The organism is Pseudomonas sp. MWU13-2517 (assembly GCF_023242545.1).
Lineage (GTDB): Bacteria > Pseudomonadota > Gammaproteobacteria > Pseudomonadales > Pseudomonadaceae > Aquipseudomonas.
Genome location: NZ_JALMFA010000003.1, coordinates 112,573 through 167,706, shown reverse-complemented (window position 1 = coordinate 167,706; position 55,134 = coordinate 112,573). Strand labels below are relative to the sequence as shown.

Sequence of the window (55,134 nt, the reverse complement as noted above, 5' to 3'; positions counted from 1 at the left end):
CCAAATCCTTCGACGGTGCGGCGGTGATTGCGCCGTTCGTGGTCGGCAGCACCTTCCCGGACATGACCGATATCGGCATACGCCTGACGATCAATGGCGAGGTGCGTCAGGACGGCAACAGCGCGCAGATGCTTAACCCGATCATCCCGATGATCCAGCACATGGCCGGCTGTTTCTCGCTGCAGGCCGGCGATGTGATCCTCACCGGCACGCCAGCCGGTGTGGGGCCGTTGAACGTGGGCGATGAGCTGGTGTTGGAGTTGTCGGGCGTGAGCCGCTTCGAAAGCAACGTTCGCTGATTGCCTGGCGAAACCCATCTCGAGTGTGGGAAGGGGCAAGCCCTCCAGTCAGTTAAGCGTAACTGCCGTCTGTAGGAGCGAGCTTGCTCGCGAAAAACGTCAACGATAACGCGTGTCGCCTGAATGAACGCGGCGTCTGTGGGTTTTTCGCGAGCAAGCTCGCTCCAACAAATAGTCTTGACTGGCTGGCATCCGGCCTCTGACTCGGCGCTGAAGTGAAGGTTTTGCATTTTTTTCACACGCCATCCGGATAATTCGCAGCCTCCTGCGCGCGGGTTTTCAGATCCTGTGCTATCCCCTATAGCTGTCTTTCCGGAAAGCGCTCAATGGCCGTGTCTCTTCCCTCTTCGAAACCTAAGCTCCGCTCGCGCTTCGTCCTACGCTGGTATTCCTGGTTATTTCTGGTTGGCGTGGTCATCTATGGCGTCTCCTGGGCGATGCATTGGGATGATCGAGGCCTGTTGTGGGTTGCCGAGGGCTTCGAAACGCCAGCCGAACGCCAGGCCAGCATTTGGCTGCCTGACTACCACGCGGTGATTGACGCCAAGTTGCTGCCCGGCATGGAAAAGGATGAGGCCTCGGATGTCTCCTACAACCCGCAGACCAAAACCCTGTTCTCGGTCATGGGCAAGAACGCGTTCCTCGTTGAGTTGAGCCTGCAAGGCGATGTGCTGCGCAAAATGCCGCTCAACGGCTGGAACAACCCGGAAGGCGTGACCGTGATGGAGAACGGCCTGATGGCCGTGGTGGACGAGCGTGACCACAGCCTGACCGTCGTCAAGGTCGATGCGGCCACCACCCAACTGAACAAAGCCGATTTCACAAGCTATGACCTGGGCCCGTCCAAGGATCAGAACAAAGCCTTTGAGGGCGTCACCTGGGACAAGCGCAACCAGCAAATCGTACTCGGAGAAGAGCGCCCACCGGCGCTGTTTACCTGGAAAAGCGATGGCGGCACGTTGACGGGCGACAAGCAAAAGCTCGCCAGCACCGAGTTGGACATGCGCAACCTCTCCGCCCTGGCCATCGACCCAAGTACCGGGCACATGCTGGTGCTGTCGGCAGACTCCCATATGCTCCTGGAGCTGGATGAGAAGGGCAAGCAAGTCAGCTTCATGACCTTGCTCGGTGGTTTCAACGGCCTCAAGCACACCATTCCCCGTGCAGAAGGCGTCACCATGGACGAGGACGGTACGTTGTATATAGTCAGCGAGCCGAACCTCTTCTATCGCTTCGAAAAGCAGAAATAGATTCCCTGATGCGTCGACTTGCCCGTCCCCTACCTGCGTTTTCCGTGTTCTTGCTGATCGGCCTGGTTGCTGCCGGGCTGGTCGCACAGCACTTTCGCTTGTTCGAGCGGGCCTGGTTCAACCTCCAGGCGTGGCGTCAGCCGGCTGACGAACGCTCGATTGGCCTGGCCGATTACCGCGTCACCCTCGAAGCCAAAGTCATCGAAGGGCTCGACGATGACGTCTCGGCGCTCACCTATGATCCGGTGCGCAAAAGCCTGTTCACGGTGACCAATAAAAACCCCGAGTTGATCGAGCTGTCCCTGGACGGCGTGATTGTGCGGCGTATCCCGCTGATCGGATTTGGCGATGCCGAGGCCGTGGAGTTCATCAGCGACAACATCTACGTGATCAGCGATGAGCGCCAACAGCGGCTGATCAAGGTGCATGTGGACGACGACACCCGGTTTCTCGACGCCGCCGATGCGGAGCAGATGACCTTGGGTGTGCATACCGGCAGTAATAAAGGGTTCGAGGGGCTGGCCTACGATTCGGTGGGCAAGCGCCTGTTCGTGGCCAAAGAGCGCGACCCTATGCTGATCTATGAGGTGCGCGGTTTTCCCCATTTCAAACCGGAAAAAACCTACTCGGTGCACGTGATCAACAACCCCAAGCGTGACGCAGGGTTGTTTGTGCGCGACCTCTCGAGCCTGCAATACGACGAGCGCAGCGGCCATCTGCTGGCGCTGTCGGATGAGTCGTTCCTGGTGTTGGAGCTGGATATCGACGGTCGCCCGCTGAGCAGTCTGTCACTGCTGAACGGGCGTCATGGCCTGACGAAGCGGGTGCCGCAGGCCGAAGGGATCGCCATGGATGACGCGGGTAGTTTGTACTTGGTCAGCGAACCCAACCTGTTCTACACCTTCAAGAAAACGCTCAAGCCTTAAGGGTTTTCACGCCTTCGGCGGTACCCAGCAGCAGTACATCGGCCGGGCGCGCGGCGAACAACCCATTAGTGACCACACCGACAATCGCATTGATCCGGGTTTCCAGCTCCACCGGGTTGGTGATCTGCATGTTGAACACATCGAGGATGATATTGCCGTTGTCGGTCAACACGCCTTCGCGGTACACCGGGTCGCCGCCCAGTTTCACCAGCTCGCGGGCCACGTGGCTGCGGGCCATCGGGATCACTTCCACCGGCAGCGGGAACGCGCCGAGTACCGGTACCAGTTTGCTGGCGTCGGCGATGCAGATAAAGGTCTTGGCCACGGCTGCGACGATCTTCTCGCGGGTCAGGGCTGCGCCGCCGCCTTTGATCAGGTTCAGGTGCGCGTCGCTTTCATCGGCGCCGTCGACGTAGAACTCCAGGTCGCTCACGGTGTTGAGCTCGTACACCGGAATGCCATGGCCCTTGAGGCGCGCGGCGGTGGCTTCGGAACTGGCTACGGCGCCGTCGAACGCGCCCTTGTGCTGGGCCAGTGCGTCGATGAAGCAGTTGGCGGTGGAGCCGGTGCCGACGCCGACGATGCTTTTGTCGTCGAGTTTAGGAAGGATTAAATCGACGGCGGCCTGGGCCACTGCCTGTTTGAGTTGATCCTGGGTCATGCGGGCTCCGGAGCGGGCGGGGAGTAAAGAGGGGCGCGAGTATAACCCAACAAAACCTCGGGATTCGTGTGGTCGTCCGGCCAAAAGCCGGGTTAGACTCCTCGGCCCTGCCCAACTCGCCCAGTGATTTCGCCGATGCTTGAACAGTACGTCAAAAAGATCCTCACCTCGCGCGTTTATGACGTTGCCGTAGAAACCCCGTTGCAGACCGCTCGCCAGCTCTCCGAGCGGCTGGGCAACAAGGTCTGGCTCAAGCGTGAAGACTTGCAGCCGGTGTTCTCGTTCAAGATTCGCGGCGCCTATAACAAGCTGACCCAACTGTCGGCCGAGGAACGTGCACGTGGCGTGGTCACCGCTTCTGCGGGTAACCATGCCCAGGGCCTGGCCCTGGCGGCCAAGGTGCTGGGGGTCAAGGCCACCATCGTGATGCCCAAGACCACCCCGGAGATCAAGGTCGAAGGTGTGCGCTCCCGTGGCGGTAAAGTAGTGCTGCACGGTGACTCATTCCCGGAAGCCCTGGCGTACTCGCTCAAACTGGTCGATGAAAAAGGCTACGTCTACATTCACCCCTACGACGATCCCCACACCATTGCCGGGCAGGGCACCGTGGCGATGGAGATCCTGCGCCAGCACCCAGGGCCGCTGGACGCGATTTTCGTACCGGTGGGCGGCGGCGGGCTGATCGCCGGTATTGCGGCGTACGTGAAATACCTGCGCCCCGAAATCAAGATCATCGGCGTCGAGCCGGACGACTCCAACTGCCTGCAGGCCGCCATGGCCGCAGGGGAGCGAGTGGTACTGCCAACTGTCGGCATCTTTGCCGATGGGGTGGCGGTGGCGCAGATCGGCCAGCACACCTTCGATATCTGCAAAGACTACGTGGATGAAGTGATCACCGTCAGCACCGATGAAATCTGCGCGGCGATCAAGGACATCTACGACGACACGCGCTCTATTACCGAGCCGGCGGGTGCATTGGGCGTGGCCGGCATCAAGAAGTATGTGGACACCCGAGGTGTCAGCGGGCAGACCCTGGTGGCCATCGACTCCGGTGCCAACGTCAATTTCGACCGTCTGCGCCATGTGGCCGAGCGCGCCGAACTGGGTGAAGGCCGCGAAGCCATCATCGCCGTGACCATTCCCGAGAAACCGGGCAGCTTCAAGGCGTTCTGCGAAGCCGTGGGCAAGCGCCAGATCACCGAGTTCAACTACCGCTACCATTCCGGCAGCGAGGCGCACATCTTCGTCGGTGTGCAGACCCACCCGGACAACGACCCGCGCAGCGCGTTGATCGCCAGTCTCACCAGCCAGGGTTTCCCGGTGCTGGACCTGACCGAAAACGAACTGGCCAAGTTACACATACGCCACATGGTCGGCGGGCACGCCGCCAAAGTCAGCGATGAGCTGGTGTTTCGCTTCGAGTTCCCGGAGCGCCCGGGAGCGTTGTTCAACTTCCTCAACAAGCTGGGCGGGCGCTGGAATATTTCGATGTTCCACTACCGCAACCACGGCGCGGCCGATGGGCGTGTGGTCGCCGGCCTGCAAGTGCCGGCGGACGAGCGCCACCTGGTGCCTGCTGCGTTGCTGGAAATCGGCTACCCGTACTGGGATGAAAGCGAAAACCCGGCCTACCAACTGTTCCTCGGTTGAGCGACTACGCTGACTGAGCGGCCTTTAAGGAAATCGAGACCATGGAAACGCTGACCACCCTCAAGGTTATCCACATCACCGCCACCGTGTTGTTGTTGCTCAGCGGCCTCGGGTTGGCGGTATTGGCCTGGCGCAAACGCAGCGCCGGCCCGGCGGTGACCGTGCAACGCCCGTGGGCGTTTGTCTGGCTGCTGATGGGGATTTGCCTGGTGAGCATGCCGTTTACCGGCTGGTGGCTGGTGCATCTGCTCGGCTGGCCATTGGGGCAGACCTGGATTCTGGGCTCCAGCCTCCTCTACACCGTGGCGGCGTTGGCCTGGTTCTGGCTGGTCGCGCGGCTTAACCGCCTGCGCAAGGGCGAGGGCGGCAGCCTGAATTTCACCTTGGTGCTGGCGGTAATCAGCCTGGTGGGGTTTGTGGCGATTGCCGGGTTGATGGGCGCCAAGCCCGTGTAGGAGCGAGCTTGCTCGCGAAAAACGTCAACGATGACGCGGTTGGCCTGGATGCACGCGGTGTTCTCAGGTTTTTCGCGAGCAAGCTCGCGCCTACAGAATTTGGTATCAGCTACGCAGCGTAATCACCGGCCACCCACGCTTCTCGGCTTCGGCGCGCAAGTTCGGGTCCGGGTCCACCGCCACCGGGTGGGTCACCTGCTCCAGCAACGGCAAGTCATTCATCGAGTCGCTGTAGAAGTAGCTGTCTTCCAGGCTATACCCGGTTTCTTCCAGCCAACGGTTCAAGCGCGTCACCTTGCCTTCACGGAAGCATGGCACGTCGGTGCTGCGCCCTGTGTAGCGGCCATTGTCCATCTCGCACTCGGTGGCGATCAGTGTTTCAACGCCCAGGCGTGCGGCAATCGGTGCGGTGACGAAGCGGTTGGTGGCGGTGATGATCACCAGTTTGTCGCCGGCGGCACGGTGTCTGGCCAGCAGCTCCACTGCCAGCGGCAGCATCAACGGGTCGATACAGTCGCGCATAAAGTCGTTGTGCCATTCTTCCAGCTGGGCCATTTCGGTACGGCCGAGGATTTCCAGGCTGAAGTTCAGGTAGGCGGCATTGTCCAGCTTGCCGGCCAGGTAGTCCTGGTAGAACGCGTCGTTGCGGGCCTTGTAGGCCACCGGGTCAAGAATCCCGCGGGCGCACAGGTAATCGCCCCAGGCGTGATCGCTGTCACCGCCGAGAAGGGTGTTGTCCAAGTCGAATAAAGCCAGGCGCATTGCAGTTACTCGCTGAAAAGTCTGTAAAAAGGCGTCCAGAATACGGTCTTTTCACAAGAGTGCACATAAGGTAAGAAGCCTCGTTGCCGCTTCAGCAAGCTTTGTGGAACAATGCGGCGACATGCGTTTGCGAGGTTGTTGCCGTGATCGACCCCGATGGTTTCCGTCCTAATGTCGGGATTATTCTTACGAATGATGCCGGACAGGTGCTATGGGCTCGCCGAATCAACCAAGATGCCTGGCAGTTTCCTCAAGGCGGGATCAACCCCGACGAAACCCCTGAAGACGCCTTGTACCGTGAGTTGAACGAAGAAGTCGGCCTTGAGCGCGAAGATGTGCAAATTCTGGCCTGCACCCGTGGCTGGTTGCGCTATCGTTTGCCGCAACGCCTGGTGCGTACTCACAGCCAACCGCTGTGCATCGGCCAGAAACAGAAATGGTTTCTCCTGCGCCTGATCTCCAATGAGCAGCGGGTGCGGATGGATTTGACCGGTAAACCGGAGTTCGATGGCTGGCGCTGGGTCAGCTATTGGTACCCGTTGGGCCAGGTGGTGACATTCAAGCGCGAGGTTTATCGTCGCGCTCTTAAAGAGCTTGCCCCGCGCCTTTTAACGCGCGACTGACGACGGAGTTCGACCCCGAGCCATGCTCAATACGCTGCGCAAGATCGTCCAGGAAGTTAACTCCGCCAAGGATCTCAAGGCGGCGTTGGGGATTATTGTGTTGCGCGTCAAGGAAGCCATGGGCAGCCAGGTCTGCTCGGTTTACCTGCTGGACCCCGAGACCAATCGTTTTGTGCTGATGGCCACCGAGGGCTTGAACAAGCGCTCCATCGGCAAGGTCAGCATGGCGCCAAATGAAGGTCTGGTGGGCCTGGTGGGGACGCGTGAAGAACCCCTCAATCTTGAAAATGCGGCCGATCACCCGCGTTATCGCTATTTTGCCGAAACCGGTGAAGAGCGTTATGCCTCGTTCCTCGGCGCACCGATCATTCACCACCGCCGCGTCGTCGGTGTATTGGTCATCCAGCAAAAAGAGCGCCGCCAGTTCGATGAGGGTGAAGAAGCCTTCCTCGTGACCATGAGCGCGCAGCTTGCCGGAGTTATCGCTCACGCCGAGGCGACGGGCTCGATTCGCGGCCTCGGGCGCCAGGGCAAGGGCATCCAGGAAGCCAAGTTCGTCGGTGTTCCGGGCTCGCCGGGCGCGGCGGTGGGTACGGCGGTGGTCATGCTGCCTCCAGCCGACCTCGATGTGGTGCCGGACAAGACCGTCAGTGACATTGACGCTGAAATCAAATTGTTCAAGACCGCACTGGAAGGCGTGCGCGCCGACATGCGCAACCTTTCGACCAAGCTGGCCACTCAGTTGCGCCCTGAAGAGCGGGCCTTGTTCGATGTGTACCAGATGATGCTTGACGATGCGTCCCTGGGCAGCGAAGTCAAGAACGTGATCAAGACCGGGCAGTGGGCCCAGGGCGCGTTGCGCCAAGTGGTCACCGATCACGTCAACCGTTTTGAAATGATGGATGACGACTACCTACGTGAGCGCGCCTCGGATGTGCGCGACCTGGGTCGTCGCCTGCTGGCCTACCTGCAGGAAGATCGCAGCACCAACCTGGTTTACCCCGACAACACCATTCTGATCAGTGAAGAACTGACCGCCACGATGCTCGGCGAAGTGCCGGAAGGCAAACTGGTGGGTCTGGTTTCGGTATTGGGTTCGGGTAACTCACACGTCGCGATCCTGGCCCGGGCCATGGGCATCCCGACGGTCATGGGCCTGGTGGACCTGCCGTATTCCAAGGTCGATGGTATCGACATGATCGTCGATGGCCATCGCGGCGAGGTCTACACCAACCCCGGCGACGTACTGCGCAAGCAATATGCCGAGGTTGTCGAAGAAGAGAAGCAGTTGGCGCTGGGGCTCGACTCACTGCGCGAACTGCCGTGTGTCACGCTCGATGGCCGCCGCATGCCATTGCTGGTCAACACTGGCCTGCTGGCTGATGTGGCCCGCGCGCAGCAGCGTGGCGCCGAAGGTGTAGGGCTGTACCGCACCGAAGTGCCGTTCATGATCAACCAACGCTTCCCGAGTGAGAAGGAGCAGCTGGCGATCTATCGCGAGCAACTGCAAGCCTTCCACCCGTTGCCGGTGACCATGCGCAGCCTGGACATCGGCGGCGACAAGTCACTGTCGTATTTCCCGATCAAGGAAGACAACCCTTTCCTCGGTTGGCGCGGCATTCGCGTTACCCTCGACCACCCTGAAATTTTCCTCGTGCAGACCCGCGCCATGCTCAAGGCCAGCGAGGGCCTGAACAACCTGCGTATCCTGCTGCCGATGATTTCCGGTACCCATGAGCTGGAAGAAGCGCTGCATCTGATCCACCGTGCCTGGGGCGAAGTGCGCGACGAAGGCGCCGACGTGCCGATGCCGCCGATTGGCGTGATGATCGAAATTCCGGCAGCGGTGTACCAGGCCAAGGAACTGGCGCGGCAGGTGGACTTCCTGTCGGTGGGCTCCAACGACCTTACCCAATACCTGCTGGCCGTGGACCGTAACAACCCACGGGTGGCCGACCTTTACGACTACCTGCACCCGGCGGTGCTGCAAGCCCTGCAGCACGTGGTGCGTGAAGCCCATGCCGAAGGCAAGCCGGTAAGCATCTGTGGCGAAATGGCCGGCGACCCGGCGGCGGCGGTGCTGTTGATGGCGATGGGCTTTGACAGCTTGTCGATGAACGCCACCAACCTGCCGAAGGTGAAGTGGATGCTGCGCCAGGTCGAACTGAGCATGGCCAAGGAGTTGCTGGCCGAGTTGATGACCATCGACAACCCGCAAGTTATCCACAGTTCGCTGCAATTAGCGCTGAAGAACCTGGGGCTGACGCGGATGATCAATCCGGCCTCCGCCAAAACTTTGTAGGGCCTGGCGCCGATCAAAACGTGGCAGCGAGCAAGCCCGCTGCCACATCAGGTTTGCGCTATGGCTGAATGTTGAGTTCGACCTCGCCCAGCTTGCCACCCAGCGGCCCAAAGCTGCGCTCCACCATTCGCCGCGTGCCATCGGCATTCACAATCAGCGCTGTACTCGCCCGCGTCCCATAACTGGGGCTGGCGATAAACACGCTCGACAGCAGACTTTCCGTCGCCAACCCCACGCCGGTATCCGGCAGGTCAGCGAACGGCGCTGTTTGCGGGTCACTCAAAATCCCCAGCAACGCCTCCGGCTGTGGATCATCCAGCACAGCCTTCAACGCCGCCTTGGCTTTGAGCAACTTCGGCCACGGCGTATCCAGGCCGGCATTGGACAGCCCGTAAACCCCGGCTTTCAAGCGTGTGGGCGCCGTTTCGTTGGCGTTGTAATGCCACAGTTCATCTCGCGTGCCCACCAGCAGGTTAAACCCGGCATATTCAATCGATCGTCCGTTAACGTCGGCCAAATAGTCCTCAATTGGCAGTGAACCGCTGAGAAACCGCGCCACCAGCTCGCCACGGGACTTGCGTGCCGGCGGCTGGTGCGGGTCGCGGATGTTGGTCAGCGCGGCAAAACGCCCATCGGCGTTCACTCCCAGCCAGGTACCGCCCGCCTCCTGATCGCGACCGGCGTAGACCTGGAGCGCATCTGGCCACTGGGCCAGCGGCAGGCTGGGGCGGGCGTAGAACTCATCACGGTTGGCCGCGACGATCAGCGGTTGGGCGTGGCCCGGCCGCCAGGCGAAAACTATCAGGCACATCAGGTGATCCCTTTTGTGTTTTTTGCCACTCTACTCACACAGCGGCGGGCGTTCCATCGCATCGAAGTTGGGTCGCACGCCTTCCATCCGTTAACATGCCAGCCGGTTCGGTGCGTGTGAACTTCTTAATTTGAAATAGCGGCTGTAACGCAGGCTTAATCGCACACCGGCAAGGTCCGGTGCGCCATGACTAATGATTTAACGAGGAGTCGCAATGCTGCCTTACCCGCAGATCAACCCGGTGGCCGTGGCCATCGGTCCGCTGCAAATCCATTGGTACGGGTTGATGTACCTGATCGGCATCGGCGGTGCCTGGCTGCTGGCTTCCCGGCGCCTGAACCGTTTCGATCCGACCTGGACCAAGGAGAAGCTCTCCGACATGGTGTTCTGGATGTCGATGGGGGTGATTGTCGGCGGGCGCCTCGGGTATGTGTTGTTCTACGATCTGCCGGCGTACATCGCCCACCCGACGTTGATCTTCGAAGTCTGGAAGGGCGGCATGGCGTTCCACGGCGGGTTTGTCGGCGTGATGATCGCCGCGTGGTGGTTCGGCCGCCGCAACGGCAAGTCGTTCTTCCAACTGATGGACTTCGTCGCACCGTTCGTGCCGATCGGCCTGGGTGCCGGGCGCATCGGTAACTTCATCAACGCCGAGCTATGGGGCAAGCCGAGCGACGTGCCGTGGGCCATGGTGTTCCCGCCGTTCAGCGACCCGGCGCAATTGCCGCGCCACCCGTCGCAGCTCTACCAGTTCGCCCTGGAAGGTGTGGCACTGTTCCTGATTCTGTACATTTTTTCGCGCAAGCCGCGTCCGACCATGGCGGTTTCCGGCATGTTCGCGCTGTTCTACGGGATCTTCCGTTTCATCGTCGAGTTCGTGCGCGTGCCGGATGCGCAACTGGGCTACCTGGCGTGGGGCTGGTTGACCATGGGGCAGATTCTCAGCCTGCCGATGATCATCGCCGGCCTGGGCCTGTTGTGGTGGGCGTACAACCGTCCGCAGCCGCTGAAGAGCACCGCGGTTTAACAATTCGAATGCCGGGCTGCTTGCAAGCCGAGCAGCCCGGCTTCAACGATACGGGTAATAACATGAAGCAATATCTCGAACTACTGAACGACGTCGTGACCAACGGATTGACCAAGGGCGACCGCACCGGCACCGGCACCAAGGCCGTGTTTGCCCGTCAGTATCGGCATAACTTGGCCGACGGCTTCCCGCTGCTGACCACCAAGAAGCTTCATTTCAAAAGTATCGCCAACGAATTGATCTGGATGTTGAGCGGCAACACCAACATCAAGTGGCTGAACGAAAACGGTGTGCGCATCTGGGATGAATGGGCCACCGAAGAGGGTGACCTGGGCCCGGTGTATGGCGAGCAATGGACCGCCTGGCCGACCAAGGATGGCGGCAAGATCAATCAGATCGACTACATGGTCCACACGCTCAAGACCAACCCGAACAGCCGCCGCATCCTGTTCCACGGCTGGAACGTCGAGTACCTGCCGGACGAAACCAAGAGCCCCCAGGAAAACGCGCGCAACGGCAAGCAAGCCCTGCCGCCGTGCCACCTGTTGTACCAGGCGTTCGTGCATGACGGCCACCTGTCGATGCAGTTGTATATTCGCAGCTCCGATGTATTCCTGGGCCTGCCCTACAACACCGCCGCGCTGGCGTTGCTCACCCATATACTGGCCCAGCAGTGCGACCTGATCCCCCACGAGATCATCGTCACTACCGGCGACACCCACGCCTACAGCAACCACATGGAGCAGATCCGCACCCAACTGGCGCGTACGCCGAAAAAGCTGCCGGAACTGGTGATCAAGCGCAAACCTGCTTCGATCTACGACTACAAGTTCGAAGACTTCGAAATTGTGGGCTACGACGCTGACCCGAGCATCAAGGCCGACGTCGCGATCTGAAGGCCGCTCAAGGAAGGTGCGGCTTGTGTGGGTGGGGCGGTTTCCAGGCTGAATCAATGGCCGTGGCTTCTGCCCACATGGGAAGGCTCAGCCTCGCTGGCCGCCACGCTCCCGCTGACTTCCAGTCGCTGCAGAATCCCACACTGATCCAGATCCGCCCCACCGCCACAGCGTTGGCGCAGGTCGAGCAATTGTTCCTGTAACACCAGCAGCCCATCGATCCGCGCTTTTACGTGGTGGATATGCTCGTCGATCAGCGCATTCACGCTTTCGCATTGGTCCTGAGGGCTGTCTCGCAGCCCGAGCAGGCTGCGGATTTCTTCCAGCGTCATATCCAGGCTGCGGCAATTGCGGATGAAGATCAGCCGTTCGGTGTGCGCCTGGGTATAGACGCGGTAGTTGGCGTCGGTGCGCGCCGGGGGCGGCAGCAGACCTTCTTTCTCGTAATACCGGATAGTTTCCACCTGACAGTCGGTCAGTTTGGCCAGTTCGCCGATCTTCATTGCAACAATCTCCAAATGGGTGCTTGACCCTATAGTGGCTACAGGGTCTTTACTTGGCAACAGGCACCTTTACGGACGCGACAGAATGAGCGATTCCATCCACACCCCGAATAAGCATGATCACAACCACGATCATGAACACAACCATGATCATGAACATAGCCACGACCACGGCGCCAAACTGACGCCGGTCAAGAAGCATGATCATGCCAGTCATGCGGGTTCTTGCTGTTCGAGCAAAGCCGCGCCTGCGGTGGTGACACTGAGCGAAGCACCGACTGCGGGCTCGCGCTTGAGCACTTTTCGCATCGAAGCCATGGACTGCCCCACCGAGCAGACACTGATCCAGAACAAACTGGGCAAGCTCGCCGGCGTGCAGCAACTGGAATTCAACCTGATCAACCGCATCCTCGGCGTCACCCATGACCTGCCGAGCACCGCGCCGATCATCGATGCCATCAAGTCCTTAGGCATGCAGGCCGACCCGATTGAAGAGGGCGCCACTGCCGCCGAACCTCCCGCCAGGAAACACTGGTGGCCGTTGGCGGTGTCCGGCGTGGGAGCATTGGCTGCCGAAGTGCTGCATTTCACCGGTGTCGCGCCCACTTGGGTGATTGCCGTGGTGGCATTGGTGTCGATCCTCAGCGGTGGGCTCACCACCTATAAGAAGGGCTGGATTGCGCTCAAGAACCTGAACCTGAACATCAACGCGCTGATGAGCATTGCCGTCACCGGTGCTGTGCTGATCGGCCAGTGGCCCGAAGCGGCCATGGTGATGTTCCTGTTCACCGTGGCCGAGTTGATTGAAGCCAAATCCCTGGACCGTGCCCGTAACGCCATCAGCGGCTTGATGCAGATGACGCCGGAGCAGGCCACGGTGAAGCAGGTCGACGGTTCATGGTTGGAACAGGAGGTCAAAAGCATTGATCTTGGCGCGATCGTCCGGGTAAAGCCCGGCGAGCGCATCGGCTTGGACGGTGAAGTCACCGCAGGCCAGTCCACCATCGACCAGGCGCCGATTACCGGTGAAAGCCTGCCGATTGAAAAGACCTTGGGCGATAAAGTCTTCGCCGGCACCATCAACCAGGCCGGTTCCCTGGAGTACAAGGTCACCGCCGCAGCCGGCAATTCCACGCTGGCGCGCATTATTCATGCGGTGGAACAGGCTCAAGGCGCACGGGCACCGACCCAGCGCTTTGTGGACAGTTTCTCGAAGGTCTACACCCCAGCCGTGTTCCTGTTCGCGCTGGGTGTGGCGATCATCCCGCCGCTGTTCATGGCGGGCGCCTGGTTTGACTGGATCTACCGCGCCCTGGTGTTGCTGGTGGTTGCCTGCCCTTGCGCATTGGTGATCTCCACCCCGGTGACCATCGTCAGCGGCCTGGCGGCGGCGGCGCGTAAAGGCATCCTGATCAAGGGCGGCGTGTACCTGGAGGGCGGTTACAGGCTCGACTACCTGGCGCTCGACAAGACCGGCACCATCACCCACGGCAAGCCGGTGCAGACCGACTACCTGGCACTGTTCCCCACCGTCGCGGACAGCACGCCGGCCCTGGCCGCCAGCCTGGCCGGACGTTCCGACCACCCTGTGTCCCTGGCGATTGCCAACGCTGCGGTGGAGAAAAAGCTGCCCGTGCACGCTGTGGATAACTTTGAAGCGCTGGCTGGTCGGGGCGTGCGCGGTGATATCAACGGCGAAACCTATCATCTGGGCAACCACCGGCTGGTGGAAGACCTTGGCTTGTGCTCGCCGGCGCTCGAGGAAAAACTGTTCGCCCTGGAAAAACAAGGCAAGTCTGTGGTGTTGTTGCTCGACAAGTCCGGCCCACTGGCGCTGTTCGCCGTGGCCGACACCGTAAAAGACAGCAGCCGCGAAGCCATCCAGCAACTGCACGAGCTGGGCATCAAGACCCTGATGCTCACGGGCGACAACACTCACACCGCCCAAGCGATTGGTGCTCAGGTCGGCATCGATCAAGCCCAAGGCGACCTGCTGCCCACCGACAAGCTGCAAGCCATCGAAACCCTTTATGCCCAAGGCCATCGTGTCGGCATGGTCGGCGACGGCATCAACGACGCGCCGGCCCTGGCTCGCGCCGAGATCGGTTTTGCCATGGCCGCTGCCGGCACCGACACGGCCATCGAGACCGCCGACGTGGCCTTGATGGACGATGATTTGCGCAAGATTCCGGCATTCATTCGGCTCTCCAGGCAAACGTCGAGTATCCTCAAGCAGAACATCATCCTTGCGCTGGTGATCAAGGCGATCTTCCTCGCGGTCACTTTCCTGGGCATGGCGACCATGTGGATGGCGGTGTTCGCCGATATGGGCGTCAGCCTGCTGGTGGTATTCAATGGCCTGCGCCTGTTGCGCAAATAGAGGTGAGAGGGTGGTGTGCTGAGTGCCGAGTTGAAGGCGTTTTTCATGGTCGCCCGCCTGGGCAGCATTACTCAGGCGGCGAAAAAGCTCGGCCTGAGCCAGCCCACCGTCACCACCCAGATTCGCAACCTGGAAAGCCAGTACGGTGTTGAACTGTTCTACCGTGGAGGGCGCCGCCTCACCGTCAGCGACGAAGGCGCGCGCCTGCTGCCGATGGTCAAGGCGCTCTTGCAGCAGGAAGCGGATATCGAGTTTTTCCTGCGTAACAACGGCCAGGTCCAGGGCGCTCTGCGGATTGCCGCGACAGCGCCGTATTACATCCTCGACCTGGTCAAAGCCTTTCGTGAACGCTTGCCCCAGGTAGAGGTGTCGGTGGAAATCGGCAACTCCCAACAGGTGCTTGAAGCACTGGACGATTACCGTGTCGACGTTGCTGCGTCCTCACAATTGCTGGAAGACCCGCGCTTGATCCGCCGCGTGCTCGGCACCGACCCGTTGGTGTTGGCGGTCCATCGCAATCATCCGCTGGCAGCGCTGGACCCTGTACCACTGACCGCGTTGGCCGGGCATACCTTGCTGATGCGCGAAGCGGGTTCGACTACGCGGCGCCTGACGGAAGACATGCTGCAAGGTGCGGGGGTGAGTTACGGCCCGTTGCTGGAAATCGGCAGCCGGGAATCGATCCGCGAGGCGGTGCTGCGCAACATCGGCATCAGCATCATTGCACGCCAGGAAGTGCCCCATGACCCACAATTGCGCGTGCTGACCATCGAAAATGCACCGCAGATTCCAGAGTATCTGTACTGCCTCAAGGAAAGAAAAGGCGCACGTCTTCCCGCTGCGTTTCTGGGGTTGGCACAGGAAATGTCGCCGCTCTGACTGTAGTTCTGTAATAAGCGGGTCAGCCCTGCTCACTACAAAATCTACCAATACGACTATCGCCGTGTTTTGCCTTCCTGCCATATGAGCGACGCATTGCCCGCCTAGCATGGCCTTCATCAGTTTGATGAGGTGCCTTGCATGAACACAGCCCTGACCAACCCCGGCGCGTCCATGACGGTGCGCGGTGTCCAGAAACGCTTCGGCGCGTTTACTGCGCTGGACAACGTGTCCCTGGACGTCGCCGCCGGCGAACTGGTGTGCCTGCTGGGCCCGTCCGGCTGCGGCAAGACCACCTTGTTGCGTTGCATCGCCGGCCTGGAGCGCCAGGACAGCGGTGAGCTGCGCCTGGGCAAGCGCGACGTTTCCCTACTCCCGCCTCAGGCGCGGGACTACGGAATTTTGTTCCAGTCCTACGCGCTGTTTCCCAATCTGACCGTCGAAGCAAATATCGGCTACGGCCTCACCGGCAGCGGCCGCGATGAAGTGCGCAAGCGCGTTGGCCAGATGCTGGAACTGGTGGGCCTGCTGGGCAGCGAAAAGAAGTACCCCGGCCAGCTGTCCGGCGGCCAACAGCAACGTGTCGCCCTGGCACGGGCGTTGGCGCCGGCGCCTTCGCTGCTGTTGCTGGATGAACCGATGTCGGCCCTCGACGCCCGTGTCCGCGAGCATCTGTGCACCGAGTTGCGCCAACTGCAACGGCGCCTGGGCATCACCACATTGATGGTCACCCACAACCAGGATGAGGCCATGTTGATGGCCGACCGCATTGCGGTGATGAACAACGGCAAGGTCGAGCAATACGCCACGCCCCAGGAAATCTATGACCGCCCGGCCACACCGTTTGTGGCGGAATTTTTCGGCCAGGGCAACTGGCTGCCGTTCAGCCGCAATAGTGTCAGCCACGCCCAGGTCGGCGGGATGAACCTGCGCCTGGCCGACGATGCCGGCGTGGCCAAGTCCGGGCGTTTGTTCTGCCGTCCGGAAGCCATCAGCGTCAACCCGCCGGTGCATGAAGAAAACCTGTTCCCGGCCAAAGTCCGCGAGATCACTTTTCTCGGCAACCGCTGCCGCATGAGCTTTGAGCTGGAGCAATTGCCCGGTCATCCATTGTTGGCCGAACTGGCGCCGGAAGCCATGCCACGCCTGGGCGCCCAGGATATCTGGGTGGCGCTGCCGCCACGCAGCCTGCAGGTGTTTGCCTGAGATGGCCGCGGTGATGACACTGCCGATAGCTCGTCAGGTGTCCCGTGCGCAAATGGGCGATCGTATTTTTGTGGTCGGCGGCAAACTGCTGTGGCTGTTTCTGCTGGGCGTCGCGGTGCTGCTGCCATTGCTGGCGATCTTCTGGCGTGGTTTCAGCAGCGAAGCCGGCCAGGGTGGCGGATGGATCGCCGCGCGAGAACTGGTGACCAGCGACAATTTCCACTGGCTGCTGGGCAATAGCCTGAAAGTGTCCCTCAGCGTGGCGGCCATCGTCGTACCGCTGGCTTACCTGTTTGCCTACGCTCTGCAACGCACATTGATTCCCGGCAAGACCGTTTGGCGTGGCCTGTCGTTGCTGCCATTGATGGCGCCGTCGATGTTGCCGGGGATTGCGCTGGTGTACCTGTTCGGTAACCAGGGCATGTTGCGCGGCTTGCTCTCGGACAATATTTACGGCTTCTGGGGCATCGTGCTGGGCGAAGTGATCTACACCTTCCCACACGCTTTGATGATTCTGCTGTCGGCGCTGTCCCTGGCGGATGCGCGTCTGTTCGACGCCGCCTCCAGCATGGGGGCGAGCCCGGCCCGGGCGTTTCGCAGCATTACTTGGCCGGCCACGCGTCAAGCCGTGTTTGCTGCGCTCTGTCTGGTGTTCACCCTGACCATCACTGACTTTGGTGTACCGGTGGTGGTGGGTGGGGATTATCAGGTGCTGGCGCTGGAAGCCTACAAGGCGGTGGTCGGCCAGCAGCAGTTCGGTCGCGGTGCATTGATCGGCATAGTGTTGCTGCTGCCGGCGCTGTTCAGTTTCGGGATGGATACCTGGTTGCGCCGTCGGCATGGCGACGCCATGAGCGGCCGTGCCCAAGTGTTCCAGCCTGCTCCATCACGGCTGCGCGACGGGTGTTACCTGGTCATCGTGATGCTGATCTGCGCAGCGTTGCTGCTGGTATTCGGCATGGCGGTGTACTCCTCACTGGTGAAATTCTGGCCGTACAACCTGGCGCTGTCACTCAACCACTACCAGTTCGAAGATACCGCGGGCGGCGGCTGGCTGGCCTATCGCAACAGCTTGACCATGGCCCTGTGCACGGCATTGGTCGGCAGCGTGCTGATCTTTACCGGTGCCTACCTGATGGAAAAAACCAAAAGCCAGAAAGGCCTGAACCTGGCGCTGCGCATGCTCAGTTTCGTGCCGATGGCTGTGCCGGGCTTGGTGTTGGGCCTGGGCTACGTGTTCTTTTTCAACCTCAACGGCAACCCACTGCATGTGTTCTACGGGAGCATGACGTTGCTGGTGGTGTGCACCATTGCCCACTACCTGACCACCGCACAAATGACCGCGACCACCGCCTTGCGCCAGTTGGATGCCGAGTTCGAAGCCGCCGCGCTGTCCCTCAAGGCGCCGCTGTACCGCCACTATCTTCGCGTCACCGTGCCGATCTGCCTACCGGCGCTGCTGGACATCGTGCGCTACCTGTTCGTGTCGGCGATGACCACCGTGTCCGCCGCGATCTTCCTCTACAGCCCCGACACCATTCTTGCCGCCGTCGCCGTATTGAACATGGACGACGCCGGCAACGTGGGCGGTGCGGCGGCCATGTCCACCTTGATCCTGTTCACCTCGGCCGGCGTTTCGCTGCTGCTGGCGTGGGCCTCACGCGGCCTGTTGCGGCGCTCCCAGGCCTGGCGCCAAACCGCGCCCGGCCAGTAATCCATCCCTGAAGGAGGTAGTCCATGTTCAAGTCCCTGGCGCTCGCCGCTGCCGTACTCAGCGCATTCAGCCTGAATGCCTTTGCCGCAAAAACCGAGCTGACCGTGTACACGGCCCTCGAAGCCGAGCAGTTGAAAACCTACAAGCAGGCTTTCGAAAAAGCCAACCCTGACGTCGAGATCAAGTGGGTACGCGACTCCACCGGCATCATCACTGCCAAGCTGCTGGCCGAGAAAGCTCGCCCGCAAGCCGACGTGGTGTGGGGCCTGGCGGCATCGAGCCTGGCGATCCTCGACCAGCAGGGCATGCTGGACAACTACGCGCCCAAGGACCTGGACAAGATAGGCAAGCACTACCGCGACGCCGCCAACCCACCGGCCTGGGTCGGCATGGACGTCTGGGCTGCGACCATCTGCTTCAACACCGTCGAGGCCGAGAAACAGGGCCTGACCAAGCCGGTGAGCTGGCAGGACCTGACCAAGCCTGAGTACAAGGGCAAGATCGTGATGCCTAACCCGGCATCGTCCGGCACCGGCTTTCTCGATGTGAGCGCCTGGTTGCAGACCTTCGGCGAGAAACAGGGCTGGCAGTACATGGACGACCTGCATCAGAACATCGGCCAGTACGTTCACTCCGGTTCCAAGCCGTGCAAGCTGGCGGCTTCGGGGGAGTTCCCGATCGGCATTTCGTTTGAATACCCAGCCGTGCAGCTGAAGCGCCAGGGCGCACCGTTGGATATCATCCTGCCGAAAGAAGGCTTGGGCTGGGACATTGAGGCCACCGCTGTGCTCAAGGGCACTGCTCACGCAGACGCCGCGAAGAAACTCGCCGACTTCTCCGCAAGCCCCGCTGCGATGGACCTGTACAAGGACAACTTCGCCGTCCTCGCCCAACCAGGCATCGCCAAGCCGCAGACCGAACTGCCGGCCGACTACGAGCAGCGCCTGATCAAGAACGACTTTGCCTGGGCCTCGAAGAACCGCGACAGCATCCTGACCGAATGGCGCAAGCGCTATGACGGTAAGTCGGAAAAAGTCGCCGGCCAGTAAGATTTTCGTCAGGGCAGATGGCCTCTTCGCAGGCAACCCCGCTCCCACCTTTGAAGGTTTGCAGCTCTTGTAGGTGGGAGCGGTTTTGCCCGCGATGGCGGCCTCGAATTCAGGACTTCACTTCATGACACACCACAGCGACCTGCTGATCATCGGCGCCGGCATCCTCGGCTTGTCCCACGCCTATGCTGCGGCCAAACGCGGCCTGAAGGTCACAGTCTTCGAACGCAGCGCTACACCACTGGGCGCCTCGGTGCGCAACTTCGGCCAGGCGCTGGTCACCGGCCAGCCGCCGGGACCGATGTTGGGCCTGGCGCGGGAAAGCCGTGACATCTGGGGGCATTGGGCGCAGGTAGCCGGGCTGCAACTCAAGCGCAGCGGCGCCTATCTGTTTGCCCGTACCGAAGCGGAAGAACACCTGCTGGAAGCCTTCTGCACCGGCCGCGCCGTCGAGCACGGCTACAACGTCGAACTGCTGCAAGGCGCAGCGATGACGGATCTATACGGCGGACAGTTCCGCCATCATCGCGCTGCATTGCATGGCAAGGACGATCAACAACTGTATTCGCGGGAAGCGATTCCGGCGTTGATCAACTACCTTCGCAGTGAACTCAAGGTGGAATTTCATTTCTCCACCCTCGTGCGCGACGTAGAGCCGGGCCAGTTGCACAGTACGGCGGGCAGTTTTCGCGGCGAGCAGATCATCGTGTGTTCCGGCCACGACTACCAGACCCTGCTGGCCGAATCGATCGCTGAACTCAAACCGAGCATCTGCCGCCTGCAAATGCTCCGCGCGCGACCGGCGGTGAACCTGAACCTGCAGCACGCTTTACTCACCGGCCTGAGCTGTGTGCATTACGGCGCCTTTGCCGATTTGCCGGAAGCTGCGCCGGTGCAGGCGCAGATTCTGCGTGAAGCGCCACACCTGAACGAACACGGCATCCATCTGCTGATCAGCCCGACGCCCCATGGCGAACTGATCATTGGCGACTCCCATGACTACGGCAGCGATGCATCGCCGTTCAATGCCGAGCAGATCGACGACTGGATGATCGAACTGGCCGAGCAGACCCTGGGCTGCCGGATCCAGGTGGTGGAGCGCTGGCAGGGCGTGTACGGCTCGCGCGGGCCGGGGCCGTTTTCGTTCCTGCGTGCGGCACCGGGGGTAAGCGCAGCCTTGATGCACACGGGTGTCGGCATGAGCGTGGGGCCGGCAATGGCCGAGCGAAATATCGGCACATTGTGGGGAGAGGCGTGATGAACCCGGAACAGGCAATTGCCGATGTCTTCGGCCTGTACGAGCAGTACGGCACCGCGGACTATATCGGCGAGCCGGTGTCGCAGATCGAGCACATGTCCCAGGCCGCGCAACGGGCGATGGCCGAAGGCTTTGATGATGAAGTGGTGCTGGCGGCGTTTTTCCACGATATCGGGCATCTGTGCGGCGAGGGTGGCGAAAATATGGGCGGTTATGGTGTGGTCAGCCATGAGCGGCTGGGGGCCGATTACCTGCGCCGCGCAGGCTTCAGCGAGCGCATGGCCCGGTTGGTGGAGTATCACGTGCAAGCCAAGCGTTACCTGACCTTCAGCCAGCCCGGCTACTACGCAAGCCTGAGTGAAGCGAGTCGCCGCACCCTGGCTTACCAGGGGGGCGTGATGAGCGCCGAAGAAGCCCATGCGTTCGAGCAGGACCCGCTGTGCGCCGTGAGTTTGCGCATGCGTCTGTGGGACGAACAGGCCAAGGAAATGCATGTGCCGGTACTCGACCTTGATGTGCTCAAGGCCAAGGCGCGGCAAGTATTGGCGGCTTAGGTGTCGTCCAGACGCTGGGCCAGGGCTTCGACCTGTTCCTGGCGCTCGGCCTGGCTCAGTTTGGCGTGAGGGTTGAGCGACGACCATTGCGGATGCGCACGGGCTTTGTGCAGCGCGTCCGGCAGCTTGCCTTCGCGCCAGGTTTTGTCTTGTGGCGTGTCGACCTTGATGCTGTGCATGGCCGCATGGCCACGCAGGTTGAGGGCCTTGAGCAGTTGGCGTTGGCGCAGGGCGAGCAGGCGCAACACGCTGTCGTCCACGGTCAGTTCGCGCTGGCCCTTGATCTTGCCCAACAGGCGGCTGCCATAACTGCGCGCGGTTTGCAGTGCGCCACCGGCAATCGCACCGGCCAGGGCGGCGGCACCCAGGGTCAGGCCGCCGACCAACAGGTCAACACCAGCACCGGCTGCCGCTCCCGCGGCGATCCCGCCACCGACACGCACGCCCAGCTGTTTGAGCGTTTCCGGGTTGAACAGGTCATCGCCCCAGCGGCCGTCCAACAGTGGCAGGTCGCTGGCGGCGGCATCCTGCGGTCGGAAGCCGAACAGCTTGAGCAGGGCTTCCACACATTTCTGTTCGCGCTGGCGCACGGCCTTGCGCAAATCGCCGATGGCTTGCTGCTCATCTTCGATGACCACGCTGCGACGGCAAGCGGCGCAGTCGATCAGCAGCTCGGCGATCAAGCGTGCGGCACTTTGCTGGCGGGCCTGGCGTTGGGCTTCCTGATCTGTGATCAACCGTTGCAACTGCGGCCGGGCGTTTTCCAGCATCAGCGCGAGGCTTTCATACAAGCGCCGTTCACCGTCTTCCGGGGGCGCCACGCTGTCGAAGCGCACCAGCGCATGCAGGCCCAGGCGGGCCAGGGCTTCACGCCAGTCCGGCTCGCGGTGGTCACTGCTGCTGACGAAGTTGAGCACCGGCAGCAACGGCTTGCCGCAACTGGCCAGCACTTGCAATTCATCGCGATACTTGGCCAGCACCGGCTCGCGAGCGTCGATTACATACAGGCCGGCGTCCGAAGCCAGCAGCTGGCGCAGCACCTTGGCTTCCTGTTCGAAACGTTGGCGTGCTTCGCTGCCTTCCAGGAAACGCGCCAGGCGCGCCGGGCCATCGAGGCGTTCGCCGGGGCGATCCAGGCGCTCCAGGTAGTCGAGCAGGGCAATGGCGTCTTCCAGGCCGGGCGTGTCGTACAGTTCCAGCAGGGCTTCGCCGTCCACCGACAACCGCGCACCTTCGACATGCCGGGTGGTGCTGGGGCGGTGGGAGACCTCACCGAAGCCCACATCACGGGTCAACGTGCGCAGCAGCGAGGTCTTGCCGACGTTGGTGTGGCCGACCACGGCAAGTTTCAGCGGTTTAGTCATGACCGGTCTCCAGCCAGTTCAGCGGTGCGCAGTCGGCAAATGGCAACTCAAGCTGTTGCAGCGCCGTGTGCCAGTCACCCAGGCGTTCGGCATCCAGGGCCTGGCCGGGCGGCGCTTGCAGCAGCCACACGCGGGTGGCCGTGGCGCTACGGGCCAGTTCGGCGATCAACGCCAGGCTGCCGCGATCGGGAGAGCGGCGTGGGTCACAAGCGATGGCCAGGCGTGCGGGCGGGAAGCGACTGAGTTGCTCCAGCAGTTTGTGGCGTGATTCGCGGCTGTCGAGGATACCGGCGTTCTTCACGTTGGCTGGCAATTTGGGCGGCCATGGGTGTTGGTCGTCCAGTTCGATGGCCACCAGCAAGGCACCGTCGCTTTGCAATTCGCTGATGCCGCCGCTGACGTGGTGCAGTTGCTCCGGCGCGGCGTCGTTGACCCCCAGCCGTTCACTGCTGGGCATCAGGCGTTCACGTAACTGGCTGTAGCCGGGCAGGTTGAGGTCCAGGCGCAAGGCGGCTCGCCCGCGTTTCCAGCGCCACAGGCACAGCAGGGCGAGAATCAGTCTTGGCAGAATGCCGTAAACCAGCAACACACCCACCAGCCACGCGGCCCAGGCCTGGCGGGCGCTTTCGATATTCAACGCAGAATCGCCGCTGGCGCGGATCATCTCGACTGTCGGTACGTTGAAGCCCAGCCAGGCGGGCAGGGCACCCAGCGCCTGGGTCACGGCGACGAAGGTGTCGGCGCCGAGGATGGTGGTTTCCCACACGAAACCGTAGCGGCGGGTGGCGAGTAACGTCAGCAAAATCGCCATGGCACTGAGCAAGGCGAGTAACCACAGGCTGTTGACCAGCACGCCGATCGCCCAGCGATTGAGTTTTTGCCGTTGCAGCAACAACAGCAGCGCCGGCGCCAGCTGTGCGGCCTTGGCATCGCGGGCGAGCTTTTCGCTGAGCCACAACCATAAGCGTCCAAGGCTGGCGCCGTGCTCACCGGCAAACAGCAAGCCCAAGGCCCAACTGACCAGCAGGATCAGGTTCAAGCCGAGCAGGCTGCCCAAGGCCCAGAACACGTTGACCGGCGCCAGCCCGTTGCCCAGCGCGGCAAAGGCCAGGCCCGCGCCGCTGACGATGGCGACGATTGCCAGCAACACCAAGGCCAAACGTGCGCCTTGCAGCCAGCGGGTGAGGGCGGCGGTCAGGCCATCGCGCTCGGCCAGGTGCAGGGCACGTTGTTGAATGCGCGTCGGCAGGTCGCCACCGGCGGTGCGAGCCAGGCGGTTGGCTTCCAGGTCTTCCAGGGGGCCGGCGTGTTCTTCACGCAGGCGCACGGTTTCTGTCAGCCAGAGAGAGTGCAGCGGGTTCAGTGCAGTCACGCGCCGTCCTGTTGTGTGAGTGAGTTGGGAGCATAACCCCAGTGCACCCTGTTGGGGAAAGCTGCACGAGCCTCTGGTATTCTCGTCGCCATGAAAAAAACTCTCCCTTTAAGCCTGATCGCAGCCCTCGGTGAAAACCGTGTGATCGGCGTCGACAACAGCATGCCCTGGCATTTGCCGGGGGATTTCAAATACTTCAAGGCCACCACGCTCGGCAAGCCGATCATCATGGGGCGCAAGACCTGGGACTCCCTGGGCCGACCGTTGCCGGGGCGCCTGAACATCGTGGTCAGCCGTCAGACCGATCTTGAGCTTGAAGGTGCGGAAGTTTTTCCATCACTGGACGCTGCGGTAGAGCGCGCTGAGGCATGGGCCAAGGCGCAAGGCGTGGACGAACTGATGCTGATTGGCGGCGCGCAGTTATATGCGCAGGGGCTGGAGCAGGCGGATCGCCTGTATCTGACGCGGGTTGCGCTGAGCCCGGAAGGGGATGCGTGGTTTCCGGAGTTTGACCTGAACCAGTGGAAGCTGGTGTCGAACGTCGAGAACCCGGCCGACGCTGATAAGCCGGCGTACACCTTCGAAGTCTGGGAGAGAAGCAGCCACTAGCTTTAAGCCACAAGCTGCAAGTAAAAGCGCGGTGCTCTTTCTTGCAGCTTGAGGCTCATAGCATGCAACTCAGCTGGCTAGCTGAGCATGCTCATCGGCATTCAGCAGCTCTTTATCCGTCTGCCCCATGATCTGGCTGGTAATTGCCCCCGCCGTCATCGAACCGTTCACGTTCAACGCCGTACGGCCCATGTCGATCAGCGGCTCCACGGAAATCAGCAGCGCCACCAGTGACACCGGCAAACCCATGGCCGGCAGCACGATCAGCGCGGCAAAGGTGGCACCGCCGCCCACACCGGCAACCCCGGCCGAACTCAAGGTCACAATCGCCACCAGGGTCGCGATCCACAGTGGGTCCAGCGGGTTGATGCCCACGGTCGGTGCAACCATCACTGCCAGCATGGCTGGATAAAGCCCTGCGCAACCGTTCTGGCCAATGGTCGCGCCGAACGACGCAGCAAACCCCGCGATGGATTGCGGTATGCCCAAGCGGCGGGTTTGCGCCTCAATGCTCAGCGGGATCGCCGCCGCGCTGGAACGGCTGGTGAAGGCAAACGTCAGCACCGGCCATACTTTGCGGAAGAAGCGCAGCGGGTTGACACCGGCCAGGGACAGCAGCAGGCCATGCACCACGAACATCAGGCCCAGGGCCAGGTACGACACAACCACAAAACTGCCGAGCTTGATGATGTCTTGCAGGTTGGAGCCGGCGACCACTTTGGTCATCAGCGCCAATACGCCGTAAGGGGTCAGCTTCATCACCAGGCGCACCAGACGCATCACCCAGGCTTGCAGGGTGTCGATGGCGTTGAGCACTTTCTGGCCTTTTTCCACGTCGTCCTTGAGCAGTTGCAGTGCGGCAACCCCGAGGAAAGCGGCGAAAATCACCACGCTGATGATCGACGTCGGCTTGGCCCGGGCCAGGTCGGCAAACGGGTTGGCCGGCACGAACGACAGCAGCAACTGCGGGATATTCAGGTCGGCGACCTTGCCCGCGTAATCGCTCTGGATCACTTGCAGGCGCGCCATTTCCTGGGTACCGGCTACCAGGCCTTCGGCGGTAAGGCCGAACAGATTGGTCAGGCCGATGCCGATCAGCGCCGCAATCGCGGTGGTGAACAGCAGCGTGCCGATGGTCAGGAAACTGATCTTGCCCAGGGATGAGGCGTTATGCAGGCGCGCCACGGCACTGAGGATCGAAGCGAACACCAGCGGGATCACGATCATCTGCAGCAGTTGTACGTAGCCGTTGCCGACCAGGTCGAACCAGCCGATGGACGCCTTGAGGACTGGATTGCCGTCACCGTAGATCGTATGCAGGACCGTACCGAACACCACGCCCAGGGCGAGGGCGAACAGGACCTTCTTGGCGAGGCTCCATTGGGTCCGACGGGTTTGTGCCAGGCCCAGCAACAGGGCCACGAACACCAGTAAGTTGAGAATCAGGGGCAGATTCATTGAAGCTCCGTTGAGAAGGCAGCCAATCGCACGAGCCTGCGATTGCGAACCGGGAAGCCTAACAGCTTGAAATATATTGATTTAATACCGATATGGAATGGTGTCTGTCGTTTTTGGAATAAGCGTTTGACGCTCAGGCACATGTCCCTGGCGTGATCACGATGGAAGCGGTCGTGCTCGGGCGATAACTGTCATACAGATTTGTTAGCGTCGATGTCTTTCACTCAGGGATAAAACGCTTATGAAGCTCGCGCCAACATTACTTGCCGCCGCCTTCTGCCTCGGTCTCGCCAACCAGGCATTTGCCGCAACCGAGTTGAAGCACTGGCCGGCGCCCGCCGCCGAGCAACTGAACAAGATGATCGCCGCGAACGCCAACAAAGGTAACTTCGCAGTCTTCGACATGGACAACACCAGCTACCGCTACGACCTCGAAGAGTCATTGCTGCCGTACCTGGAAAACAAGGGCCTGATCACCCGCGAGACCATGGACCCGTCCCTGAAGCTGATGCCGTTCAAGGACACTGCCGACCACAAGGAAAGCCTGTTCAGCTACTACTACCGCCTGTGTGAAGTCGACGACATGGTTTGCTACCCGTGGGTTGCGCAGATCTTTTCCGGCTTCACCCTCAAGGAACTCAAGGGTTACGTGGATGAATTGATGGCCTCCGGCAAACCTGTGCCAGTCACCTATTACGAAGGTGATGTGGTGAAGACCTCCGAGGTCCAACCGCCGAAAGTCTTTACCGGCCAGGCCGAGCTGTACAACAAGCTGATGGAAAACGGCATCGAGGTGTACGTGATGACGGCGGCCTCGGAGGAACTGGTGCGCATGGTCGCTGCCGATCCGAAGTACGGCTATAACGTCAAACCCGAGAACGTCATCGGCGTGAGCACCCTGCTCAAGGACCGCAAGACCGGCGAGCTGACCACTGCACGCAAGCAGATTGCGGCCGGCAAATATGACGAGAAAGCCAACCTCGGCCTGGAACTCACTCCCTACCTGTGGACCCCGGCGACCTGGATGGCCGGCAAGCACGCGGCGATCCTTACTTACATCGACGAATGGAAAAAGCCGGTGATCGTCGGAGGTGATACCCCAACCAGCGATGGCTACATGCTGTTTCACGATGTGGACGTGGCCAAGGGTGGTATTCACTTATGGGTCAACCGTAAGGACAAATACATGACCCAGCTCAACGGCATGATGGCCAAGCACGCGGCGGCGCAGGCCAAGGAAGGGTTGCCGGTGACGGCCGACAAGAATTGGGTGATCGTCAAGCCGGACGAGATTCAGTAAGCACGGAAGTACCCGGTCAACACTGTGGGAGCGGGCCTTGGTCGCGAAGGTGCAGCAGCCTGCGTATTCAGTGGCCGGCACACCGCAATTCGCGAGCAAGCCCGCTCCCACGGTTGATCTTCTTTGTTGGAGGGTTATCTCCAGGCAAAAAAATGCCCCGCCACCTGCGGGGCATGCCAGTCAGTTAAGGGTGAACACTGTATGTGTGGCGAGGGAGCTTGCTCCCGTTGGGCCGCGAAGCGGCCCCGCTCTTTTTTTACAAAGCATGGGACTGCTGCGCAGTCCAACGGGAGCAAGCTCCCTCGCCACAGGTTACTTTTTAGCCTTTCCCCTTCTTAACTGACTGGCATGCCCCGCAGGTGGCGGGGCATTTTTATGGGCGAGGCTTACAGGCCGTCGAGCATCGCTTTGTTACGCACCGCACCTTTGTCGGCACTGGTGGCCAACAGGGCGTAAGCCTTCAGTGCGGTGGTGATTTTGCGCGGACGCTTCTCCACCGGTTTCCAGCCTTTTTTGTCCTGCTCGACCCGGCGAGCCGCCAGTTCTTCATCGCTGATCAACAGGTTGATCGAACGGTTTGGAATGTCGATCAGCACTTTGTCGCCGTCCTGCACCAGGCCAATTGCGCCACCGGCAGCCGCTTCCGGGGAGGCGTGGCCGATGGACAGGCCCGAGGTCCCGCCGGAGAAACGGCCGTCGGTCAGCAAGGCGCAGGCTTTGCCCAGGCCTTTGGATTTCAGGTAGGACGTCGGGTAGAGCATCTCCTGCATACCTGGGCCGCCTTTCGGGCCTTCGTAGCGGATGATCACGATGTCGCCCTCTTTCACTTCGTCAGCGAGGATGCCGCGCACTGCGCTGTCCTGGCTTTCGAAGATCTTGGCGTTGCCTTCGAACACATGGATGGATTCATCCACTCCGGCAGTTTTCACCACGCAGCCGTCCAGGGCGATGTTGCCGTACAGCACGGCCAGGCCGCCTTCCTGGGAGTAGGCGTGTTCGACACTGCGGATGCAGCCGTTTTCGCGGTCGTCGTCCAAGGTGTCCCAGCGGGTCGACTGGCTGAATGCCGTCTGGGTCGGGATGCCCGCCGGGCCGGCCTTGAAGAAGTGATGCACCGCTTCGTCGTTGGTCTGGGTTATGTCCCACTTGGCGATGGCTTCTTCCATGCTACGGCTGTGCACGGTCGGCAGGTCGGTGTGCAGCAGGCCACCACGGGCCAGGGAGCCCAGGATCGAGAAGATCCCGCCGGCGCGATGCACGTCTTCCATGTGGTACTTCTGGATGTTCGGCGCGACCTTGCACAGTTGCGGCACATGGCGGGACAGACGGTCGATGTCGCGCAGGTCGAAATCGATCTCGGCTTCCTGGGCGGCAGCCAGCAGGTGCAGGATGGTGTTGGTGGAACCGCCCATGGCGATGTCCAGGGTCATGGCGTTTTCGAACGCCTTGAAGTTGGCGATGTTGCGCGGCAACACCGACTCGTCGTTCTCACCGTAGTAACGCTTGCACAGCTCGACAATGGTGCGGCCGGCCTGCAGGAACAGCTGCTCGCGGTCGCTGTGGGTGGCCAGGGTGGAACCATTGCCCGGCAGGGCCAGGCCCAGGGCTTCGGTCAGGCAGTTCATCGAGTTGGCGGTGAACATGCCGGAGCATGAACCGCAGGTCGGGCAGGCGCTGCGCTCGTATTCCGCGACCTTCTCGTCAGAAGCGCTGGAGTCGGCGGCGATCACCATGGCGTCGACCAGGTCCAGGCCGTGGGAGGCGAGCTTGGTCTTGCCGGCTTCCATTGGGCCGCCGGACACGAAGATCACCGGGATGTTCAGGCGCAGGGCAGCCATCAGCATGCCAGGGGTGATTTTGTCGCAGTTGGAAATGCACACGATGGCGTCGGCGCAATGGGCGTTGACCATGTACTCCACGGAGTCGGCGATGATTTCGCGGCTCGGCAGGGAATACAGCATGCCGTCATGGCCCATGGCGATGCCGTCGTCCACGGCGATGGTGTTGAATTCTTTCGCCACACCGCCGGCGCGTTCGATCTCGCGGGCGACCAGTTGTCCCAGGTCCTTGAGGTGGACATGACCAGGTACAAACTGAGTGAACGAGTTGGCAATCGCGATGATCGGCTTCTTGAAGTCGTCATCCTTCATCCCCGTGGCACGCCACAGTGCGCGCGCGCCGGCCATATTGCGGCCGTGGGTGGATGTTTTCGAGCGGTAATCAGGCATTGGAGCACTCCGGGCGGCTAATCAAGTACTAAAGGGGAGTGAGCTTCTATTGACCACTGGAACACCCGAAAAATGGCCGTGTGTCCGGAAGTTGCCACTCGCATCGCGGGATCGCCGCTTGCGTGGGCCTCGAGCTCATAAACCCGCCGGGGGATGACTGGCGATGAATAGGCCGATTCTACACCGTCTTCCTGTAGGCGCGAGCTTGCTCGCGCCTAAACAGCCAGGAGATATTCAGAACCATTGTTTAAAGGCCTTCAGATGTTGCGCCTCCTACCGTTTATCTTCCAATCACAGAAGAGGACGACGGAATGTCCACGCAACAGAATGCCCATCGCCTACGCACCGGGTGTTATTCAGAATCGGGCCGCGTGTACCTGATCACCGCTGTTACTTACCAACGACAATCAATTTTTCAGGACTGGCGCACGGGTCGCCTGCTCGTCAGCGAATTCAGGAAAGCTCAGGAAGACGGTGAGGCGACCTCGCTGGCCTGGGTCGTGATGCCTGACCATTTTCATTGGCTGGTCGAACTGCACAATGGCGACTTACCAAGGTTGATGCGAATAACCAAGTCGCGAAGTGCCCGCGCGGTAAACAGGGCGAGGGGCTCCTGCGGGACGCTTTGGCAAAAAGGCTATTTCGACCGGGCATTGCGTCGTGAGGATGACTTGAAAGCAATGGCCCGCTATATCGTCGCGAATCCGTTGCGTGCAGGTTTGGTCGAGCACATTGGTCAGTACCCGCTATGGGATGCCATCTGGCTATGACCCACCTTCCCCTGTAGGAGCGGGCGAGCTCGCTCCTACAGGGGGGAAGCGGTAGCGCCCGATCCGTAAGCTCGTCAACCAGCCGCTGAAATCGCCGCCGGACGAACCAGCGTCACGGCCAGGGCGCTGATCAGTATCGGGATCAAAAGGTGGGAGGGGGCAAGCCCCTCCAACATTTTTAGCTATTAGGCAGCAACCGGCACGTAATGCTCTTGATATACCGCGTCTCGACAATCGCCGGGTGCACCGGGTGGTCCGGACCCTGGCCGCCGCGTTCCAGCATCTGGATATTACGGTCCAGGTGGCGGGCGCTGGTCAGCAGGATGTTCTGCAGGTCGTCTTCGGGCAGGTGCATGGAGCACGAGGCGCTGACGAGGATGCCGTCCTTGCTGAGCAGGCGCATGGCTTGCTCGTTCAGGCGACGGTAGGCGCCTTCGCCGTTTTTCATGTCTTTCTTGCGTTTGATGAAGGCCGGCGGGTCGGCGACGATCACGTCGAAGCGCTCTTCGCTGGCTTTCAGTTCCTTGAGGGCTTCGAACACGTCGCCTTCGATGCAGGTCATCTTCTCGGCAAAGCCGTTCAGCGCGGCATTGCGCTCCACGCCGTCGAGGGCAAAGGCGGAGGCGTCGACGCAGAACACTTCACTGGCGCCAAAGGCTGCAGCCTGCACACCCCAGCCGCCGATGTAGCTGTACAGGTCCAGTACGCGCTTGCCCTTGGCGTACGGGGCCAGGCGGGCGCGGTTCATGCGGTGGTCGTAGAACCAGCCGGTTTTCTGGCCCTGGATCACCGGGGCTTCGAATTTCACGCCGTTCTCTTCCAGCGCCACCCACTCCGGCACCAGGCCGAACACGGTTTCGACGTAGCGGTTGAGGCCTTCGGCATCGCGCGCGGCGGAGTCGTTCTTGAACAGGATGCCGCTGGGCTTGAGCACCTGGGTCAGGGCGGCGATCACGTCGTCCTTGTGCGCTTCCATGGTCGCCGAAGCGATCTGCACTACCAGGATGTCACCGAAACGGTCGACGACCAGGCCCGGCAACAGGTCTGAGTCGCCGTAGACCAGGCGGTAGAAAGGCTTGTCGAACAGGCGCTCGCGCAGGGACAGGGCGACGTTGAGGCGGTGCACCAGCAGCGACTTGTCGAGTGGCAACTTGATGTCGCGCGACAGCAGGCGGGCGCAGATCAGGTTGTTCGGGCTCATGGCCACGATCCCCAGCGTCTTGCCGCCGGCCGCTTCCAGAATAGCCTGGTCGCCTGCCTGGAAGCCGTGAAGGGGGGTGGCGGCCACGTCGATTTCGTTGCTGTAGACCCACAGGTGGCCGTTGCGCAAACGACGATCGGCGTTGGCTTTGAGACGCAGGCTTGGCAGGGACATGACGTCGCTCCGGAAAAAAGAGCGGGAGTATACCTTGTTGTGCAGGAAATGGCCGGGTAGCCGGATGTGCGGGAAGGTGTCGGGCAGTGCCTGATAAGGGGTAGAATCCCCGCCTAGCCCAGAGTGTGTACTTATGTCCCAAGAGCTTTCCGCCGAACAGATCCAACAGGCCCTGCAAGGCATCAGCGTGCCGCCTCAACCGCAAATCATGGTGGATTTGCAGATGGAGCAGTACATGCCCGACCCGGACCTGGAAGTGATCGCCCGGTTGATCGCCCAGGACCCGGGCCTGTCCGGGGCCTTGCTGAAAATCGTCAATTCGCCGTATTACGGCCTGAGCAACAAGATCGCCTCGATCCAGCGCGCAGTGAACCTGCTGGGCAGCCGTTCGGTCATCAACCTGATCAACGCGCAGTCGATCAAGGGCGAGATGAGCGACGACACCATCGTCACCCTCAACCGCTTCTGGGACACCGCCCAGGACGTGGCCATGACTTGCCTGACCCTGGCCAAGCGCACCGGCTCGCAAGCGGTCGACGAGGCGTATGCCTTGGGCCTGTTCCACGATTGCGGCGTGCCGTTGATGCTCAAGCGTTTTCCCAACTACATGGCGGTGCTGGAAGAGGCGTACGCCAACGCCGGCCCGGATTGCCGCGTAGTCGATACGGAGAACAACGCCTTTCACACCAACCATGCCGTGGTCGGCTATTACACTGCCAAATCCTGGCGCCTGCCGGAGCATGTGACCGACGCCATCGCCAACCATCACAACGCCCTGGCGATTTTCAGCGATGAGTCATCGCGTAATTCGCAACTGAAAAACCTGCTGGCGATCCTGAAAATGGCCGAGCACATTTGTTCGTCCTGCCGCGTGCTGGGTAACCAGGCGGTGGACCATGAGTGGAACGCCATCGGCCATCTGGTGCTGGACTACGTGGGCCTGTCGGACTACGACTTCGAAAGCATGAAATTGTCGATCCGCGAACTGGGCGCCCACTAAACCTGTCTTCAAGAGGTATACATGCCCGAGTTACCAGAGGTCGAAACCACCCGACGCGGGATTGCTCCGCACCTGGAAGGCCAGCGCGTCAGCCGCGTGGTGGTGCGTGAACGGCGCCTGCGCTGGCCGATCCCGGAGGACCTGGATGTGCGCCTGTCCGGGCAGCGTATCGTGCTGGTGGAACGGCGGGCCAAGTACCTGCTGATCAATGCTGAAGTGGGCACCCTGATCAGCCATTTGGGCATGTCAGGCAATCTGCGCCTGGTGGAAACCGGCATGCCGGCGGCCAAGCATGAGCATGTGGACATCGAGCTGGAGTCGGGGCTGGCCCTGCGCTACACCGACCCGCGGCGCTTCGGTGCGATGCTGTGGAGCCAGGACCCGCACAACCACGAACTGCTGATCCGCCTGGGGCCGGAGCCGTTGACCGACCTGTTCGATGGCGATCGCCTCTTCCAACTGTCCCGTGGTCGTTCGATGGCAGTGAAGCCGTTCATCATGGATAACGCGGTGGTGGTGGGCGTGGGCAACATCTATGCGACGGAAGCGCTGTTTGCGGCGGGGATTGACCCGCGTCGAGAGGCCGGTGGTATTTCACGAGCGCGGTATTTGAAGCTGGCGATCGAGATCAAACGCGTGCTGGCGGCCGCCATCGAGCGTGGCGGCACCACCCTGCGGGACTTTATCGGGGGTGACGGGCAGCCGGGGTATTTCCAGCAGGAACTGTTCGTCTACGGTCGCGGAGGCGAGGCGTGCAAGGTCTGCGGGAGCGAGTTGCGCAATGTGGTGCTGGGGCAGCGGGCGAGCGTGTTTTGCCCTAAATGCCAACGTTGATTGCTGGGTGATGACCGGTATCGCCATCGGAAGCAAACCGTCTTCCACAGTTGACCAGGCTTCAAGATGAGGATGCGGTCGACTGTGGGGCGGGCTTGTTCCCGATGAGGCTCGCGGGGGCGCTGATAATTCTTCAGGCCTTACCGGTAATCTTCCGGTATTTCTCCATCAACTGCTCATGCGATTCCGGATGAGCTTCGTCCAGTGGAATGCAATCCACCGGGCACACTTGCTGGCACTGAGGCTCGTCGTAGTGGCCGACGCACTGTGTGCACAGGTTGGGGTCGATCACATAGATCTCTTCGCCCTGGGAAATTGCAGCGTTCGGGCACTCGGGTTCGCAGACGTCGCAATTGATGCAATCGTCGGTGATGATCAGGGACATGGGAACTCCTGCCAGGGCGGTCAGCCAAGGCATCTGAAAACTAATGCGCGCAATTGTGCCGCATTGGCGCTCGTAGTGCGAGCCTGTGGCGAGGGCGCTTGCTCCCGTTGGAGCGCAAAGCGGCCCCGGCTCTTTGCTTGACGAGGCTGGGACTGCTGCGCCGTCCAGCGGGAGCAAGCTCCCTCACCACAATAATTCTTACTTCTTGAAGCGTAACGTCAGCGCATCGGCGACGGCCGGGTGCACAAATTTGGTGATATCGCCGCCCAAGGCCGCGATTTCACGGACCAGGGTCGAGGATATGAACGAATAACGTTCCGACGGCGTGAGGAACAGGCTTTCCACGTCCGGCGCCAATTGGCGGTTCATGTTGGCCAGCTGGAATTCGTATTCGAAGTCCGACACCGCACGCAGGCCACGCAGGAATACATTGGCGTTCTGCTCTTTGGCGAAGTGAGCCAGCAGTGTGGAGAAACCCACTACTTCCACGTTGGGCAGGTGCTTGGTGACCTCACGCGCCAGCTCCACGCGCTGTTCCAGGGGAAACAGCGGGTTTTTCTTGGGGCTGGCCGCGACTGCGATGATCACATGGTCGAACAGGCGAGAGGCGCGTTCGACCAGATCGCCATGGCCTTTGGTAATCGGGTCGAAGGTACCTGGGTACAACACTCGGTTCATCGCGTCGTCCTGGCGGAGTCCGTTGGGGAACCGGATGGTATCGCAGCCATCCCGGTCGGCCAAGTCGACTTATGTAGATAGATACCGTGAATACCCGGTTTTTTCATGCTGTTTTCAGACGTTCGGCCAATGCCGTCGCCAGCTGCGCCGTCAGGCCATATACCGACAATTGCGGGTTGGCGCCAATGCTGGTGGGGAATAGCGAGCCGTCGTGGATAGACAGATTACGCAGTTGGTGATGGCGGCCGAGGCTGTCGGCTACCGCGATTTTCGGGTCTTCGCCCATGGCGCAACCGCCCATTACATGGGCGCTGCCCAGCACGGTTCGATGCAGTTCCAGATTCAGGCCGTCAATCAGCTCGCGCGCTTGGGCCAAGGTGTTCACATAACGTGCGTCGTGATGCAGCGGCTTGACCGACTTGGCGCCGGCGGCGAACTGGATCTCGGCCATGCTGTGAAACGCCCGGCGCAGGCCGTCCCAGGCGTAAGGTGAAACTTGATAGTCGAGCACCGGCGTGCCGTCCCCGCGCAAGCCCACGGTGCCGCCCTGGCTGTCGGGATGAAAGCCGTCGCGCAGCAATGCCAGCATGGCGTGGGTGTGGGGCAGTTGGCCCATATCCAGCGCGTTTTGCGTGCCATAGCCACCGAACAAGGTGCTGGCCAAACCTGGATGCAGAGGCGGCGCTTCGAGCTTGTAGGACATTTTCCCGGTAGTGCCGTCCTGCCATTGGAAGTGGTCGGAATAGATCGATTGCGGCGCGCCATAGAATGGGTTGATCACCTCATCGAACAGCCCGGCGGAAAAATTCACCAGATGCAGGAACGTACGCTTGCCCAGGCGCGAATGCGGGTCGGGCGCGTCCGAGCGCATCAGCAATGCCGGGCTGTTGATGCCGCCGCCGGACAGCACGTAATGCCTGGCCTTGACCGTAATCCTGCGCCCGGTGGGGGCCACGCAGCGTTCGTCCATGGCCACGCATTCCAGGCTGCTGATGGTGTCGCCGCTGTACTTGAGCTGCTCGGCACGGGCCAGGTAGAGCAGCTCGCCGCCTTTTTCCAGGGTGGAGGGAATGGTGGTCACTAGCATCGATTGCTTGGCGTTGACCGGGCAGCCCATGCCGCAATATCCCAGGTTGAAGCAGCCGCGCACATTGCGTGGGATCACGTGCCAGCTGTAGCCGAGCTTTTCGCAGCCTTTGCGAATTACATCGTTGTTGGCGTTGGGCGGCAGGGCCCAGGGGGCGATGCCCAGGCGTTGCTCCATCTTCTCGAACCACGGCGCCATCTCGGCGCTGCTGTGGCCTTTGACCGCGTATTCGCTGGCCCAGTGGGTAAGCGTGGCGTCGGGCGTGCGAAAGCTGGAGGTCCAGTTGATCAGCGTCGTACCGCCAACCGCCCGGCCTTGCAGGATCGTGATTGCGCCATCCTTGCTCATGCGGCCGATGCCTTCCTGGTACAGGCTGGCGTAGGCCTCATCTTCCAACAGCTTGAAGTCGCTGCTGGTCTTGAGCGGACCTTCTTCGATCAGCAGCACCTTGTAACCCGCGGCGCTGAGGATTTCAGCCGTTGTGCCGCCGCCGGCGCCGCTGCCGATGATCGCCACATCGGCTTCCAGGGTCAGGTCGTTGTCGAGGGCGGCGCCATTATGGGTTTTCCAGCCGCGGGCAAGGCCGTCGCGGAACAGATCGGGTACGGGCATCAGGGTCGTCTCTTGTTTTTATGATGGAAGGTACGCATCAGATCTTCGGCGGGCCGGGGTAGCCGCAATGGGCCCAGGACCCGGGCCGGAAGTACCAGGCCATGATCACCAGCTTGAGCAGCGAACCCTGGCCCATGCGCAGCAGGTTCAGGTAGCTGTTTTCCCAGCGGTGCAGGAAATTGCGCATCTGCTCTGCACTGGCGTTTTCCCAACTGCCCCAGATTCCGGTCAGCGGCCCACGGGTGATGCCCATGGCCAATACATCGAACAGTTGCTGGGTGAGCTTGAACATCTCCGGCGACAGATGTTGCAGGCTGTAGTCGAGTTTCTTCAGGGTCTCTTCAATCCCGTCGGCCACTGCCTGGGCGCTGGCCGCGCCTTCGAGCAGCACCGGGATGACCGCGCGCAGGAAGGGCAGGTCACTGCTGCGCAGCATGGCAAAACCGCTGGCCGGGGTACTGCTGGAGCAACCGCTGAGGCTGGCGCCCAACCCGGCGGTGGCCAGAAAAGCGCTGGCGCACAGGCCGATTTTCAAGACGCCGCGCCGTGACAGCGCGGGTGATTCAGTCAGGCTGGGGTTCATTGTTTTTATTGTCCCGAAGGTGGTGATATCAACGGATAAACAGCTTTTGGATCAGCTTCTGGATCGATTTTCCGTAGGGCGGGTAGATCAACTTTGCCGCGTTCAGGCGCTGTTTCACCAGTACGCCTTTGGCCTTGCTGAATGTCAGGAAGCCTTCATGGCCATGGTAGTGGCCCATGCCTGACGGCCCGATGCCACCGAACGGCATGTCGTCCTGAGCCACGTGCAGCAGGGTGTCGTTCAGGCACACGCCGCCGGAATGGGTTTCGTGGAGCACACGGTTCTGTTCACTCTTGTTGTAGCCGAAGTAATAAAGGGCCAATGGGCGAGGGCGTTGGTTGATGTAGGCAAACGCTTGGTCGAGACCGCGATAAGGCACAATCGGCAGCAAGGGGCCGAAGATTTCATCCTGCATCACGATCATGTCGTCACTGACGTCAAGCAGCAGGCTGTGGGCCATGCGCCGTGCCTGGCCCTGGTCATACAGCGGAATCAGGGTGGCACCTTTGTCGGTCGCATCTTTGACATAGCTATTGAGCCGAGCCAATTGCCGTTCGTTGATGACGGCGGTGTAGTCCGGGTTGTCGGCCAGGGTCGGATAAAAGCCGCGAACGGCTTGGGTGTAGGCTTGGACGAAACCCTCGACGCGATCTTCCGGCACCAACACGTAGTCCGGTGCCACGCAGGTCTGCCCGGCGTTCAAGGCTTTACCGAAGGCGATGCGTTCGGCGGCATCCTTGAGCGGTACGTCGGCGGAAACGATGGCTGGAGATTTGCCGCCCAGTTCGAGGGTGACCGGCGTGAGGTGCTCGGCAGCAGCGCGCATCACATGCTTGCCGATGCTGGTGGCACCGGTAAACAGCAGGTGATCGAAGGGCAGCTTGGAAAACGCCATGCCCACTTCGGCCTCGCCCAGCACCACGCACACCAGGTCCTCGGGGAAGATTTTCGCCAGGAGTGCTTTGAGCAGCTCACCGGTGGCCGGGGTCGATTCGCTGAGCTTGAGCATCACCCGGTTACCTGCTGCCAAAGCTCCAACCAGCGGGCCAATAGCCAGATACAAGGGATAGTTCCAGGGCACGATCACCCCCACCACACCCAGCGGTTGGTAGATGACTTTGGCCGAGGCCGGTTGAAAGGCAATGCCTACGGAGCGGCGGGATGGTTTCATCCAGCCCTTGAGGTGTTTGCTCGCGTAGTGAATGCCATGCAGGCTGGGCATCAATTCGGCGAAGAGGGTTTCGTCGGCGCTGCGGTTGCTGAAGTCCTGGCTGATCGCATTGATCAGCGCCTGGCGCTCGTCACTGAGCAGATCGCGCAAAGCCTTGAGCCATTGCTGGCGTTGCTCGGCCGGCGGCATCGGGTTGGCCGCGTAGGCTCGACGTTGGGCAGCGAACAGGTGCTGAAGTTGGTCCAGCTCCTGGGAATCTTGCAGGTAGGCAACGTTGGCAGACATGGCGCACTTCCCGACTATTATTGGAATGCACCATTTATTAGAGTCATTACTCTAAATTGTCAAATAACATTGCAGCAACATGCGGATTTATCCTGGCAAGGATAGGCCGTAAGATGCCTCATCACGTGTACAGAAGCTGATCCCCTATGGCACCACGAGTAAAGACCAGCGAGCGCATTGTGCAAACCAGCCTGGAGCTTTTTAACCAGCAGGGCGAGCGTAGCGTCAGCACCAACCACATTGCCGCCCATATGGAAATTTCCCCGGGCAACCTGTACTACCACTTCCCTAACAAGCAGGCGATCATCGCCGTACTGTTTCGTGAATATGAAGCCCTGGTGGACAGCTTCCTGCGCCCGCCCCAAGGCCGCGCCGTCACCGTTGAAGACAAACGCTTCTATCTGCAGGCCGTGCTGGCCGGCATGTGGCGCTACCGATTCCTGCACCGTGACCTGGAACACCTGCTGGAAAGCGACCCGGAACTGGCCACCGGTTACCGGCGTTTCTCCCAGCGTTGCCTGACCCAGGGCGGCGCTATTTACCAGGGGTTTGTCGATGCCGGCATCCTCAATATGGACAAGGTGCAAACCGAAGCCCTGACCCTCAACGCCTGGATCATCCTCACGTCCTGGGTGCGTTTCCTATGTACCACCAATGAAAACTCCGCCCACTTGAGCGCTGAAGCGATCAAGCGTGGGGTGTATCAGGTGCTGGTGCTGGAGGCGGGGTTTGTCACGCCCCAGGCGAAAGACGCGGTGGATGCACTGTTCAAAGAGTTCTACGTGCCGTTGAATCAGGCACTGGAAGAAGTGAAGTAGGACCTTTCCCTAATCTGTTCACAGGAGTCCGTCATGCCGCTTGCGCAACTGATCAGCCCTCAGCAACTGGCCGAGCGCCAACAGCGTGGAGGGCTGGTGATCCTTGATTGCCGTTTTGCCCTGGAAGACCCCGACTATGGACTTTGCAGCTATGCCGAAGGGCATATCGAAGGTGCGCAATACGCTGACCTGGAGCGTCACCTCAGCGGCCCGGTGACGAAGGGCGTGACCGGTCGTCACCCGTTGCCGGCGGCGGACACCCTGGTGCAACAGTTGCGGGCGTGGGGCATCAACGCCGACACCGACATTGTGCTGTATGACGACGGCCCTGGCGCCTATGCCGCCCGCGCCTGGTGGCTGCTGGCCTGGCTGGGCAAGCGTGATGGTGTGTTTATTCTGGACGGTGGTCTCAAGGCTTGGCATGCGGCCGGTTTCCCGTTGAGCCTGGACGCACCGGTGATTGAGCCGGGAGCTTTTACCGGCACGCCGGACAATCATCTGCTGTTGGATGCCGAACACTTGCAAAAACGTTTGGGTGATCCGGGTATGACGTTGATCGATGCCCGCGCTCAACCACGTTTTCGCGGCGAAATGGAGCCCATCGATCCGGTCGCCGGGCATATTCCTGGCGCGCAATGTGCGGCATTCAGTGAAAACCTGGGCAGTGACGGGCGCTTCCTGCCGGCGGAACAGCTCAAGCAGCGTTTCGCCACGCAGTTGCAAGGCCGCTCGCCGGATGAGCTGGTGGCGTATTGCGGCTCAGGCGTGACGGCGTGCCACAATCTGTTCGCCTTGAGCCTGGCCGGTTATCCATTGGGCAAGTTGTATGCGGGATCGTGGAGCGAGTGGATTACCGATCCGACGCGTGGCGTTGCGACCGGCGACTGAAGCAATCCGGGTGAGTCCGATCGAAATTCAACCGCGTTGTGTCTGTAGCCACTGCGGGATTCGTCGTTCGAGGTAGTAGCCCGGCTGTTTCAGCGAGCCGTCCACAAACCCCACATGCCCACCCTTGGCCAGCAGCTCGAACTCGGTGCAATCCGACAGTTCGCTGGCTTCGGGCAGGCTATGGGGGAACACGAAGGGGTCGTCGGCAGCCTGGATGATCAGGGTTGGCGTGCGGATTTCACCCAGGTAGTAACGGCTCGATGCACGGCGGTAATAGTCCTCGGCACTGAGAAAACCGTGCAGCGGTGCGGTCACCCGCCCGTCGAAATCCCAAAACGTGCGCATCTTTTCCAGTGAGCCAAGCGCCTCCAGGGTTTTCAGCCCTTCAGCACGTCCATCCAATAGAAAGCGGCTCTGCTTGACGCGGATATAGGCCAACATTTCGCGCATAAAATGCTTTTGATAAACCCGGGAAAACCCCAGCCCAATGCGATCTGCGCACTGGTCCAGGCGAAACGGCACCGATACCGCTGCTGCGCCTTGCAAGCCCGACAGTTCACCGGTTTCGCCCAGATGCTTGAGCAGCACATTGCCGCCCAACGAATAACCCACCGCATACAGCGGTGCCAACGGCCGTTTGGCGCGCAGGTGCGCAATCGCCGCCGCCAAATCCTCACTGGCACCCGAGTGATAGCTGCGTGCCAACAGGTTCGGCTCACCTGAACAGCCGCGCCAGTTCAACGCCACACTGGCCCAACCTTGCGCGGCGAGGGCTTTTTGCAGGCCGGCCACATAGGGCGAGTTGGATGAGCCGGTCAGTCCATGCAGCACCAGCACCAAAGGTGCCTGGGCGTCGTGGGGGCCATGCCAGTCGAGGTCGAGGAAGTCGCCGTCTTCCAGCCATAAGCGCTCGCGTTGGCGCTCGATGTGGGTGGTCGGGCGCCATAAAGGCCCCCACAGCGTTTGCAGGTGTGGGTTGCCGAGGCCGAAGGCGGGTTTGAACAGGTCGGAAGAAGGGGTCATGAGCACCTGCTCTGTAGGCGCGAGCGTGCTCGCGAAAAACGCAAGGTCACCGCGCGCTCCCTGTTTTCCGTGTCATCGTTGAGGATCTTCGCGAGCAAGCCCGTCCCTACACCAAACGGTGCCACAACGCGTAATACACCCGACCGGACTTCTGCTCTCGATGCAGGCGCCAGCTGCCCGGCAAGCCAAGGGTGGATGGTGCGGTCTCGCTTTCAGTGTAGATCCAGGCATCGGCTGCCAGCCATTGGCGTTCTTCCAGCAACGCGCAGACGGTCGGCAACAGGTTCTGGTTGAACGGTGGGTCGAGGAACACCACGTCGTATTCGCTGGCCGGCTGGTTTTCCAGGTAGCGCAATGCGTCGGCGGTCTGGACCTGGCCGGTGGTGCAGCGCAGGGTGCCCAGGTGTTCCTTGAGGCTGGACACCGCCACATTACTGGCATCCAACGCCTGGCCTTGGGCCGCGCCACGGGACAGGGCCTCCAGGAACAGCGCGCCGCTGCCGGCGAACGGGTCCAGCACCTTGGCCCCGCCGATGTACGGCGCGAGCCAGTTGAACAGGGTTTCACGCACGCGATCCGGCGTTGGGCGCAGGCCCACGACATCGGGGAAGCTCAGCTTGCGGCTGCCCCATTCACCACCAATGATGCGCAGTTGGCCCACGCCGTTATGGACGTTGTGGACAGGTTTTTTCGGGCGAGATGAACTGGCCATTAATGCTCCGGAACCCCGAGCGGCTGCTCGGCGGGTTTATCAGTGGGGGGCGGTAGTGGCTTTTGCGCAATCGTCGGGCCGGCGGTCACGATGACCATCTTGTCGGCGCTCAAGTGTTTGTTCAAGGCAGCCTTGACCTGTTCTGTGGTCAGGGCCTGGGATTGTTTCATGAAATCTTCCAGATAGCTCAGCGGCAGGTTGTAGAAACCCATGGCGCCCAGCTGCCCGACGATATCGGCGTTGCTCGCCGTCGACAGTGGAAAGCTACCGGCCAGCTCGCGCTTGGCATCATCCAGTTCCTTTTGCGTCGGGCCGGTCTTGAGGTAATCGGCCAGCACGTCTTCAACCAGGCGCAGGGTGCCGCCGCTCATTTCGGCGCGAGTCTGCAGGTTGATCATGAACGGGCCGCGTACCTGCATCGGCGAGAAACCGGAGTACACGCCATAGGTCAGGCCGCGTTTTTCGCGCACTTCACTCATCAAGCGAGTGCCGAAGCCGCCGCCGCCGAGGATCTGGTTGCCCAGGGACAAAGCGGCGTAGTCCGGATCGGCGCGGTCGATACCCAGTTGGGCGAACAGAAGATGAGTCTGCTTGGATGGAAGCTCGATGTGGCTCAGGCCCGCTTTGGGCTCGGTTGGCTGGGCGATCCTGGCCAGGGCCGGACCTTTTGGCAGCGACGCGGAAACCTTGGCGGTCATGGCTTCGGCTTCGGCGCGGGTCAGGTCGCCCACCACCGCAATCACCGCATTGCCCGCGGCGTAAGCCTTGGCGTGAAACGCCTGCAGCTGGGCGAGGGTGATCTTTGGAACGCTCTCGGGCGTGCCTTCACTTGGATGTGCATAAGGATGGTCGCCGTAGAGGCGCTTGAACAGCTCCAGGCTCGCCAGTTTGCCGGGGTTCTGCTTCTGGTATTCGAAACCGGCAAGGATCTGGTTCTTGATGCGCGCCAGGGAGTCAGCCGGGAAAGTCGGCTTGCCGATCACCTGGTCGAAAAGCGCCAGGGCGGCTTCGCGTTTATCGCTGTCGCTCAGGCTGCGCAAGGACACCAGTGCCATGTCGCGGTAAGCGCCATTGCCGAAGTCGGCGCCCAGGCTTTCAAAGCCGCTGGCGATCTGGCTCACGTCCTTGCCCGGCACACCTTCGTTGAGCATGGCGTTGGTCATCAGCGCCAGGCCCGGAACGTCGCCGTCCTGGCTGCTGCCGGCGGCGAACAGGATGCGCATGTCGAACATCGGCAGTTCATGGGCTTCGACGAACAGGACCTTGGCGCCTTCAGCGGTGTTCCAGGTCTGCACATCGAGCTTGCGGTTGGTTGGCGCTTTGCCATCCAGCTCGGCCAGGGATCGCAGTGTGTTGCTCGATTGCGCCTTGTCCAACGCCTGGCTGGCGACGGATTCGCCTGGGCGCAGGAAGTACACGGTGCCGGCGGCGATAAGGGTAATGACGATCAGGCCAGGAAAGATCAGGCGGCTGCTTTTGCGATCACTCATGAGCGGTCTCCTCGGGCAGAACATGGGCGACGCTCAGACGCTCGCGGGTGAAATAGGTGCGCGCGGCTTTCTGGATATCTTCCGGGGTCACGCTTTGCAGTTCGGCCAATTCAGTGTCCATCAGCTTCCAGGACAGGCCGACGGTTTCCAGCGAGCCGATGGCCGTGGCCTGGCTGGTGATGGAGTCGCGCTGGTAGACCACGCCGGCAATAACCTGGGCACGGATGCGTTCCAGCTCCTCGGTGGTCGGTGGTTTGGCTTTCAGTTCGTCCAGCAGGCGCCACAGGCCGGCTTCGGCTTGGGCCACGGTCTTTTTCTTCTGTTGGTTCGGCGTGGCCGTCAAGGTGAACAGGCTGTCGCCACGGGTATAGGCGTCGTAGCTGGTGGAGGCGGCGGAAACCAGTTCTTCACCGCGCTCCAGTTGCTCCGAAATACGCGCGCTATAGCCGCCATCGAGCAAGGCGGAGATCAGGCGCAGGGCTTGTACCGAGCGCTTGTCTTCGGCAGTCGCCAGGCCAGGTACGTTGAAGCCGAGGATAACGCTCGGCAGTTGGGTCTGCACGTGCATGGTCAGCAGGCGCTCGCCGGGCTCGGCCAGCTCCAACGGGATCTTGGCCGGTGGTACGTCACGCTTGGGAATCGGGCCGAAATAGCGTTGGGCCAGGTTTTTAACGTCGTCCGGCGTTACGTCGCCGACTACCACCAGGGTGGCATTGTTCGGCACGTACCAGGATTGGTACCAGTGACGCAGCTCCTCGACCTTCATGCGCTCAAGGTCTGCCATCCAGCCGATAGTCGGCGTGTGGTAGCCGCTGGCCGGGTAGGCCATGGCCTTGAAACGCTCATAGGCCTTGGACATTGGATTGTCGTCGGTGCGCAGGCGGCGTTCTTCCTTGATCACTTCGATTTCGCGGCTGAACTCATCGGCCGGCAGGCGCAGGCTGGCCATGCGGTCGGCCTCCAGCTCGAAGGCTACGCCCAGGCGATCGCGGGCCAGCACCTGGTAGTAGGCGGTGTAGTCGTCGCTTGTGAAGGCGTTCTCTTCGGCGCCCAGGTCGCGCAGGATCAGCGAGGCTTCGCCGGGGCCGACCTTGGCGCTGCCCTTGAACATCATGTGTTCCAGGGCGTGGGACAAACCGGTCTGGCCCGGGGTTTCATAGCTCGAACCTACCTTGTACCAAACCTGGGAAACCACCACCGGTGCGCGATGGTCTTCGCGCACGACCACTTTGAGGCCGTTATCCAGGGTGAATTCATGGGTAGGTTGTGGGTCGGCAGCGAAAGCTGAAAGGGGCAGACAAACTGTGCTGAGCAGCAGGCCTGCGGCGCGGCGGGCTAGAGCATTCATTCGTTTTTAAACCTGTTGGGCTGCCCGCTTGGTCTTAGCGTCGGCGGGCGAGGAGGTGCTAGGATACTGATCCGATTTGGGCACGGCCACTGCGGCGGTCATCTTGTCCCGGGTTCAGTCGTCGGAATTTTGGAATAGAACGTAGGTTTCCCCGACGATCTTCCCTTTTTCGCCGATGTTATCGCTTCAGTCCTATATTGAAACGATTTGTCAGGGCCTTTATTTATGCCCTTGAAAATGTTGCGCATGAACAAGCGGGCCTTAAAGCAGTCTGTTCTGCATCGAATTTATTTACCGAGGCGCCTTGGCGCATCGCTACTTTGAGATAGCCGTCCTCCATGTTTGGTTCCAACGACGACAAGAAGAGCCCAGCTGCGGCTGGCGAGAAAAAAGGCCTGTTCGGATGGCTGCGCAAAAAGCCGCAGGAACCCGTCGTCGAACAGCCGCAGGTTCAACCTGAGCCGATTCCTGAGCCCCTGGTAGACGCCGAGCCGGTTGCCGAAACGCCGGCGCCGGTGGTGTTGCCGATGGTTGAACCGGTGTTGCAGCCGGTGGTCGAGGCTGAACCTGAACCTGAACCTGAACCTGAACCTGAACCTGAGCCGACCCCGGTCCCGGCACAGGCACAGGCTCCAGCCCATACGCCGTGGCCGCAGCTACCGGTGGCCGAAGAGCCCGTGGCACTGGTTGAAGATGTGCAGGCCGAACATATCGCGCCACCGATTCCCGCCGTCATTGAGCCCGTGGCGGTGGTGGTCGAAGCGCCGTCGGTCGTAGAGTCGGTGCCTGCGGTTGTGATCGAGCCGGAACCTGTCGCCGCCGCTGTTGCCGAGGCCGGCAAAACCGGCTTCTTCGCTCGCCTTAAACAGGGCCTGAGCAAGACCAGTGCGAGCATCGGCGAAGGCATGGCCAGCCTGTTCCTGGGCAAGAAGGTCATCGATGACGAACTGCTGGAAGACATCGAAACGCGTCTGCTCACCGCCGACGTGGGCGTTGAAGCCACCGCGGTGATCATCCAGAGCCTGACCCAGAAGGTCGCGCGCAAGCAATTGACCGACGCCGACGCACTCTACAAATCCCTGCAGGCCGAGCTGGCCGCGATGCTCAAACCCGTGGAAGCCCCGCTGGTGATCACGCCGAACAAGCCATTCGTGATCCTGGTCGTGGGTGTCAACGGCGCCGGCAAGACCACCACCATCGGCAAGCTGGCCAAAAAACTGCAGTCGGAAGGCAAGAAAGTCATGCTGGCTGCGGGTGACACCTTCCGCGCCGCTGCCGTTGAACAGCTGCAGGTGTGGGGCGAGCGCAACAAGATCCCGGTGATCGCCCAGCACACCGGGGCCGACTCCGCTTCGGTGATCTTCGACGCTGTACAGGCCGCCAAGGCGCGCAACATCGATGTATTGATCGCCGATACCGCCGGTCGCCTGCACACCAAAGACAATCTGATGGAAGAGCTGAAGAAAGTGCGCCGCGTGATCGGCAAGCTCGACGCAGATGCGCCCCACGAAGTATTGCTGGTGCTCGACGCCGGTACTGGCCAAAACGCTATCAGCCAGGCCAAGCAATTCAACCAGACGGTGCAATTGACCGGCCTGGCGTTGACTAAGCTCGATGGCACGGCCAAAGGCGGCGTGATCTTCGCCTTGGCCAAACAGTTCGGGTTGCCGATTCGTTACATCGGCGTCGGTGAGGGCATCGACGACCTGCGCACCTTTGAAGCCGAACCCTTTGTACAGGCACTGTTTGCCGAACGGGAGCGTTCATGATTCGATTCGAACAGGTCGGTAAACGCTATGCCAACGGGCATGTGGGCTTGCATGAGCTGAGCTTTCGAGTGCGTCGCGGCGAATTTTTGTTTGTTACCGGCCATTCGGGCGCCGGCAAAAGTACCTTGCTGCGTCTGCTATTGGCCATGGAACGCCCCACCACCGGCAAACTGCTGCTGGCCGGTCAGGACCTGGCGACCATCAGCAATGCGCAGATTCCGTTTCTGCGCCGCCAGATCGGCGTAGTGTTCCAGAATCACCAGTTGTTGTTTGATCGCACGGTGTTCAATAACGTCGCGCTGCCGTTGCAGATTCTCGGGCTGTCCAAGGCCGAGATCATCAAGCGCGTGGATTCGGCCCTGGAGCGCGTAGCGCTGTCGGACAAGACCGACCTCTATCCGGGCGACCTGTCCACCGGCCAGCAACAGCGCGTCGGTATTGCCCGCGCCATCGTCCACCGTCCGGCCTTGCTGTTGGCGGACGAACCCACCGGTAACCTCGACCCGCGCCTTGCGGCCGAGATCATGGGGGTGTTCGAAGACATCAATCGCCTGGGTACCAGCGTGTTGATTGCCAGCCACGACCTGGCGCTGATCGCCCGCATGCGCCACCGCATGTTGACCCTGCAGCGTGGCCGCCTGATCGGTGACGGGGAGGCCGGCGTATGAGTGCAACACGTAGCCCCAAGGTCTCCGAACGCGTGGCGCCGAAAGCGGCTGACCCGCAACCGCAGAAGAAGAAAAAGCGCGACGAGGACGAGGGGCCGGACTTCGGCACCTTGCTGCGCGCCTGGATCGAAAGCCATCGCGCCAGCTTGCTCGACAGCCTGCGCCGGCTGGGCAAGCAGCCGATTGGCAGCTTCTTCACCTGCCTGGTAATGGCTGTGGCATTGAGCCTGCCGATGGGATTGTCGCTGCTGCTTAATAATGTGGAGCGCCTGGGAGGTTCCTGGCAGCGTGCCGCGCAGATTTCCCTGTACCTGAACATTGACGCCAGTACCAAAGATGGCGAGGGCCTGCGCGATGACATCAAGCAGATGCCGGGCGTAGCCGATGCTGAATACATCAGCCGTGACCAGGCCCTTGAGGAGTTCCAGCAACAGTCCGGCCTGGGCGAGGCGCTCAAAGAGTTGCCACAGAACCCGCTGCCGGGTGTGGTGCTGGTGACACCTAACGAAGTCGACAAGCCGGCCCTTGAAGCCCTGCGACAAAAACTCGCAGAGATGCCCAAGGTGCAACAGGCGCAACTTGATCTAGTCTGGGTGGAGCGTCTGGCGGCGATCCTCAAGCTGGGTGACCGCTTTGTGTTCGGCCTGACGGTGCTGTTGGTGTCTGCATTACTTTTGGTGATAGGCAATACCATTCGGCTTCATATTGAAAACCGTCGCACCGAGATAGAAGTGATTAAACTGGTCGGCGGCACAGACAGCTATGTGCGTCGTCCGTTTCTGTACATGGGCGCGCTTTATGGCTTTGGTGCCGGGATTTTGTCCTGGGGGGTGCTGGCGTTTGGCCTTGACTGGCTGAACGACGCGGTAGTCGGGCTTGCCGGCTTGTACGGCAGCGATTTCGCGCTGGCCGGCGTACCGGTAGCCGATGGTCTGAGCCTCTTGCTTGGCGCTGTCTTGTTGGGGTATATCGGTGCGTGGATTGCGGTCGCTCGTCATTTACGCGAGCTGGCACCGAAGTAGTTAATGTCAGATTAATGTGGTTTCGTTTGTATTGACCGTATTGGTGGTTTAGGGAACTTGTCCTACGGTTCCCGGTCAATTTTCGCAGTGCTTAACTGCACGAGTTATGTGAGTCGGAGGTTTTTTCGTATGACCACTTCTTTGCAACCTGCTTATGCCTTGGTCCCGGGTGCGAACCTGGAGGCCTATGTGCACACGGTGAACAGCATCCCATTGCTGTCGCCCGAGCAGGAGCGTGAACTGGCCGAGAGTCTCTACTATGAGCAGGATTTGGAGGCGGCTCGGCAGATGGTGCTCGCCCACCTGCGTTTTGTCGTACATATCGCCCGTAGCTACAGCGGCTACGGCTTGGCGCAGGCTGACCTGATCCAAGAGGGCAACGTTGGCCTGATGAAGGCTGTAAAGCGCTTCAACCCTGAAATGGGTGTGCGCTTGGTGTCGTTTGCCGTGCACTGGATCAAGGCGGAAATCCACGAGTTCATACTGCGCAACTGGCGCATCGTGAAAGTCGCGACCACCAAGGCCCAGCGCAAGCTGTTCTTCAACCTGCGCAGCCAGAAAAAACGCCTGGCATGGCTGAACAACGAGGAAGTCCACCGCGTGGCCGAAAGCCTCGGCGTGGAGCCGCGTGAAGTGCGCGAGATGGAAAGCCGCCTGACTGGCCATGACATGGCTTTCGACCCGGCCGCCGAAGCGGACGACGACAGCGCCTTCCAATCGCCGGCCAACTACCTGGAAGACCACCGGTACGATCCGGCACGTCAACTGGAAGACGCCGACTGGAGCGACAACTCCAACCACAACCTGCATGAAGCACTGGAAGTGCTGGACGACCGCAGCCGTGACATCCTCTACCAGCGTTGGTTGGCGGAAGAAAAAGCCACGCTGCACGACCTGGCGCAGAAGTACAACGTGTCAGCCGAGCGGATTCGCCAGCTTGAGAAGAGCGCGATGAACAAGCTGAAGTTGTCGATCGCTGCCTAAAACTGCGATATGACGAAAAATGCCCCGGTCGAAAGGCCGGGGCATTTTTTTGTGTCGGAATACTGGTTTCACCGCTATCGAGAGCAAGCCTTCTCCGACATTTGTTTCTGTGTTGTGTCAGTCGGTCCAGGGTGCCTTTCTGGAGTTGTTCAGCTCGGCCAGATAACCCTCTCCACCCAACTGGCTCATCTGCTGCCGAATCCAGGCCGCCCGCCGTGCCACATATGCCGTCGGATGGCTGGCGCTCCACACCCTGGGGTTCGGCAATACCGCTGCCAGATAACTGGCTTGCTGGCGAGAAAGCGCCTTGGCGCTCACTCCGAAGTGATGCTGTGCCGCCGCTTGCGCGCCAAACACGCCTTCATCCCATTCCACGCTGTTGAGGTACACCTCAAGAATCCGCTGCTTGGGCCATAACAGCTCGATCAGCCCGGTAAACCAGGCTTCCAGGCCCTTGCGGAAATAACTGCGACCGGCCCACAGGAACAGGTTCTTGGAGACTTGCTGGCTCAACGTACTGGCGCCGCGAATCGAACCGCCGCGCTCGTTATGCAGAATGGCCGCCTGGATCGCGCCGAAATCAAAGCCCCAGTGCTGTGGGAAACGCTGGTCTTCACCGGCCATCACGGCCACTTTCAGATCATTGGAAATCTCATCCCACGGCACCCAGGTGCGCTGCAGGTCAATCGGCTCGCCGTCAACCCAGGACTCGACCTTGCGCTCCACCATCAGCGCCGTGAACGGTGGCGGCACGACGCGCAACAGCAGCACCAGCAACACACTGCCGATGGCAAACCATTTCACGACTTTTAGAAAACTTTTGAAGAAGAGACGCAGCATAGAGATGGCTTGGCCGAACCCGTTGAGCGGGCCATTATACAGACCCGGCCCTTTGAGTCTGACTGGAGTTCCTCATGCTGCGTAGCTTTCTGATGCTGGCTGCCTTTTTCGGCTTCACCGGTGTTGCCCTGGGGGCTTTCGCGGCCCATGGCCTGAAAAACCGCCTGAGCGCCGAGTACCTGGCGATCTTCCATACCGGCGTGACGTATCAGTTGGTGCATGCCCTGGCGCTGTTCGGCGTGGCGTTGCTGGCAGCGCATATCCCGGGTCGATTGGTCAGCTGGGCGGGTATCTCTTTCAGCGTCGGTATCCTGCTGTTCTCCGGCAGCTTGTATGTGTTGACCCTGACCGGGATCAGTAAGCTGGGGATCATCACGCCGTTTGGCGGGTTGGCGTTTCTGCTCGGTTGGTTCTTCCTTGGCTTGGCCGCGTGGCGCTTGCAACTGACCGCTTGACGCTTGGAGCTGACCTGCAGGTGTCAATCGCGCTAGAATGCTGGCCCCTAAAAACGATGACGGCCCGTGGCATGCGCATTCTGTTGAACGGCGAATCCTTTGAACTGCCCGACGGTGAAACCGTCGCGGCCCTGCTGACCCGCCTGGACCTGACCGGGCGTCGCGTCGCAGTGGAACTCAACCTGGATATCGTCCCGCGTAGCCAGCACGCCGAAACTGCGCTCACCGAAGGTGACCAGGTCGAAGTGGTCCACGCCATCGGCGGCGGCTAGCCGTTCGGCGCTTAATCGCGCCAACCCGCATTCTGCAGAACCTCACCCCATTTCGAGGATTTCCCATGAGCATCGTTCGTAGCGACAAGCCCTTCGTCCTGGCCGGTCGTACCTACCAGTCCCGTCTGCTGGTCGGCACCGGCAAGTACCGCGACATGGAAGAAACCCGTCTGGCCATCGAAGCCTCAGGTGCCGAGATCGTCACGTTTGCCGTGCGCCGCACCAACCTGGGCCAGATCGAGGGCGAGCCGAACCTGCTCGACGTGCTGTCGCCGGATCGCTACACGTTTTTGCCGAACACCGCCGGTTGCTACGACGCTATCGAAGCCGTGCGCACTTGCCGCCTGGCCCGTGAGCTGCTCGACGGCCATAACCTGGTGAAGCTGGAAGTGCTGGCCGACCAGAAAACCCTGTTCCCCAACGTGATCGAAACCCTCAAGGCCGCTGAAACCCTGGTCAAGGAAGGTTTCGACGTGATGGTCTACACCAGCGACGACCCGATCATCGCGCGCCAGCTGGCGGAGATCGGCTGCATTGCCGTGATGCCGCTGGCCGGCCTGATCGGTTCCGGCCTGGGTATCTGCAATCCTTACAACCTGCAGATCATCCTTGAAGAAGCCAAAATCCCGGTGCTGGTGGACGCGGGCGTGGGCACTGCCTCCGACGCCACCATCGCCATGGAACTGGGCTGTGACGCGGTGCTGATGAACTCGGCCATCGCCCATGCCCAGCAACCGATCATGATGGCCGAAGCCATGAACCACGCCATCGTCGCAGGCCGCCTCGCGTACCTCGCCGGTCGCATGCCGAAAAAACTCTACGCCAGCGCCTCCTCGCCGCTGCATGGTCTGATCAAGTAAGAGCCATTGATGACTGAATCAAACGAAACGCCAAACACCGTGGAAAATGGTGACGAGTCCAAGCACCGCCGTATCAAGAGTTTCGTGATGCGCGCCGGTCGCATGACCGAAGGCCAGCAGAAGGGCCTGGAGCAGGGCGCGCCGCTGTTCGTATTGCCGCTGGCTGACGCGCCGGTGGACTACGACCAGGTGTTCGGCCGTTCGGCCCCGCGTTCCCTGGAAATCGGCTTTGGTATGGGCCACTCCCTGCTGGAGATGGCCGCTGCTGCGCCGGACCAGGACTTTATCGGCGTGGAAGTTCACCGCCCCGGCGTCGGCGCGCTGCTCAACGGCGTATTGACCCAGGGCCTGACCAACCTGCGGGTCTACGATTGCGATGCGATTGAAGTGCTCAACCGCTGCATCGCCGACAACAGCCTCGACCGCCTGATGCTGTTCTTCCCTGACCCGTGGCACAAGGCCCGTCACCACAAGCGTCGCATCGTCCAGGCGTCCTTCGCGGAACTGGTGCGCAGCAAGCTGAAAGTGGGCGGCATCCTGCACATGGCTACCGACTGGGAACCCTACGCGGAATATATGCTGGAAGTGATGAACGTTGCGCCCGGCTACCGCAACCTGGCAGAAGACGGCAAATGCGTGCCACGCCCGGCCGAGCGCCCGATCACCAAGTTCGAACGCCGTGGCGAGCGGTTAGGGCATGGGGTGTGGGATTTGAAGTTCGAAAAGCTGGCTTGATCAGCTGGAAAGCTCAACATCCAACCCACTGTAGGAGCGAGCTTGCTCGCGAAAACGCCACAGGCGACGCGGGCTACCTGATAGCGCTGCGTTATCGTTGGCGCTCTTCGCGAGCAAGCTCGCTCCTACAGTGAGTCTGGTGTCGGGTGGGGTCAGCGGCGGTCGGCTACTACGCCGATCAGTACCAGCACTACCACCAGCACCGGCGCCAGGCTGTAGTTATTGAACTGGCTCAGTCCCCGCACAATCCACGGCGTGGCATAGATCAATGCGGCACCGCTGCCGATCATGCACACCAGCGCCATCAACGGTACGCGCAAGGCGCCAGCAATGCTGCCCAGGCGCGCTTCGATCCAGCCCTTGATGTCGGCGCCGAACAGCACCAGCAAACAGCCAACCAGTGCCAGGGAGATTTCCGACAGGTTGCTACGGCTCCAGCGGGACACGGTGGCGAGCAGGTCGAGTACCAAATCCATTCGATTTCCTTAGAGCGTCAGCTCAGAAACTTCTGCAGCAGGTCATTGAGAAAGAGTTGCCCGCGGTCGGTCGCAGCGAGGCGTGACGGTTCGACCTGCATTAAGCCACTTTGTTCTGCCTCGCGGCGGCCTTCGTCCAGGCTTGCCAGGTCAAGGCCGGTGCGTTCGGCATAGAGTCTGGCTTCAACACCTTCGGTAAGGCGCAATGCGTTCATCAGGAATTCGAACGGCAGTTCCTCGTTCGTCAGCTCTTTCGCCCCAGCCTGGAAGCTTTTGGATGGGTTGAGGTAATCCTTCGGCGCTCGCGTCTTCCAGGTGCGCACGATGCGCCCGTCCGGGTGGCTGAGCTTGCCGTGGGCGCCTGCGCCGATGCCGATAAAGTCGCCGAAGCTCCAGTAATTGAGGTTATGCCGTGCCGGGCGCCCGGCCTGGGCATAGGCTGACACTTCGTATTGCTTGTAACCGTGTTCGGCGAGCAGCGCCTGGCCGGCTTCCTGGATGTCCCACAAGGTGTCGTCTTCCGGCAGCGCAGGCGGCTGGTTCCAGAATACGGTGTTGGGTTCCAGGGTCAGTTGGTACCAGGACAGGTGCGTGGGCTTGAGCGCGATGGCCTGGCGCAGGTCGCTCAGGGCGTCGTCCAGGGACTGGTCGGGCAAACCGTGCATCAAGTCCAGGTTGAAGTTATCGAACCCGGCCTGACGCGCCATGGCGGCAGCGCGTACGGCTTCATCACCATTGTGGATACGGCCCAGGGCTTCAAGTTTTTCTTGCTGGAAGCTCTGGATGCCAATGGACAGCCGGTTGATCCCCAGCTTGCGATACGCCACGAACTTCTCTTGCTCGAAGGTGCCGGGGTTGGCTTCCAGGGTGATCTCTATGTCACCGGCAAACGGAATGCGTGCTTGCACGCCCTCAAGCAAACGCCCCAGCGCGGCGGCGCTGAACAGGCTGGGCGTGCCGCCGCCAAAGAAGATCGAACTCAGCTCGCGGCCGTACACCGCATGCAGGTCCTGGTCGAGGTCGGCCAGCAAGGCATCCACATACTCCTCTTCCGGCAGCACCGGGCTGGCGGCGTGGGAGTTGAAGTCACAATAAGGGCATTTGCGCACGCACCACGGGATGTGGATATACAGCGCCAGGGGCGGCAAGTGGGGCAGGGCCGCCCGTGGTGTTTGCGCGCCGCCGTGAATCAGCGGCTGCGCAGAGGTGTTTTGAGTCATTTCAGGCCCAGGCGATGGCGCAGCAAATCCATTGCGCGGGCGCGGTGGCTGATCTGGTTCTTGTCGGCCGGGCTCAGTTCGGCGCTGGAGACATTGCGCTCCGGTACCCAGAACAACGGGTCATAGCCAAACCCATGTTCACCGCTGGCCGCATGCAGGATACGCCCATGCCACAAACCTTCGCAGAGGATCGGCAGCGGATCGTCGGCGTGCCGTACCAGGGCCAGTACGCACACAAACTGCGCGCCACGCATCGCGTCCGGCACATCCTTGAGTGCGTCCAGCAGCTTGGCGTTGTTGGCCGCGTCGCCCTTGCCGTCGGCATAGCGTGCCGAGTAGATGCCAGGGGCACCGCCAAGGAAATCCACCGCCAGGCCCGAGTCATCCGCCAGCGCCGGCAGCCCGGAGATGCGTGCGGCATTGCGCGCCTTGAGGATGGCGTTTTCGACGAACGACAAGCCGGTTTCTTCCGGCTCGACCTGGCTGAATTCGCCGATCGAGCGCAGCTGTACGGCTTCACCGAGCATGGCCTGCAGTTCTTTGAGTTTGCCGGCGTTATGGCTGGCCAGTACGAGTTGGTTGAGCTTCATCATTCGGCCGGAAACAGTTCCTGGTTGAATTGGAAACCATGGGCTTTGCCGCCGGTTTCAACGTTGATGGTAAACGTCTTGTATTCACGTTGCGTCACCGAATAGGGCGCAAGGTAGTTAATGCCGCCTTTCTCGTTGATCTGCTTGAACGTCAGGATCTCGCTCTTGCCGCTCAGATCCTTGATGGTTCCGGTTACTTGCGCCGCCACCGGGGTGACCCCCTTGATCACGGTCACGTTGATCAAACCCTTATCCTTGCTGCGCACCACGCCGACTTTCTGGGCGGTCTCCGGTTGCAGGAAGCTGGAGGTGAACGTGTTGTAGTGAACGGTGATATCGCCGAAGTCTTTCTTGCGATTCGCGTCAATGGCATCCGCCGCCATGGCGCCGGCGCCCAGGCACGCAGTGAGTAGAAAAACAGCCAAGCGTCTCATGAACGTCCTCCTTGCAAATGGTTAGACGGCAATCTGGTGATCCGTCAGGCCGGGACTGCTGACTCGATAAATACCGATTTCGCCCAACAGGTTGGGCCATAGCTTACTCGCCCAGCCGTGGCGGTGCTGTTGATCGACGGCAAGGCGGTTGATCACCTTGGCCTTGCGCTCGCCGCACAAGGCTTCGAAGTCTTCGAAGGTGCAGAAGTGGATG

The 55,134-nt window shown here is 61.1% G+C and carries 55 protein-coding genes and 1 pseudogene (2 of these 56 cut by a window edge); 32 read left to right on the top strand and 24 right to left on the bottom strand.

Going from position 1 to position 55,134, the window contains the following annotated elements; all coding sequences use genetic code 11:
* The 3 genes from M5B97_RS05810 to M5B97_RS05800 form a co-directional block, all read left to right on the top strand.
* Positions 1–299: the end of a fumarylacetoacetate hydrolase family protein gene (locus tag M5B97_RS05810; RefSeq protein WP_123717124.1), read on the top strand. It extends 367 nt beyond the left edge of the window; 299 of the gene's 666 nt are visible here — the last part of the coding sequence; its start codon lies beyond the left edge, outside the window; its stop codon occupies positions 297–299.
* Positions 300–625: 326 nt separating this feature from the next.
* Positions 626–1,549: an SdiA-regulated domain-containing protein gene (locus tag M5B97_RS05805; RefSeq protein WP_248730979.1), complete on the top strand. Its 924-nt coding sequence runs from the start codon at positions 626–628 to the stop codon at positions 1,547–1,549.
* Positions 1,550–1,557: 8 nt separating this feature from the next.
* A complete protein-coding gene (locus tag M5B97_RS05800; RefSeq protein WP_248730978.1) occupies positions 1,558–2,475 on the top strand; it encodes an SdiA-regulated domain-containing protein in 918 nt (305 codons plus the stop codon).
* Here the strand turns inward: M5B97_RS05800 and rpiA are convergent.
* The gene (gene rpiA / locus M5B97_RS05795; protein WP_134659255.1) at positions 2,465–3,136 is read right to left on the bottom strand and encodes a ribose-5-phosphate isomerase RpiA; all 672 of its coding nucleotides are present in this window, start codon (positions 3,134–3,136) and stop codon (positions 2,465–2,467) included. The genes M5B97_RS05800 and rpiA overlap by 11 nt on opposite strands.
* Before the next feature lie 135 nt (positions 3,137–3,271).
* On the opposite strand from rpiA, the gene ilvA reads away from it, so the two are divergent.
* From ilvA to M5B97_RS05780, 3 genes and pseudogenes are all read left to right on the top strand, one after another.
* The gene (gene ilvA / locus M5B97_RS05790; RefSeq protein ID WP_123717128.1) at positions 3,272–4,786 is read left to right on the top strand and encodes a threonine ammonia-lyase, biosynthetic; all 1,515 of its coding nucleotides are present in this window, start codon (positions 3,272–3,274) and stop codon (positions 4,784–4,786) included.
* Positions 4,787–4,827: 41 nt separating this feature from the next.
* Positions 4,828–5,241 carry a DUF2269 family protein gene (locus M5B97_RS05785; protein ID WP_248730977.1) on the top strand — a complete coding sequence of 138 codons (414 nt, stop codon included), beginning with the start codon at positions 4,828–4,830 and terminating at the stop codon, positions 5,239–5,241.
* A gap of 8 nt (positions 5,242–5,249) precedes the next feature.
* Positions 5,250–5,348: pseudogene (locus M5B97_RS05780) on the top strand (outer membrane lipoprotein carrier protein LolA); the annotation flags it as partial.
* On the opposite strand, the gene M5B97_RS05775 reads toward M5B97_RS05780, so the two are convergent.
* Positions 5,347–6,003 (bottom strand): HAD family hydrolase, encoded by a 657-nt coding sequence (locus M5B97_RS05775; protein ID WP_134659251.1) that lies wholly within the window; start codon positions 6,001–6,003, stop codon positions 5,347–5,349. The pseudogene M5B97_RS05780 and the gene M5B97_RS05775 overlap by 2 nt on opposite strands.
* A gap of 143 nt (positions 6,004–6,146) precedes the next feature.
* On the opposite strand from M5B97_RS05775, the gene M5B97_RS05770 reads away from it, so the two are divergent.
* Both M5B97_RS05770 and ptsP read left to right on the top strand, forming a co-directional pair.
* Complete coding sequence (locus tag M5B97_RS05770; protein ID WP_123717131.1) at positions 6,147–6,626, top strand: RNA pyrophosphohydrolase; 480 nt, start codon at positions 6,147–6,149, stop codon at positions 6,624–6,626.
* Positions 6,627–6,648: 22 nt separating this feature from the next.
* The gene (gene ptsP, locus M5B97_RS05765; RefSeq protein WP_134659249.1) at positions 6,649–8,928 is read left to right on the top strand and encodes a phosphoenolpyruvate--protein phosphotransferase; all 2,280 of its coding nucleotides are present in this window, start codon (positions 6,649–6,651) and stop codon (positions 8,926–8,928) included.
* Between the two features lie 58 nt (positions 8,929–8,986).
* Here ptsP and M5B97_RS05760 read toward each other — a convergent pair whose 3' ends face one another.
* The gene (locus tag M5B97_RS05760; protein WP_123717133.1) at positions 8,987–9,739 is read right to left on the bottom strand and encodes an NRDE family protein; all 753 of its coding nucleotides are present in this window, start codon (positions 9,737–9,739) and stop codon (positions 8,987–8,989) included.
* A 214-nt stretch (positions 9,740–9,953) separates the two neighbouring features.
* Between M5B97_RS05760 and lgt the strand changes: the two genes are divergently transcribed.
* Both lgt and M5B97_RS05750 read left to right on the top strand, forming a co-directional pair.
* Entirely contained in the window at positions 9,954–10,766 is an 813-nt protein-coding gene (gene lgt / locus M5B97_RS05755) for a prolipoprotein diacylglyceryl transferase (protein WP_123717134.1), read from the top strand.
* Positions 10,767–10,828: 62 nt separating this feature from the next.
* Positions 10,829–11,662, top strand: a complete 834-nt coding sequence (locus M5B97_RS05750) for a thymidylate synthase (RefSeq protein ID WP_248730976.1) — start codon at positions 10,829–10,831, stop codon at positions 11,660–11,662.
* A 53-nt stretch (positions 11,663–11,715) separates the two neighbouring features.
* Here the strand turns inward: M5B97_RS05750 and cadR are convergent, their stop codons facing one another.
* Positions 11,716–12,165 carry a Cd(II)/Pb(II)-responsive transcriptional regulator gene (gene cadR, locus M5B97_RS05745; RefSeq protein WP_134659245.1) on the bottom strand — a complete coding sequence of 150 codons (450 nt, stop codon included), beginning with the start codon at positions 12,163–12,165 and terminating at the stop codon, positions 11,716–11,718.
* Positions 12,166–12,250: 85 nt separating this feature from the next.
* Here cadR and M5B97_RS05740 point away from each other — a divergent pair, with 85 nt between their 5' ends.
* The 7 genes from M5B97_RS05740 (at position 12,251) to M5B97_RS05710 (ending at position 21,205) form a co-directional block, all read left to right on the top strand.
* Complete coding sequence (locus tag M5B97_RS05740; RefSeq protein ID WP_248730975.1) at positions 12,251–14,545, top strand: heavy metal translocating P-type ATPase; 2,295 nt, start codon at positions 12,251–12,253, stop codon at positions 14,543–14,545.
* A gap of 15 nt (positions 14,546–14,560) precedes the next feature.
* Positions 14,561–15,424, top strand: coding sequence for a LysR family transcriptional regulator (locus tag M5B97_RS05735; RefSeq protein WP_123717136.1), 864 nt, complete (start codon positions 14,561–14,563; stop codon positions 15,422–15,424).
* A gap of 141 nt (positions 15,425–15,565) precedes the next feature.
* On the top strand, positions 15,566–16,630 hold the full coding sequence (locus M5B97_RS05730; RefSeq protein WP_248730974.1) for a putative 2-aminoethylphosphonate ABC transporter ATP-binding protein: 1,065 nt from the start codon (positions 15,566–15,568) through the stop codon (positions 16,628–16,630).
* A 1-nt stretch (position 16,631) separates the two neighbouring features.
* Positions 16,632–18,344: a putative 2-aminoethylphosphonate ABC transporter permease subunit gene (locus tag M5B97_RS05725; protein ID WP_248730973.1), complete on the top strand. Its 1,713-nt coding sequence runs from the start codon at positions 16,632–16,634 to the stop codon at positions 18,342–18,344.
* A gap of 23 nt (positions 18,345–18,367) precedes the next feature.
* Positions 18,368–19,393, top strand: coding sequence for a putative 2-aminoethylphosphonate ABC transporter substrate-binding protein (locus M5B97_RS05720; protein ID WP_248730972.1), 1,026 nt, complete (start codon positions 18,368–18,370; stop codon positions 19,391–19,393).
* A gap of 124 nt (positions 19,394–19,517) precedes the next feature.
* Positions 19,518–20,651, top strand: coding sequence for a TIGR03364 family FAD-dependent oxidoreductase (locus tag M5B97_RS05715; RefSeq protein WP_248730971.1), 1,134 nt, complete (start codon positions 19,518–19,520; stop codon positions 20,649–20,651).
* The gene (locus M5B97_RS05710) at positions 20,651–21,205 is read left to right on the top strand and encodes a phosphonate degradation HD-domain oxygenase (RefSeq protein ID WP_248730970.1); all 555 of its coding nucleotides are present in this window, start codon (positions 20,651–20,653) and stop codon (positions 21,203–21,205) included. The genes M5B97_RS05715 and M5B97_RS05710 overlap by 1 nt, the downstream gene beginning before the upstream one ends.
* On the opposite strand, the gene M5B97_RS05705 is transcribed toward M5B97_RS05710, so the two are convergent.
* A complete protein-coding gene (locus M5B97_RS05705; protein ID WP_248730969.1) occupies positions 21,202–22,569 on the bottom strand; it encodes a DUF3482 domain-containing protein in 1,368 nt (455 codons plus the stop codon). The two genes, M5B97_RS05710 and M5B97_RS05705, sit on opposite strands and share 4 nt — an antisense overlap.
* Positions 22,562–23,941: a DUF2868 domain-containing protein gene (locus tag M5B97_RS05700; protein WP_248730968.1), complete on the bottom strand. Its 1,380-nt coding sequence runs from the start codon at positions 23,939–23,941 to the stop codon at positions 22,562–22,564. The genes M5B97_RS05705 and M5B97_RS05700 overlap by 8 nt, the downstream gene beginning before the upstream one ends.
* A gap of 90 nt (positions 23,942–24,031) precedes the next feature.
* On the opposite strand from M5B97_RS05700, the gene M5B97_RS05695 reads away from it, so the two are divergent.
* Positions 24,032–24,550, top strand: a complete 519-nt coding sequence (locus M5B97_RS05695) for a dihydrofolate reductase (protein WP_123717144.1) — start codon at positions 24,032–24,034, stop codon at positions 24,548–24,550.
* 69 nt (positions 24,551–24,619) lie between these two features.
* Here M5B97_RS05695 and M5B97_RS05690 read toward each other — a convergent pair whose 3' ends face one another.
* Positions 24,620–26,008, bottom strand: coding sequence for an L-cystine transporter (locus M5B97_RS05690; protein ID WP_123717145.1), 1,389 nt, complete (start codon positions 26,006–26,008; stop codon positions 24,620–24,622).
* A 241-nt stretch (positions 26,009–26,249) separates the two neighbouring features.
* Here M5B97_RS05690 and M5B97_RS05685 point away from each other — a divergent pair, with 241 nt between their 5' ends.
* Positions 26,250–27,308: a haloacid dehalogenase-like hydrolase gene (locus tag M5B97_RS05685; protein ID WP_134659226.1), complete on the top strand. Its 1,059-nt coding sequence runs from the start codon at positions 26,250–26,252 to the stop codon at positions 27,306–27,308.
* Positions 27,309–27,694: 386 nt separating this feature from the next.
* Here M5B97_RS05685 and ilvD read toward each other — a convergent pair whose 3' ends face one another.
* Positions 27,695–29,536, bottom strand: a complete 1,842-nt coding sequence (gene ilvD / locus M5B97_RS05680) for a dihydroxy-acid dehydratase (RefSeq protein ID WP_248730967.1) — start codon at positions 29,534–29,536, stop codon at positions 27,695–27,697.
* A 311-nt stretch (positions 29,537–29,847) separates the two neighbouring features.
* On the opposite strand from ilvD, the gene M5B97_RS05675 reads away from it, so the two are divergent.
* Complete coding sequence (locus tag M5B97_RS05675) at positions 29,848–30,306, top strand: transposase (protein WP_248730966.1); 459 nt, start codon at positions 29,848–29,850, stop codon at positions 30,304–30,306.
* A 178-nt stretch (positions 30,307–30,484) separates the two neighbouring features.
* On the opposite strand, the gene M5B97_RS05670 is transcribed toward M5B97_RS05675, so the two are convergent.
* Entirely contained in the window at positions 30,485–31,681 is a 1,197-nt protein-coding gene (locus M5B97_RS05670; protein ID WP_134659222.1) for a class I SAM-dependent rRNA methyltransferase, read from the bottom strand.
* 187 nt (positions 31,682–31,868) lie between these two features.
* Here M5B97_RS05670 and M5B97_RS05665 point away from each other — a divergent pair, with 187 nt between their 5' ends.
* Positions 31,869–32,681 carry an HDOD domain-containing protein gene (locus M5B97_RS05665; RefSeq protein ID WP_177421597.1) on the top strand — a complete coding sequence of 271 codons (813 nt, stop codon included), beginning with the start codon at positions 31,869–31,871 and terminating at the stop codon, positions 32,679–32,681.
* A gap of 21 nt (positions 32,682–32,702) precedes the next feature.
* Complete coding sequence (gene mutM / locus M5B97_RS05660; protein WP_123717150.1) at positions 32,703–33,515, top strand: bifunctional DNA-formamidopyrimidine glycosylase/DNA-(apurinic or apyrimidinic site) lyase; 813 nt, start codon at positions 32,703–32,705, stop codon at positions 33,513–33,515.
* 133 nt (positions 33,516–33,648) lie between these two features.
* Here the strand turns inward: mutM and M5B97_RS05655 are convergent, their stop codons facing one another.
* The 5 genes from M5B97_RS05655 to M5B97_RS05635 form a co-directional block, all read right to left on the bottom strand.
* Positions 33,649–33,900, bottom strand: coding sequence for a YfhL family 4Fe-4S dicluster ferredoxin (locus tag M5B97_RS05655; protein ID WP_123717151.1), 252 nt, complete (start codon positions 33,898–33,900; stop codon positions 33,649–33,651).
* 198 nt (positions 33,901–34,098) lie between these two features.
* Positions 34,099–34,578, bottom strand: coding sequence for a pantetheine-phosphate adenylyltransferase (coaD, locus tag M5B97_RS05650; RefSeq protein ID WP_003176711.1), 480 nt, complete (start codon positions 34,576–34,578; stop codon positions 34,099–34,101).
* A gap of 103 nt (positions 34,579–34,681) precedes the next feature.
* Complete coding sequence (locus M5B97_RS05645) at positions 34,682–36,277, bottom strand: GMC family oxidoreductase (RefSeq protein ID WP_248730965.1); 1,596 nt, start codon at positions 36,275–36,277, stop codon at positions 34,682–34,684.
* Between the two features lie 37 nt (positions 36,278–36,314).
* Positions 36,315–36,860, bottom strand: a complete 546-nt coding sequence (locus tag M5B97_RS05640; protein ID WP_248730964.1) for a twin-arginine translocation pathway signal protein — start codon at positions 36,858–36,860, stop codon at positions 36,315–36,317.
* A 28-nt stretch (positions 36,861–36,888) separates the two neighbouring features.
* Positions 36,889–38,316: a coniferyl aldehyde dehydrogenase gene (locus M5B97_RS05635; protein ID WP_248730963.1), complete on the bottom strand. Its 1,428-nt coding sequence runs from the start codon at positions 38,314–38,316 to the stop codon at positions 36,889–36,891.
* A gap of 146 nt (positions 38,317–38,462) precedes the next feature.
* Here M5B97_RS05635 and M5B97_RS05630 point away from each other — a divergent pair, with 146 nt between their 5' ends.
* Together M5B97_RS05630 and M5B97_RS05625 are read left to right on the top strand one after the other, a co-directional pair.
* The gene (locus M5B97_RS05630) at positions 38,463–39,134 is read left to right on the top strand and encodes a TetR/AcrR family transcriptional regulator (protein WP_123717155.1); all 672 of its coding nucleotides are present in this window, start codon (positions 38,463–38,465) and stop codon (positions 39,132–39,134) included.
* A 33-nt stretch (positions 39,135–39,167) separates the two neighbouring features.
* On the top strand, positions 39,168–40,022 hold the full coding sequence (locus M5B97_RS05625; protein ID WP_248730962.1) for a sulfurtransferase: 855 nt from the start codon (positions 39,168–39,170) through the stop codon (positions 40,020–40,022).
* A 27-nt stretch (positions 40,023–40,049) separates the two neighbouring features.
* Here the strand turns inward: M5B97_RS05625 and M5B97_RS05620 are convergent, their stop codons facing one another.
* The 4 genes from M5B97_RS05620 to M5B97_RS05605 all read right to left on the bottom strand — a co-directional run bounded on the left by M5B97_RS05620 (position 40,050) and on the right by M5B97_RS05605 (position 44,595).
* A complete protein-coding gene (locus M5B97_RS05620) occupies positions 40,050–41,045 on the bottom strand; it encodes a hydrolase (RefSeq protein WP_134659212.1) in 996 nt (331 codons plus the stop codon).
* A 106-nt stretch (positions 41,046–41,151) separates the two neighbouring features.
* Positions 41,152–41,757, bottom strand: a complete 606-nt coding sequence (rsmD, locus tag M5B97_RS05615; protein ID WP_123717157.1) for a 16S rRNA (guanine(966)-N(2))-methyltransferase RsmD — start codon at positions 41,755–41,757, stop codon at positions 41,152–41,154.
* On the bottom strand, positions 41,757–43,247 hold the full coding sequence (locus M5B97_RS05610) for a pitrilysin family protein (RefSeq protein WP_248730961.1): 1,491 nt from the start codon (positions 43,245–43,247) through the stop codon (positions 41,757–41,759). Before M5B97_RS05610 ends, rsmD begins: the two co-directional genes overlap by 1 nt.
* Positions 43,240–44,595 carry a pitrilysin family protein gene (locus M5B97_RS05605; RefSeq protein WP_248730960.1) on the bottom strand — a complete coding sequence of 452 codons (1,356 nt, stop codon included), beginning with the start codon at positions 44,593–44,595 and terminating at the stop codon, positions 43,240–43,242. The genes M5B97_RS05610 and M5B97_RS05605 overlap by 8 nt, the downstream gene beginning before the upstream one ends.
* 338 nt (positions 44,596–44,933) lie before the next feature.
* On the opposite strand from M5B97_RS05605, the gene ftsY reads away from it, so the two are divergent.
* From ftsY to rpoH, 4 genes are all read left to right on the top strand, one after another.
* Entirely contained in the window at positions 44,934–46,364 is a 1,431-nt protein-coding gene (ftsY, locus tag M5B97_RS05600) for a signal recognition particle-docking protein FtsY (protein WP_248730959.1), read from the top strand.
* The gene (gene ftsE, locus M5B97_RS05595; protein WP_003176700.1) at positions 46,361–47,032 is read left to right on the top strand and encodes a cell division ATP-binding protein FtsE; all 672 of its coding nucleotides are present in this window, start codon (positions 46,361–46,363) and stop codon (positions 47,030–47,032) included. The genes ftsY and ftsE overlap by 4 nt, the downstream gene beginning before the upstream one ends.
* Positions 47,029–48,054 (top strand): permease-like cell division protein FtsX, encoded by a 1,026-nt coding sequence (ftsX, locus tag M5B97_RS05590; protein WP_248730958.1) that lies wholly within the window; start codon positions 47,029–47,031, stop codon positions 48,052–48,054. The genes ftsE and ftsX overlap by 4 nt, the downstream gene beginning before the upstream one ends.
* A 129-nt stretch (positions 48,055–48,183) precedes the next feature.
* A complete protein-coding gene (gene rpoH / locus M5B97_RS05585; RefSeq protein WP_123717160.1) occupies positions 48,184–49,038 on the top strand; it encodes an RNA polymerase sigma factor RpoH in 855 nt (284 codons plus the stop codon).
* A gap of 117 nt (positions 49,039–49,155) precedes the next feature.
* On the opposite strand, the gene mtgA is transcribed toward rpoH, so the two are convergent.
* Positions 49,156–49,878, bottom strand: a complete 723-nt coding sequence (mtgA, locus tag M5B97_RS05580; RefSeq protein WP_248730957.1) for a monofunctional biosynthetic peptidoglycan transglycosylase — start codon at positions 49,876–49,878, stop codon at positions 49,156–49,158.
* A 74-nt stretch (positions 49,879–49,952) separates the two neighbouring features.
* Between mtgA and M5B97_RS05575 the strand changes: the two genes are divergently transcribed.
* From M5B97_RS05575 to trmB, 4 genes are all read left to right on the top strand, one after another.
* Positions 49,953–50,333, top strand: a complete 381-nt coding sequence (locus M5B97_RS05575; RefSeq protein WP_248730956.1) for a DUF423 domain-containing protein — start codon at positions 49,953–49,955, stop codon at positions 50,331–50,333.
* A gap of 71 nt (positions 50,334–50,404) precedes the next feature.
* Positions 50,405–50,605, top strand: coding sequence for a sulfur carrier protein ThiS (thiS, locus tag M5B97_RS05570; RefSeq protein WP_031320180.1), 201 nt, complete (start codon positions 50,405–50,407; stop codon positions 50,603–50,605).
* A gap of 65 nt (positions 50,606–50,670) precedes the next feature.
* Positions 50,671–51,465: a thiazole synthase gene (locus tag M5B97_RS05565; protein WP_248730955.1), complete on the top strand. Its 795-nt coding sequence runs from the start codon at positions 50,671–50,673 to the stop codon at positions 51,463–51,465.
* A gap of 9 nt (positions 51,466–51,474) precedes the next feature.
* On the top strand, positions 51,475–52,200 hold the full coding sequence (gene trmB, locus M5B97_RS05560) for a tRNA (guanosine(46)-N7)-methyltransferase TrmB (protein WP_123717164.1): 726 nt from the start codon (positions 51,475–51,477) through the stop codon (positions 52,198–52,200).
* Between the two features lie 152 nt (positions 52,201–52,352).
* Here trmB and M5B97_RS05555 read toward each other — a convergent pair whose 3' ends face one another.
* The 5 genes in view from M5B97_RS05555 to metW are tightly spaced (at most 21 nt apart) and all read right to left on the bottom strand, a layout consistent with a single transcriptional unit that may run on beyond the window.
* Positions 52,353–52,676, bottom strand: coding sequence for a DUF3392 domain-containing protein (locus tag M5B97_RS05555; protein ID WP_122716594.1), 324 nt, complete (start codon positions 52,674–52,676; stop codon positions 52,353–52,355).
* 17 nt (positions 52,677–52,693) lie between these two features.
* Entirely contained in the window at positions 52,694–53,896 is a 1,203-nt protein-coding gene (gene hemW, locus M5B97_RS05550; RefSeq protein WP_134659196.1) for a radical SAM family heme chaperone HemW, read from the bottom strand.
* Complete coding sequence (gene rdgB / locus M5B97_RS05545; RefSeq protein WP_134659194.1) at positions 53,893–54,489, bottom strand: RdgB/HAM1 family non-canonical purine NTP pyrophosphatase; 597 nt, start codon at positions 54,487–54,489, stop codon at positions 53,893–53,895. The genes hemW and rdgB overlap by 4 nt, the downstream gene beginning before the upstream one ends.
* Entirely contained in the window at positions 54,486–54,920 is a 435-nt protein-coding gene (locus tag M5B97_RS05540; RefSeq protein ID WP_134659192.1) for a DUF4426 domain-containing protein, read from the bottom strand. Before M5B97_RS05540 ends, rdgB begins: the two co-directional genes overlap by 4 nt.
* Before the next feature lie 21 nt (positions 54,921–54,941).
* Positions 54,942–55,134, bottom strand: the end of a protein-coding gene (gene metW, locus M5B97_RS05535) for a methionine biosynthesis protein MetW (RefSeq protein ID WP_123717167.1). 428 nt of this gene lie beyond the right edge of the window; 193 of the gene's 621 nt are visible here — the last part of the coding sequence; the start codon falls outside the window, past its right edge — the gene reads right to left on this strand; the stop codon is at positions 54,942–54,944.

Coding starts and splice junctions, on each gene's coding strand:
- M5B97_RS05575 (WP_248730956.1), top strand. CDS start 49,953: ATGCTGCGTAGCTTTCTGATGCTGGCTGCCTTTTTCGGCTTCACCGGT.
- M5B97_RS05805 (WP_248730979.1), top strand. CDS start 626: ATGGCCGTGTCTCTTCCCTCTTCGAAACCTAAGCTCCGCTCGCGCTTC.
- mutM (WP_123717150.1), top strand. CDS start 32,703: ATGCCCGAGTTACCAGAGGTCGAAACCACCCGACGCGGGATTGCTCCG.
- M5B97_RS05695 (WP_123717144.1), top strand. CDS start 24,032: ATGAAAAAAACTCTCCCTTTAAGCCTGATCGCAGCCCTCGGTGAAAAC.
- M5B97_RS05775 (WP_134659251.1), bottom strand. CDS start 6,003: ATGCGCCTGGCTTTATTCGACTTGGACAACACCCTTCTCGGCGGTGAC.
- M5B97_RS05710 (WP_248730970.1), top strand. CDS start 20,651: ATGAACCCGGAACAGGCAATTGCCGATGTCTTCGGCCTGTACGAGCAG.
- rdgB (WP_134659194.1), bottom strand. CDS start 54,489: ATGATGAAGCTCAACCAACTCGTACTGGCCAGCCATAACGCCGGCAAA.
- M5B97_RS05625 (WP_248730962.1), top strand. CDS start 39,168: ATGCCGCTTGCGCAACTGATCAGCCCTCAGCAACTGGCCGAGCGCCAA.
- thiS (WP_031320180.1), top strand. CDS start 50,405: ATGCGCATTCTGTTGAACGGCGAATCCTTTGAACTGCCCGACGGTGAA.
- M5B97_RS05645 (WP_248730965.1), bottom strand. CDS start 36,277: ATGCCCGTACCCGATCTGTTCCGCGACGGCCTTGCCCGCGGCTGGAAA.
- M5B97_RS05690 (WP_123717145.1), bottom strand. CDS start 26,008: ATGAATCTGCCCCTGATTCTCAACTTACTGGTGTTCGTGGCCCTGTTG.
- ftsE (WP_003176700.1), top strand. CDS start 46,361: ATGATTCGATTCGAACAGGTCGGTAAACGCTATGCCAACGGGCATGTG.
- cadR (WP_134659245.1), bottom strand. CDS start 12,165: ATGAAGATCGGCGAACTGGCCAAACTGACCGACTGTCAGGTGGAAACT.
- M5B97_RS05540 (WP_134659192.1), bottom strand. CDS start 54,920: ATGAGACGCTTGGCTGTTTTTCTACTCACTGCGTGCCTGGGCGCCGGC.
- ftsY (WP_248730959.1), top strand. CDS start 44,934: ATGTTTGGTTCCAACGACGACAAGAAGAGCCCAGCTGCGGCTGGCGAG.
- rsmD (WP_123717157.1), bottom strand. CDS start 41,757: ATGGCCAGTTCATCTCGCCCGAAAAAACCTGTCCACAACGTCCATAAC.
- M5B97_RS05685 (WP_134659226.1), top strand. CDS start 26,250: ATGAAGCTCGCGCCAACATTACTTGCCGCCGCCTTCTGCCTCGGTCTC.
- M5B97_RS05670 (WP_134659222.1), bottom strand. CDS start 31,681: ATGTCCCTGCCAAGCCTGCGTCTCAAAGCCAACGCCGATCGTCGTTTG.
- M5B97_RS05620 (WP_134659212.1), bottom strand. CDS start 41,045: ATGACCCCTTCTTCCGACCTGTTCAAACCCGCCTTCGGCCTCGGCAAC.
- M5B97_RS05740 (WP_248730975.1), top strand. CDS start 12,251: ATGAGCGATTCCATCCACACCCCGAATAAGCATGATCACAACCACGAT.
- trmB (WP_123717164.1), top strand. CDS start 51,475: ATGACTGAATCAAACGAAACGCCAAACACCGTGGAAAATGGTGACGAG.
- M5B97_RS05635 (WP_248730963.1), bottom strand. CDS start 38,316: ATGTCTGCCAACGTTGCCTACCTGCAAGATTCCCAGGAGCTGGACCAA.
- M5B97_RS05610 (WP_248730961.1), bottom strand. CDS start 43,247: ATGAGTGATCGCAAAAGCAGCCGCCTGATCTTTCCTGGCCTGATCGTC.
- M5B97_RS05640 (WP_248730964.1), bottom strand. CDS start 36,860: ATGAACCCCAGCCTGACTGAATCACCCGCGCTGTCACGGCGCGGCGTC.
- mtgA (WP_248730957.1), bottom strand. CDS start 49,878: ATGCTGCGTCTCTTCTTCAAAAGTTTTCTAAAAGTCGTGAAATGGTTT.
- ftsX (WP_248730958.1), top strand. CDS start 47,029: ATGAGTGCAACACGTAGCCCCAAGGTCTCCGAACGCGTGGCGCCGAAA.
- M5B97_RS05675 (WP_248730966.1), top strand. CDS start 29,848: ATGTCCACGCAACAGAATGCCCATCGCCTACGCACCGGGTGTTATTCA.
- rpiA (WP_134659255.1), bottom strand. CDS start 3,136: ATGACCCAGGATCAACTCAAACAGGCAGTGGCCCAGGCCGCCGTCGAT.
- M5B97_RS05705 (WP_248730969.1), bottom strand. CDS start 22,569: ATGACTAAACCGCTGAAACTTGCCGTGGTCGGCCACACCAACGTCGGC.
- ptsP (WP_134659249.1), top strand. CDS start 6,649: ATGCTCAATACGCTGCGCAAGATCGTCCAGGAAGTTAACTCCGCCAAG.
- hemW (WP_134659196.1), bottom strand. CDS start 53,896: ATGACTCAAAACACCTCTGCGCAGCCGCTGATTCACGGCGGCGCGCAA.
- M5B97_RS05555 (WP_122716594.1), bottom strand. CDS start 52,676: ATGGATTTGGTACTCGACCTGCTCGCCACCGTGTCCCGCTGGAGCCGT.
- ilvA (WP_123717128.1), top strand. CDS start 3,272: ATGCTTGAACAGTACGTCAAAAAGATCCTCACCTCGCGCGTTTATGAC.
- ilvD (WP_248730967.1), bottom strand. CDS start 29,536: ATGCCTGATTACCGCTCGAAAACATCCACCCACGGCCGCAATATGGCC.
- M5B97_RS05750 (WP_248730976.1), top strand. CDS start 10,829: ATGAAGCAATATCTCGAACTACTGAACGACGTCGTGACCAACGGATTG.
- M5B97_RS05725 (WP_248730973.1), top strand. CDS start 16,632: ATGGCCGCGGTGATGACACTGCCGATAGCTCGTCAGGTGTCCCGTGCG.
- M5B97_RS05605 (WP_248730960.1), bottom strand. CDS start 44,595: ATGAATGCTCTAGCCCGCCGCGCCGCAGGCCTGCTGCTCAGCACAGTT.
- M5B97_RS05720 (WP_248730972.1), top strand. CDS start 18,368: ATGTTCAAGTCCCTGGCGCTCGCCGCTGCCGTACTCAGCGCATTCAGC.
- M5B97_RS05715 (WP_248730971.1), top strand. CDS start 19,518: ATGACACACCACAGCGACCTGCTGATCATCGGCGCCGGCATCCTCGGC.
- M5B97_RS05730 (WP_248730974.1), top strand. CDS start 15,566: ATGAACACAGCCCTGACCAACCCCGGCGCGTCCATGACGGTGCGCGGT.
- rpoH (WP_123717160.1), top strand. CDS start 48,184: ATGACCACTTCTTTGCAACCTGCTTATGCCTTGGTCCCGGGTGCGAAC.
- M5B97_RS05655 (WP_123717151.1), bottom strand. CDS start 33,900: ATGTCCCTGATCATCACCGACGATTGCATCAATTGCGACGTCTGCGAA.
- M5B97_RS05785 (WP_248730977.1), top strand. CDS start 4,828: ATGGAAACGCTGACCACCCTCAAGGTTATCCACATCACCGCCACCGTG.
- coaD (WP_003176711.1), bottom strand. CDS start 34,578: ATGAACCGAGTGTTGTACCCAGGTACCTTCGACCCGATTACCAAAGGC.
- M5B97_RS05760 (WP_123717133.1), bottom strand. CDS start 9,739: ATGTGCCTGATAGTTTTCGCCTGGCGGCCGGGCCACGCCCAACCGCTG.
- M5B97_RS05800 (WP_248730978.1), top strand. CDS start 1,558: ATGCGTCGACTTGCCCGTCCCCTACCTGCGTTTTCCGTGTTCTTGCTG.
- M5B97_RS05630 (WP_123717155.1), top strand. CDS start 38,463: ATGGCACCACGAGTAAAGACCAGCGAGCGCATTGTGCAAACCAGCCTG.
- M5B97_RS05565 (WP_248730955.1), top strand. CDS start 50,671: ATGAGCATCGTTCGTAGCGACAAGCCCTTCGTCCTGGCCGGTCGTACC.
- lgt (WP_123717134.1), top strand. CDS start 9,954: ATGCTGCCTTACCCGCAGATCAACCCGGTGGCCGTGGCCATCGGTCCG.